The following is a 57,671-nucleotide window of genomic DNA, read 5'->3' on the forward strand; positions in this document are numbered from 1 at the left end:
TGCCGTAGACCTCAGTAGCCAGCAAGCCTGGTTTTGGGGTGTCCAAATTTTACTGCTGACATTGGGTATTTTTGTAGCTGCCGCGGCACTGCTCAAAGATAGGATCCCACGGGCCACACTGGCGGTCAGTGCTTCGGTGTTAGTGATTGGCGAACTGGCTGGACGTATTGCTTTTTATAACCTTTGGCAAGTGCCAATGTAACCTAATTTTTTGATTTTATTCGCTTATAGTTCAACCATGGATGGGCCACCAGCGGCTCATCCAAGCTTAGCTAATAGAGCCTAAAGAGAGATCATTTTGACGTTATTAGTGACGACACTGCCACGTATTTTAGGCGTACTTTTTTACTCTCCTCCACAGTCCGAAACCGCGCGGCAGCTTTGGCCGTTATTACCACAAATCACCGAGTATTTTCCTTGGCCGGATCGGGTTGAAATTGCACAATATTGCCAGCAACTACACGATATTAACCCCGAAGCACTGGAATATGATTTTTCGATTCTGTTTGAAGGGCAAGGCGAGATGCCCGCCCCGCCTTGGGGATCAGTTTATTTAGACAAAGAAAATTGCTTGATGGGAGCCAGTACCCTGCGATATCGCGAGTTTCTAGCTGGACTAGGATTGGCAAGCCAAAGCGCCATCCGTGAGCCAGAAGATCAGTTTGGCTTGATGCTCTTGGCTTGGGTATATTTGCTGGAGCAATTTTCAACAAAACAACATCCATCGAAACAAGACGCTGATAAACAGCCCCCGAGCGAAGCCGCAACTACGTTGCTTACCGAGCATTTACTGCCGTGGGCTTATCGCTACCTTGAGTTTGTCAAAAATGCCCGGACCGAACATCAGGTCTATCCGATATTGGCCGCTATTTGCGAGTGTTATCTGAAAACTCTGCAAACCGAATTGGGCTTACAGCCCCAGTCTTACCCATTCTTTCGTTGAACATCGTTTCGATGAACATGGTTTCGCTGAACATAAAATAGCGGCAATAGAGAACAATGATAAAAGACGAGCGCTACTATAAAGCTTACATGGAAAGCCGCACTATCAGCCGGCGGGGGCTGTTCCGTGGGCTGTTAAAAGGCGCTCAGCCTCTTGACGCTCACTCATCAACGCTCCCCGCTACGACAGCCATTCGGCCACCTGGTGCTGTAGCAGAGCATCTTTTCCTCCAGCGTTGTACTGGCTGTCGCGCTTGTGCCGATGCCTGTAGCGAAAGTTTAATCGTGGTGGTGAACCAGCGGCCAGAGTTAGATTTTTCCACACAATATTGTCGCCGTTGTCATGCCTGCAACAGGGTCTGCCAAACGGATGCATTATCCCCCTCCTCATACGTTATCGCCGCACGACCCGTGGTAAAAAACACCTGCCAAAACAGTTATCTCTATTGTGATAGTTGTGCTGATTATTGTGAGAAACACGCCTTGCAGTGGCAAACTCAACAACCACCAATACTGATTGATGACCTTTGTGATGGTTGTGGCGAATGCACCTTTAGATGCCCTGCCGTTGCGCTAGAGATGCAGCTAATTGAACAAAAATGAAGGATTGATTTAGGAGAAGGATTATTTTTAGCGATCGATTATTTTTAGCGATCGATCGTTTTAGGCGAAAGATAAAATAAATGCCCCCTGCTCGTTTAGGGGGCATATGAACTAAAGAGGCTTAGTGAGCTTCTTTACCGTACATTGGTGAACGCGGACCATACAAAATACCGTTAGGTGTTCCCGCAGTCAGCATGCGAGCGCTCGTGACACCGGCAATATCGTGGCTACGATCGGTCAAGGTATTGCTTATTTGGGATACTGCGGCTTGAACCAGCATACCAATGATGCCACCCGATGAATTATCACCCTCATTGCTCGATGCCGTCGCACTGCCACTCCACAGCAATTGACCATTTCTCAAATCGACCAATTTAGCATTCGCTGTTACGCGAGTATCACTGGTGATGATTTGATAAGAAGTGCCATATTGCACCACGGTAATATAGAGCACCGCATCTGCACCAAAGATTTTATGCAATTTAGCTGGGCTAGCCGCACTGATGTCACCTGCGTTTGTCATGCCATTTTGCTTAAATGTCTCTTCTACCACCGCGACTGGCAACACGTAATAACCCGCTTCAGATAATGGAAGCGTGACCTGAGATAACATGCCATGGCTAGCAGCCACTTCAGGTGATTGGTTTTGCGGCAACAGCACCAAGATACTTTTGGGTTTGCTTTGCTTAAAAGCTGAATAGTCATGCTGTACTGGCTTAGCACACCCCGTCAGTAACAATGCCATCATGACCGCGCATATTGCGAAAATCGATTTCATTTAAATGCCCCTTTATCCTTGCTCATCAAGAAATCCATAAATGGCGCAGACTCTGGGAATGCCGCCTTCTCGGTATTGAACTCAGCCATGGCTAAATCGGTATGCCCAGTATTGCCATACAGCATGCCCAAATGTGCATGCAGGCCTGGCGGCACCGGCATATTTTTCGCGCGAGACTTTTCAATATTTTCTTTTAAAGCCGTAATTTGCTCTTCAGGGCTGCTATCTGATTTATAGTAATCATAAATCGTTGCTTGGTAGTTATCCCAGTTGTAAATAGGTTTTGGTGCTGTTGCGCAGCCTGCCAATACAGCAGCGGCCAGTAGCAAAGATATTTTTTGCACTAATTTCATATTGCGGTATCCATACTCGTGATTAGGAATTTAAAGGCATTTAACCTTTACTTCGTTGGCTGCCATGCACCTGATTCAATACCGGCCACCAAATTGTTGACGGCTTCGCGGATAGCTAAATCCAACACTTTGCCATTCAAGGTAGAGTCGTAACTTGCTGTCCCACCAAAACCAATCACTTCACGGTTGGACAGTTCATACTCGCCTGCGCCCTGTGAAGAGAACACCACTTCAGAAGTCTTCACATTGACGATATTCAAGTTCACTTTGGCATAAGCTACTTGAGACTTACCCCGACCCAGAATGCCAAACAACTGACGATCGCCCGTCTCTTTGCGGCCAAATTCGGTCACATCGCCGGTCACGACATAGGTAGCGCCCTTCAATTGTTGGTTTTGCCCTGCGATAGCTGCTTCTGTTTTTAGCTCTTCCATGTTGGTGCGCTCTAATACGTTAAAGCGACCGGTCTGTTGCAAGTGCGTCACCAAAATGGTTTTTGACTGGTTCCCTAAGCGGTCTACACCATCGGAGAATATCCCGCTCATGTAGCTAGAACGATTGTCGAATTTACCGACCGAAATAGGGCTGCGTGGACCGTTATATTGCGTGCCATAGGAAGCCACTTTTGCAACTTCTAATGACCGTGAGGACTCAGTGGCACATCCACTTAATAAAAAAACGGTTATTAAGGTAGAGGCCATCATTATTTTCTTCATCATAAAAGCAATATTCTCAATAAAAGATTGAACACCATAACTGGACGAAATAAATAGTGATAATTTAACTTAAGTTAATATGATTACCATTTTAAAACATAGGGAGATAACAATAACTAACAGTTACCATTAACAAATACACGTCATTTTTATCTTTGATTTAAAAGGGTTATAGCGGAGGGGATATTAACAGATGTCAAAAAGAATTTGAAATGAGAAATCCGAACTATTTATTGAAATTTAACTTAAGATTAAAAAAGAATTATTGTGTGATAGGTTTTGAGTGATATCTGTTACAGGTTAATATGATGTTGAATATTCGTTGGTGCAATGTTCTTTTGTGAAGTTCAATATCTATATCATTAAAAGTATCCCCCAAATGTCAGGTTGTTATCCGACATTTGAGGGCAGTTCAACATAATAGAGAGGGCTATTTATGTTTTTTCAGCGCTTAATTAACGCGTTGCACCTTTTTCTACATAGCTCATGTCACCTATTTTACCCACAGTGAATTCACCGTTCTTATAAGTTATCGTCGTCACGCTGGCATTAGACAGCGGTGCCACAATAGGGGTTGCACTCATGTCCGATATCATGGCCAAAATAGCCGCACCATGTGAAACCAACAGTACGTTACCCCCACCTTGAGCGGCCGCTTCCTCAGCGATAGTTTTTAACTCTGACTGCATACGCACTTTGACAGTATCAAAGGTTTCAGCCTCACCAGTACTGTCAACTAACGCCACACCACTGAACATTTTGCTAAAAGGCAGTTTCCCATTGGCGAAATCACCGAATAGCGCTTTTTCGGATTCATAACCTAACTTGGTGGCAATGGCTCCCCACATATTGGCATCAAGATCACCTTCGTAAATACCGAAGCAGAATTCACGCAGTTTTTCACTTTCAATCACATCCATTGGCTGCCCTTTTGCCATCAATATGATACGAGCAGTCTGACGCGCTCGCCCAAGATCGCTGGCATACGCCTTTTTAAACTCAACCTCTTTTAGCCCTTTGCCGAGTTGTTCTGCTACCGTCACGCCAGCGGCCGTTAATGGGGTATCAGCCCAGCCCTGAACCCGATGAACCGTATTGAACATGGTTTTCCCATGGCGGGTGACGTAAATGGTGACCGTATTATCATCCACTGTTTTGGCCTGAATGGTGAGAGGGCTAAAAATAAGCGAAGATAACAACGCGATTAATAATGAAAACTTTTTCATGGTGATTTCCTAAATAGTTTTAGTTTGTGTCATTTTTCGCAGGGTAAAACACAGCTTAAAAATATTGCTTACTCATCAAGTGAATCTATTTTTTAAACATCAGAAAATGGAGAATTTATAATCAATAACTATCTCAGCAGCGAGTGATTTTGCCCGTTGTACCTCACCATCACCGCCACGAATTGGGCGATAACCTTGCTGTTGATAGGTCCAGCCAGGGCCAGCCATGACAAAGACAGACAGCCCTTTCAGTTGTGTCTGAGAGGGTATCCAGCGCGCATAGAGGTTAACCTCACTTTCATGGATACTTTGGTTTTCAAAGTTAAAGAATGCATAGTTAGCGTAAATACCGGTGGTTAATTCCGGCGTTAAGTTATACCCCGTTGCCAGTGAAAACGTTGTTTCACCATCGCGCATATAATCCAATCCAGCCGTGGCCATAGAATTAAAGGTGCCACGTGAATTCTTACTGATATGACGGGGGAATTGGCCGATCCCGTTGGTCTTATTGGCATCGGTGTAAGCAACGCCCACTTTGGTGAACCAGTCTTTTTCCTTCCAACGCGCATCAACAGCATAGTGCCAAGCACTATCATCAAAACTCTGCTTGCTTGCCGCCATGGACTTCCACTTTTCTTGCCCTTCAGTACCGTAAATCTGAGTACCAATTTGCAATTTTTTCAGTGCATTCCACTCGGTTTCCAAACCGTGTCGTTGCAAGTAATCTTTACTTTCACCATAGAAATACTGAGCGGTGAGATTTTCGGATTTATAGCGCACGTCCCCGGTGAAAATATAAGTGAGCGATTGACCATCGTTAGTGGCAAATGAGACTTTATCCGGTGAGTCACGGTTATAAGAGCTGGTGACATAAGCCAAACGTAGCCGATAGGCATCAAGATTAATGTCACCACTCCAACCCAGATAACTGTTGGGAGCAGCACGATTGGAGGTGGTCAGCGCCCCAAACTTATTCAGTGTTTTCCAGCCACCATATAAATTGGCACCCAATGCGTCATCACCGGCTTTCATTTTCCCATACAGTTGGCCGACTTTATTAAATCCACTGGCATTATCTTTATTGGCACCTGGATATCTGCCGTCGTTAAATAAAATGCCACGAGAAGCGAAGTTATCACTTGCACCGAGTTTAATAACGCCATAGTAAGAAGCATCCATACCAATTATGTCAGCCAGATAACCGGATTTATAATCAAGCGTAATACCTTGGCCCCAAGCTGAATGGATGTTCTTTTTACCCGTTTCTTCTTCGTTTAAATATTTCCACATATTACGTGTGGAGAAGTCCAGTGTACTGTCGGTGAACAGTTGATTGGCAAACAGTTGATTGGCAAACAGTTGATTGGCAAACAATGAGTTTTCCTGTGCTGCCAGTGGTAATGAGATTACGCCAGTGAGCAGCAGCAACGAATGTTTGGTACAGAGTTTTTTTATCATAATAATTCCCAGTGCGATATTTAATAAAAATACAAAGTCGTTATTCACTCGATTATTATTAACGTCTCTATCAAGTGATATTATCTGTCACACAACAAATGACAGATGTGTCTATTTAACCCCGACAAATCGGATTGTTTAATATATAAGTGAAGGGAGAATCTTCTATTATTTGAAAGACCCTCCTGCAATCTGTTATTGCTTTAAATGAGACAACCGCGTTATTTCACCTATGAGTTTTGACGCCACAATAATCATTGCGGCGTCATCCACGCGATTATTTCAATGTGCCTCCTTGGCTATTGATAACCGACTGATACCAGAAGAAGCTTTTTTTACGATAACGCTCAAGCGAACCTTGACCACTATCATCCCGATCAACATAAATAAAGCCGTAGCGTTTAGCCATTTCTGCCTTCGAGGCACTGACCAAATCAATCGGTCCCCAACTGGTGTACCCCATCACATCAACGCCGTCTTCCATTGCTTCATGGATTTGGACCAAATGATCATTCATATAGTTGATGCGGTAGTCGTCATTAATACTGCCATCAGCTTCCAAACGATCTTTGGCACCGAGGCCGTTTTCAACAATAAATAACGGTTTTTGATAGCGGTCGGAGAGGAAATTCAGCAGGTAACGCATGCCGAGTGGGTCAATTTGCCAACCCCATTCAGATGCCTGTAAATGAGGATTAGGCACCATATCCAAAATATTGCCTTTCAGTTTCTGCGAGTCATCATCGGTGGCGCAGCAACTCATATAGTAACTGAATGAGATAAAATCGACGGTTGATTTCAGCGCCTGACGATCCTCCTCAGTAATGTTCAGGGTAATCCCCGACTCGCGGAAATAACGATGCATGTAGGGAGGATAATACCCGCGCACTTGAACATCGCCGAAGAACAACCAATGATTATTTTCCTGATGCGCGGCAAATACATCCTCTGGACGGCTAGTCAGTGGATAAGCAATGGCACCCAGTAACATATTCCCTATTTTGGCTTCAGGATTAATGTCATGGCAGGCTTTGACTGCCAGCGCGCTGGCAACCAGTTGGTGGTGGATCGCCTGATAAATTTCTTGTTTCGAACTGCCCTCTGCCAACCCAACGCCAGTGAATGGCGCGTGCAGTGACATATTGATCTCGTTAAACGTGAGCCAGTGTTTCACTTTATGCTGGTAGCGGGTGAAGACCGTGCGCGCATAGCGCTCGAAGAAACCGATCACTTTCCGATTCCCCCAACCCCCATAGTTTTTGACCAACGCATAGGGCATTTCATAGTGCGAAAGCGTAATCAGCGGCTCAATACCGTATTTCTTCATTTCGTCGAACAAGCGATCGTAAAATGCTAACCCTGCCTCATTCGGCGTTTCTTCATCGCCGTTGGGAAAAATACGCGTCCAAGCAATAGAGGTTCGCAGGCATTTGAACCCCATTTCGGCAAACAGCGCGATATCCTGTGGATAGCGATGGTAAAAATCGATAGCAACATCTTTGATGCCTTCACGGTCGCCCGGTGTCCGTTCAACGATAGGGCCGAAAATCCCTTGCTGTTGCAAATCTGAGGTTGATAGCCCTTTGCCATCCGCTAAATAGGCACCCTCAACCTGATTAGCTGCCACTGCTCCGCCCCATAAAAAGTCTGCTGGAAATAGATGTGCCATGGTCGCTCCTGTATTTTTCTTGGTTAAATTCAATTCACTAATGTGATCAGTGACGTTCGTGCGGTGACGGTTTGTGCCTGCAATGGCACCACTGCACTGTAATCTTCGCTGTTAGTAATGATGATCGGGGTCGTCAGGTCATATCCCGCAGCGCTAATTTTCTCGCAATCAAAGGTCAGCAGTAGGTCACCTTGCTGGACTCGGCTGTCTTTTTGCACATGTGCGGTGAAGTACTGACCATCGAGTTTGACGGTATCAATACCCACGTGAATCAAAATCTCGGCCCCCTCATCACTTTTGATACCGATAGCGTGATGGGTTTTAAACAATGACTCCACAACACCATTAACCGGTGAGAATACTTGCCCTTCACTGGGAAACAGGGCGATGCCTTGCCCCATCAACTCACTCGCAAAGGTAGGGTCTTTAACGTCAGTGAGCGCAACCACTTGACCACTCATTGGGCTAGCGAGAGTGATATTGCGGTTCTCTTGATGCTGTGGCTCGGCGGTCGTGTCAGCCAGTACGGGGTCGGGTTGCTTAAGGCCGAAGAGATAGCTCATGACGGCAGCAAATGTGAAGGAGAGCAAGGTACCGATGATCACCCCCGTGACGGTCGCATCGAAGCCAGTGGGCGGGATAATCTGTGCAAAGCTGAAGATGCTGACCAAACCAAAGGAGTAAATTGTGCTTTGATAGTAGCCAATAATGGCCCCGCCAATAGCACCACCGATACAGCCGAAAATAAACGGTTTTCTATTAGGTAATGTCACGCCATAAACCGCGGGCTCGGTGATACCAAAGATCCCTGCCAGTACGGCAGACCCTGATAAGGTTTTTAAGCGGGCATCGCGAGTACGTAACATGACGCCCAGTGATGCGCCGACTTGGCCAAACACCGCAGGCAGTAGCAGGGGCATTAAGGTGTCATATTTAACGGTGCTTAAATTGTTCAACGCGATAGGGATCAGGCCCCAATGCAAGCCGAAGATGACTAATATCTGCCAGACTGCCCCCATAAACGCGCCCGCAATAATAGGGTTAGCGTGATAGAGGAACAGGTAACCATCAGCAAGCAGCATCGCCGCTTTGGTGGTCACGGGGCCAATCAATAAAAACGTCAGCGTACCGGTGATCACCAAGGCAAACAGCGGGGTGAACATATTTTTGATCGCGCTGTGAAAAAGACTATTCAGTCTATTTTCTAACTTGCCACTGACCCAAGCGGCAAAAATAATCGGCATCACAGAACTGCTGTAATTAATAAAGGTAATGGGTATCCCTAAGAAATATTCCGTCACACCGCTATTAAAGGCTTCAATAATTGAGGGATGAATTAAAGCCCCGCCAATGGCCATGGCGATAAACGGATTACTACCAAATTTTTTACTGGCGGTGTATCCCAACATTATCGGTAAAAAGAAGAATAAAGAATCTGCACAAGCAAACAGTATTAAATAGGTCCCGCTATCATCAGTGGTCCAATGTAACGCTAATGCAAGTGAGAGCAGCCCTTTTAAAATCCCTGTTGCCGCCATCACGCCAAGGATCGGCGTAAAAATACCAGAAACAATATCGATAAATTGGTTCAGCAGGTTCCCTTTGGCAGCTTTGGTTGTTGACGCATTATCTCCCGACTGTAAATTTGCAAGTTGGTTAATCGCGTTAAACACATCAGATACATGGCTACCCACCACCACTTGAAACTGCCCGCCACTCTCAACCACCATGATAATATCGGGTGAACGTTTTAACTTCTCAGCTTGCGCCAGGCTATGATCCCTGAGTTTGAAACGCAGACGGGTAGCGCAATGCACCAAGCTAACCACATTCTCTCGGCCACCCACATTTTCAATAATCTCTTTCGCCAGTTGTTCATATTTCATCACATCATTCTCTGTCACGTTACCGAGGATGCGAGCTGCTGCCAGCTTGTTGCATCGGCTGATTTGAAAGACAAAAAAAAACCTAAATCTCTGGCGACGTGATGACTTAGAGCCAACATCGCCAGAGATTTAGGTTTTGCCTGTTAGACAGTAACAATCCTAACTTACTTGTTCACAACCCTAACAGGTTAGAAAATGAATACAAGCAACCAAGGAGATTAAAATAGAAACTGTGATTTAATTAACAATTATTGTGTTATTTAGGCCCATTTATGATAAGAAAAAACTTAAATAACGCACTTTCCACAATCTTATCAGGGGTCAATATCTCTCACTTATTTTGTTTATTCAGTTACGCAGATAAATGGATATAATCAGCATAATTTCCTCAAATAAATATCACTTAAAATTCAGCAAATCATCCGTTAAGTTAATCCTATCTTTGAATGAAAATGGCCATAATATTTGGCATAATTTTATGACTAATATTGTTCACTATTGGTACCGCTCACCGGCGCTAGGATAAAAACATCAAATAAATCCCCAGACCTTGCTGATACCAGTACAATGCCACTACTTTGCGTTCCGCGTTTACCACAGGAGTGACACCATGTTCCACTACCCCGCCAGTTATACCTTTGATGAAGCCAGCGGTGAATACCACATTCTGTATCGCGACTTTCCTGAACTGGCCTCTGTGACTTACTCCTTGGAAGATATTGAGCTGGAAGCGCAGGAGGGAATTAAGAATGGTATTGCCGCAGAGATGGAGGAGCGTCGCCCTGTTCCAGCACCTTCAGCGCTGCAATCAGATGACATTGCGGTTCACGTTCCCATTTTAGTGCGTTTGAAAGCAGAATTGCACAATGCGATGCTCGCGACCCAAACCCGTAAAGCCGATCTGGCCCGGAAGCTCGGTTTGAATGCAGCGCAAATGGATCGTCTGCTGGATGTGTATTACGCCTCCAAAGTGGAAGCCTTGGAGCAGGCACTTTATCTGCTCGGTTTTGAAGCGGACGTCGCAGTGCGGAAAATCAGCGGATAGGTTTTGCCTTATTTGATGAGTTTTAAATTTGGCCTTGATGGTAACAATTTGTTATTCGGTGAGAATTAAAAAAAACGTTATTCGCTTCACACTTCAATACATTGGCTAACGAATTTTGCTATTGGCATGCAAAATTGTGATCTAATGCATAAAATTAGAGTATTGTCAGTTCCCCCTGTTGGGCTTACATTAGCGCGATCCTATTCATCTACTTTTGATACTCAGCGCAGCAATCGGGATCGTGACTGGCGAGGTAGCTCCAAGGGGAGTTGTTCAGTGAAATATTTCTTTATGGGTATCTCAATCATGCTGGTGGTTTGGATTGGCACCTTTATGATGATGGTTGAGTAAATTTCACTCAAGCCATCCATTACCTGACATCGTATAAAGGGCGTATTTGCGCCCTTTATCATTTCCGCCGCTCTAGACCATTTACCTAGCCTCATTATTTACCTGGCATCATTCTGCGCAGTGTATTATCACGGCGAATATAGTGATGATAAAGCGCCGCCAACACATGAACCCCGATGACAAAATAGCCTAAATTGGCAATTAACTCATGAGTCTGCTTGAGATAGACGCGTGCGTCATCATTAGGTGTGACCCATTGCGGCACTTGCCAGCCCAGAAAAAACCACGTTTTCCCGCCGTAGGCTTGTGCCAAGACGCCTAATATCGGCAGCGATAAGAACATCAGATACAGTCCCCAATGCAAAATATGCGCACCTAAAAGTTGCCAATCCGGTAATTTTGGGGTGATAGCGGGAGTCACATTTCGATGGCGTAGCCAAAGCCGTATCAGCATCAGTAACCACACGGAAATGCCAAAATTGAAATGTAGGTTTTTGACTAATGTTCGATCCTCATCCGGCACACTGTCGCTGAGCAACATCGCGGCATAGGTCAAAATTAACATCAATAACGTGAGCCAATGCAGGGTGATTTGGGGTAACGAATAGCGATCTCTCATAGCCACACACTCCGAAATATCACAATAAATAGCGTCATTAATAATGAGTATGGTGTATTACTGCTGAAGAGAACATTAAGGCAAGACAGATAACATGTTGAAGAGCGTGATTTTATGCTGGCCAGTCACCTCAAGTCACTAACCAGCATAGCGATGAAACCTAGAAAGAGATTTTAAGCTGTTTCGTCCGGTACCGATTTATTGGGTTTCAGCAAACCATCGGCGCGAAACATACTTTTAATTCCGCGCACAGCCTGACGAATTCGGTCTTGGTTCTCAATCAAAGCAAAGCGAACATGGGTATCACCGTAATCACCAAAACCAATCCCCGGCGAGACACACACTTTTGCTTCAGATAGCAGACGTTTGGCAAATTCAAGTGACCCTAAGTGCGCGTAAGGTTCAGGAATTTTAGCCCAAACATACATTGAGGCTTTCGGATTTTCGACCATCCAACCTGCTTCGTGCAATCCGCGCACCAAGGCGTTACGGCGCTGGCGGTATTGCTCGGCGATATCTCGCACACACTGTTGATCCCCTTCCAGCGCCGCAATGGCTGCAACTTGTAACGGGGTAAAAGTGCCATAGTCGTGATAACTCTTAATCCGCGCCAACGCACTGACCAATTCCGGATTCCCGACCATAAAACCAATACGCCAACCGGCCATATTGTAGCTTTTGGAGAGAGTGAAAAACTCAACAGCAATGTCTTTCGCACCAGGAACCTGCATGATTGACGGCGCTTTCCAGCCATCGTACACAATGTCGGCGTAAGCCAAATCATGTACCACCAGCACGTCATATTGCTTCGCGAGCGCCACGACCCGCTCAAAAAAGTCTAACTCAACACACTGCGCCGTCGGGTTAGAGGGGAAGCCAAGGATCATCATTTTTGGCTTAGGGATGGTTTCGCGGATCGCGCGCTCCAACTCGCCAAAGAAATCGACGCCCTCAGCCAGGGGTACCGAACGGACTTGTGCCCCAGCAATCACCGCCCCATAAATATGGATCGGGTAGCTCGGGTTGGGTACTAGCACGGTATCGCCATGATCCAGCGTCGCTAGCATCAGGTGCGCTAGCCCCTCTTTCGAACCAATCGTGACAATCGCTTCGCTGTCGGGATCAATATCCACTTGGTAGCGATCGGCGTACCAGCGGGAAATGGCCCTGCGCAAGCGAGGGATCCCTCGGGAAGTTGAATAGCCATGGGTGTCTTCACGCTGCGCGACACTGCACATTTTCTCAACAATATGGGGCGGTGTCGGGCCATCGGGATTACCCATACTGAAATCAATAATGTCTTCACCACGACGGCGCGCCGCCATTTTTAGCTCAGAAGTAATATTGAAAACATAAGGGGGAAGACGTTCGATTCGGGTAAAACGACGTTTGGAAGGGTATTCAGCCATAAATTCCTCGGGATACGTTAGCGCCCGGACCATCCGAGCGACGCTGACCATAAAATGGTCTGTTGATGAACATATCCCAGCGCCGTAATACTGTCGAGTAGCCGATGATAAAAATCTCACTCATCGGATAAGTTGATGTAGATGAATCGTTGATAGGGTCGGATAAATGATATCAGCAAGAAATGACAGTCATCGCAGAAGTGATGATGGTCTTCAATAAACGATGCCCCTCAAAGCGACGCTGGCTGAAACTCATCCGCCAGTAGTCCTAAGACCCAGTCATCGCACCATTGACCGCCCAGCAAATAGTTATCACGCAACGTGCCTTCCAACTGGAAACCGCAGCGCTCGAGCAACCTCCGCGAAGCATCATTACCGACCGTCACCGTCGCCTTCATTTTATGGAATAAGCATTGCTGGAAACCAAACGCCAGCACCGCCATCAGTGATTCTTTGGCAAAACCTTGGCCCTGAAAAGAGGGCAACATGGCATACCCCACCTCAGCTTGTTGAAGTGGCGACCATTCGGGAAGAAAACCCGTTAGCCCCACTGATTGACCACTTTCTCTTTCGCGGATAACCAGACATAACCAATGGCTGGCCGTCTTTTCCCATGGCATGACGCGTGATTCAAACCGAGTACGAATTTCAGCTAAATCCATCGGATCAGCAATAAAACGTTGTACTTCGGGGTCTTGATATAAACGCAAAAACAGCGGCCAATCCTGCTCACTCAGGCTATCGAGCGTCAGTCTTGGTGTTTTCAGTGATATCGCAGCACGACCAAACATGGGAATAACAGGCGCCATTTTTCTCTCAAATTGCAGGTATCAGTGATAAAAAGAGGAACAAAAATTAAAGGGGAAATTTTGTCATAACCTCATCCCTTTATTCTTCTCCATTTTACTTGAATAATGTTTACTTCAAGATAACAAAAAATACACAAATGGCCAGCCACACCGAATCGTAGTCACCTACCTAACCCTACCGCTATCGGAGAATCAACATTATGGCTTCATTACAAATAGACGACATTCCCGCAGCAATCAAAACGGTGAAACAGCAATTACGTCAGGCATTACCCAACTATCAGCAGGTATTCCGCGCGGTAGAAGAGAATATTCGCCAACAAGTGACCGAGATCCGTCGTAGTTTAGCGCAGGGAGAGAACCCTGTTCCACGTATTCATGCCGATGACATTATCAACGGTAAAGTCACTGATGAACAAAAAGCGCAAATAAAACAACGGGGATGCTGTGCCATCCTCGGTGTATTCCCCCAAGAAAAAGCCGCCGGCTGGAACCGTGAAATTGGTGACTATTTAGCGCGAAATAATTTTGTTGAGCGCCTGAAAAATGCCGCCGAAGATAATTACTTCGGTACTCTTGCGGCCAGCAAACCGCAGATTTACGGTATTTACTGGTCAACACCGCAAGTTGAAGCCCGTCAGGACAAACGCATGAATGCGGTGCAAGTGTTCTTGAATAATTTGTGGCAAACCGAGAGCCACGGCAAGCAACATTTTGATGCTAATCGTGTCGTCACTTACGCCGATCGGACACGCCGTCGTCCGCCAAAATCCTCCTCACTCGGCTTATCACCCCATGTCGATGGCGGTTCGATTGAGCGCTGGCTGGATGAGAATTTCCGCCATGTCTACCGTCATGTATTCTCAGGTGAATGGCAAAAGTATGATCCTTTCGCCGCAGAGGGCCGCCCAGAAGTACGTGAGTTCCCCTCACCGGCGGTGTGTTCGATGTTTCGTACTTTCCAAGGTTGGACCGCCTTGACGCCTCAACGGACCCATGCGGGGACGTTAAACGTTATCCCTATCGCTAACGCCATGGCCTATATTTTGCTGCGTGCCATTCAGGATGATGTGGCTGACGATGATCTCTGTGGTGCGGCACCCGGGCGCGCGTTATCGGCAAGTGAACAGTGGCATCCTCTTTTAATGGAAGCCATTTCCCCTATTCCTGATTTAGAAGCCGGTGACACCGTATTTTGGCACTGCGACGTGATTCATTCGGTAGAGAATGAACATAATGGCGAATTTGATAGCAACGTGATGTATATCGCCGCCGCGCCATGGTGCGAAAAAAACGCCGCCTATTTACCACGCCAGTTAGCCAGTTTTATCGATGGGCGTTCACCACCGGACTTTGCCGCCGATGATTTTGAAGTCGATTTCACCGGCAGAGCCACCCGCGATAATTTGACGGCAATCGGAAAGCAGCAATTGGGCATGACGGAATAATTGCCCTCGAGCTTCTCCTGCTGGCGGTCATTCCGCTGGCAGGTATCGCTTTGCAACACCAATAGCACGGATAAAGTAGCAGTCCCCCGCCCTTTTGCTTATAGTTAGCCACTTATTGATAGTTAGCCGCTTATTGATAGTTAGCCGCTTATTTTCCTCAAGAGCGGATCCTTTCTGAGCTCATACCCTAGGCTGTAGCCAAGAGAAAATAGCGTGCACCAGATATTTGAAATGCTACTGGCGGTGTTTGATCGCGCCGCACTGATGCTCATTTGCCTGTTCTTCCTGACCCGCACCCGCCTGTTTCGTCAGTTACTGCAAAAAGAAAAGCATACGCCGCTGGAATTAGCCGCCGTGACGGCGATTTTCTCGTCATTTGCAATTTTTGGCACTTACTCCGGTATTAATGTCGAAGGTTCGTTGGTTAACGTCCGCGTTATTGCCGTGATGTCTGGCGGTATTCTGTTTGGCCCTTGGGTCGGGATCATAACCGGACTGATTGCGGGTTCTCATCGTTATTTAATTGATATTGATGGTATAACCTCGGTTCCCTGTTTGATTACCAGCATTATTGCTGGCCTACTGTCTGGCTATATCAACCTGAAGGTGAAGAAAGAGCGCCAATGGAGTATCGGTATTTTAGCGGGCATGCTTTGTGAATCACTGACGATGCTGTTGGTGGTGATTTGGGCCAAACCGACCGCGCTAGGTCTTGATATTGTGTCGAAAATCGCTATCCCGATGATTTTAGGGGCCGTGTGTATCGGGTTAATTGTGCTGCTGGTACAAAGTGTTGAAGATGAAAAAGAGGTTATCGCCGCACGACAAGCCAAACTCGCCTTGGATATCGCCAATAAAACCTTGCCCTATTTTCGCAATATTAATGGCGAGTCCTTACGCAGCGTGTGTGAAATCATTCGTACCGATATTAAGGCTGATGCGGTGGCTATCACTGATACTCAGCATATTTTGGCTTACGTAGGAACAGGAGCCGAAACGTATAATATCGGCCATGAAATCATCAGTGATATCACCAAAGAAAGTATTCAACGCGGCAAGATCACCATTCGTAATAACGATGAAGTGCACCGTACACCGCAAATTCACTCGCTGATTATTATTCCATTATGGGAAAAAGGCGAAGTGACGGGCTCACTGAAAATCTATTATTGCCACGCTCATAAAATCACCTATTCCTTGAAAGTGATGGCTGTGGGCTTATCGCAAATAATCTCAACACAAATTGAAGTTTCACGTATCGAGCAACTGCGTGAAATGGCTAATAAAGCGGAAATGCGCGCACTGCAAAGCAAAATTAACCCGCACTTTTTGTTTAATGCTTTGAATGCTATTTCGTCTTCCATTCGTATCAATCCAGATACCGCGCGCCAATTGATCATCAATTTATCTCGTTATCTGCGTTATAACCTTGAACTGAATGATGAACAGATTGATATCCGTAAGGAGCTACATCAAATTCAGGATTATATCGCCATTGAACAGGCTCGTTTCGGCAGTAAGCTCACGGTTATTTATGATATTGACGATGATATTTCGCTCAAAATCCCGAGTTTGCTAATCCAGCCCTTAGTCGAAAATGCCATTGTGCATGGCATTCAACCCTACAGAGGCAAAGGCGTGGTAGTTATCGCGGTTAAAGATCATGGCGATCAAATCAAAATCTCGGTAAAAGATACCGGCAATGGTATTAATCCCGAAACCATTGAACGTGTCGCCAATAACGAAATGCCCGGCAATAAAATTGGTTTACTGAATGTACATCATCGGGTGAAATTACTTTATGGCGAAGGCTTGCGAATACGCCGGATGGAACCAGGCACCGAGATTTCATTTTATATCAGCAAAAATGGTGGCAAGGTCCATGCAGAACCCCGTATTACGGCCGGAGTTTAACCCGTGAAAGCAATCATTGTGGAAGATGAGTTTCTGGCTCAAGAAGAGTTGAGTTACCTTATCCACCAGCACAGTAATATCACCATTGAAGCGACCTTCGATGATGGGTTAGATGTCCTGAAATACCTGCAAAATCATCAGGTCGACGCCATCTTCCTTGATATTAATATTCCGTCGCTGGACGGTGTATTACTGGCCCAAAACATCAGTAAATTTAGCCATAAACCTTATATTATCTTTATCACCGCCTATAAAGAGCATGCGGTTGAGGCTTTTGAGATTGAAGCATTCGACTATATTTTGAAGCCTTATCACGAGTCACGCATTGTCACTATGCTGCAAAAGTTGGAGGCACTGTATAAGCGTGATCGTCAAAATAAAGAACACATCAGCAGCCCTAATCCCCGTGCTGCAGCGCATACTATCAATCTGATGAAAGATGAGCGCATCATCGTCACTGACATCAATGATATTTACTATGCAGCGGCGCAAGAAAAGGTCACGCTGGTCTATACCCGCCGCGAAGAGTTCATCATGCCGATGAATATCACCGAGTTTTGTAGCCGCCTGCCAGAGGAGTATTTTTTCCGCTGCCATCGCTCCTATTGCGTGAACTTAGCCAAAATCCGTGAAATTGTGCCTTGGTTTAACAACACTTACATTCTGCGGCTTAGCGATTTGGATTTCGAAGTCCCCGTCAGCCGTAGCAAGATAAAAGAATTCAGGCAACTGATGCGTCTTTAAATGCATTTCATTCCACGTGGAGTGCAGCTCATTCCCCTTTCGATCTCTTGCGATTAGCCCGCCCGTATACTGGTTTCATTCGGCGGGCTGATAGCACCTCTACCCAAGATTTTCGGTGCTCCATCAGCGCGTAATTTTTAGGCTTCCGACGCAATTGATTTCTCTCAATCGCCATATTCGGGCCTCATTGCATTGATGTTTAAGGAGTCCGGCATGCGCAGTAAACCGGTAAATCGTTGGCTAATTGTTGTAGGAACCATCATCGTCCAGATGGGGTTAGGCACTATCTATACTTGGAGCTTATTTAATCAGCCATTAGGGGAAAAATTCAGTTGGTCACTGGGTGCCGTAGCGACCACATTTTCGATTACCAGTTTCTCGCTTGCTATCGCGACGCTTTTTGCCGGCCGCCTGCAAGAACGTATTGGTATCCGTAAACTGACGCTGATTTCCGGCATTATCCTCGGATTGGGGCTGATTGCCAGTTCCTTTGCGACCTCTCTGGGCATGATTTATCTGCTGGCGGGGATTGTGGTCGGCTTTGCTGATGGCACTGCCTACATCACCACACTGTCCAATCTGATTAAGTGGTTCCCTGAACGTAAGGGGCTGATTTCAGGCATTTCCGTTGGGGCATTTGGTACCGGTAGCTTACTGTTCAAATATGTGAATGCCAGTCTAATTGCCAACCAAGGTGTCTCATTAGCGTTCTTCTATTGGGGCATTATTGTGATGGTTTTGGTCGGAGCCGGTTCTTTCCTGTTGCGGGAAAAAGTGGCTGCGCCGCAAGCCGCCAATCATCAACCTGCCGTGAATGCAGGACGTGATTTTAGCGTGGGCGAGATGTTAGCGGTCAAAGAGTCATATTTCCTGTTTATTATCTTCTTCACCGCATGTATGAGTGGCCTATACCTGATTGGCATCGTGAAAGATTTAGGTGTGCAGTTGGCAGGGATGGACTTAGCTACCGCAGCGAATACCGTGTCAGCCATCGCCATATTTAACACTGCCGGACGCATCATCTTAGGGGCGCTCTCCGATAAAGTGGGCCGTCTGCGCGTGATTAGCTTCACCTTACTGGTGACGACCCTAGCCGTTTGCGTCCTGACTTTTGCGCCACTCACTCACGCACTGTTCTTCTTGTGTGTGGGGGCGATTGCTTTTTGCTTCGGCGGCAATATCACCGTGTTCCCTGCTATCGTCGGCGATTTCTTTGGCCTGAAAAACCACAGCAAAAACTATGGGGTTATCTATCAGGGCTTTGGCTTGGGTGCACTGGCAGGTTCATTTATTGCCGCGCGTTTGGGGGGATATCACGCCACCTTTATCGTTATCGCGGTGTTATCTGTGGTTTCCTTGCTGTTGACGCTCATTATCAAGCCACCGAGAGGTGCCGTTGCTGACGTAGATGACACAGCAGCCACACCTAGCGGTGCAACTGCCAGTAGTCATGCTTGATAGTCACGAAGAGAGCAAGCAGATCGTAAAGACGCCGTAAATACATCCTTGTAGGCTCGAGCCGCGCCATCCTTGGCGCGGACGCTTTACTCTTCTGCCTGCCCTCACCGTTCAAGATCGAGCCATCCGGTCCAGTAAGTGATTCAGGTAGGCAGCAAGTAAACGCATCCCGATGAGCTTACTCCAGTAAGTGATTCGGGTAAGTGCGCGCAGCTAACAACCCTGTGGCTTCAAGGACGAAGGGTATGGCCTAAAGTTTGACGCAAAAACGCCCCCGCCCCCAACAACCCTGGCTGTTGATGGGTAATCATGTATACCGGAATATCGTGCAAAAAGTCCTTGAAACGGCCTTTGTCTTCAAATGCACCACGAAAACCGGAGGCTTTGAAGAACTCCATAAAGCGCGGCACAATGCCGCCTGCGATATAAACGCCACCAAAGGTGCTGAGATTTAACGCTAGATTGCCACCGAACCGCCCCATGATGACGCAAAACAGCGATAATGCGCGGCGACAGTCAGTGCAGCTATCAGCAAGTGCTCGTTCAGTCACATCTTTCGGGGCCAGATTTTCCGGCAGGCGCGCATCTGAAATCACGATAGCACGGTATAAATTGACTAACCCAGGCCCAGACAGTACACGTTCGGCCGAAACGTGGCCTAATTCTTGGCGCAATACCGCCAGAATACGATCTTCTTCTTCGCTATTTGGCGCAAAATCAACATGCCCACCCTCACTCGGCAAACTAATCCAGCGGCTGTCAACATTGATTAAATGCGCGACACCCAAGCCAGTCCCTGCGCCGTAGACGGCAACCGGTTTACCTTCTTGTGGTGCTGAGCCGCCAAATTGCAGCACATCTTGCTCGGACAACACGGGGATCGCCATCGACACCGCCGTAAAATCATTGATCACTTCGAGATGATTCAGACCCAAGCTTTGCTTCATCGCGGCAATCGAAAATGCCCATGTATGATTGGTCATGGCGACCCAATCACCCGTAATTGGGCAGGCGATCGCAATACAAGCATCCGTTATCGTCACAGAATGCTCTGACAAATATTGTCTAATAACATCTTCTAAACTGTCGTATTCCAGCCCTGAATATGTTTTTGCTTGTGATATTTCACCCGTCGCCACAGCGCAAAGCGCCAAACGGGCATTAGTGCCGCCAACGTCACCCACTAGGGCATAGCTCGTCATCAGAAACTTCTCCGTTACAGGGATGCTTAACTTCGTCTACGCTCACTGTAAAATCAGGTTGGAGAAACAACAATCTCAATGCTGTAAACCATTTCGCTTTGCGATGAAGATCACATAAAAACGTTTCAGCAACGGCAAAATACCGCTGCTGAAGTGAAAAAATGACGATTATTGCTCGCGTGAATCCAGCCCTTTTTCTGACGCCGGTGCCAACATTGCGGATTGGCGAGAACGGATAATTCTCATCCGTAAACTGTCATAGGCCCAGTTGTAACAAATGGTATAGGGCAGGAAGAACAGGAAGAACCCAATCTCCAACAGAAATGCTTGTAACAGTGAAACACCCAGTACATAAGCGGCTATCGGTAAACCAATCAGAATAAAACCGCCTTCAAAACCCAACGCGTGGAATATCCGCACACGCAGGGTCTTCGCCACCCGACTGACCGGCCACAAAGCGTCAAACAGGCTGTTGTAGATAATGTTCCACAGCATTGCCACGGAAGACAGAATGATCGTTAACGTCCCCATTTGCAGTATTGAACGATCGAGTAACCATGCTCCCACTGGCGCACAAATCGCGACAGCAATGACTTCAAAACCGACTGCGTGAATGACACGCTCTAAAAGAGATTTGCGATGAACTTGCATAAAACACCTATTTAATTAACCCATACTTGATTGTTGGACGTGATTATCATCGTTTATTGGGATAGATTAAAAATAGGAACCATCGATAAAGTAGATAGTTTATGCATTATTCTCCCGAAGCATTGGTGGCATTTGTCGAAGCGGCTGCGCTGGGTTCGTTCTCGGCTGCGGCACGAAAGCTCCGTAAAAGCCAATCAACCATCAGCACGGCTATCGCCAATCTGGAAGCGGATTTGGGATTAATATTATTTGACCGACAGGCACGGCAACCCGTATTGACTGACCATGGCCGCCGTGTGTTGTCTCACGTGCAAGAAATTCTGGCCGCGAGCGAACGCTTGGATTCGCTGTCAATACGCTTAGCGGGTCAGGTTGAAACACGGCTGACCTTTGTGCTTTCTGACACTTATCAACCGACATATCATGAAGATTTGCTGCGCCGCTTTGAACAGCGCTACCCTGATCTCGAATTTGAGTGCCTGATTGCCGAAGAGGCTGATGTCATTGACCTCATTCAACTTAGGCGCGCGCATATTGGTGTTGTGGAAGTGCAAAGCAGCTATCCACCGGATATTGCCGCTCGCCGCTTATTCGCACAAACAGAAATGGCCATATTTGTTCAGGCTGATCATCCGCTGGCAAAACTGCCCCATGTTTACCCTGAGCAGTTAGCGACGACTCGCCAGCTCTGCCTCAACACCTACAACCGTACTGAACGTAACCAGCCGCAAGGATTGATGTGGTCTGCGCCGAGCTATTTGATGTTGCTAGAGATGGCTGAACAAGGTTTCGGATGGGCGATTTTGCCGCGCTGGCTAGTGGATCAATACAGCCATCGCAAATTGGTCGCATTACCGACGATGGGATGGCCCAAAATGGTATCTATTGATGCCGTTTGGTCGAAAAAAAGCCCGCCGGGGCCGGCAGGCTATTGGCTACTGGATCAGTTGGCTGATGAAGTCAGGCCACATTCCGCCTCTGAATAGATTTAGTCACATGCATTAATAATTCAGGTATATCCATAGGCGGCAGTACCACCTCAATAAACGTCAGTTTTTGCGGTTTCTCAACCTGAGCGAGCAATTGCTGCAATTGATGGACCTCAGTCACTCTGTGTGTAACGGATTCTTTACCCAAGCCCAATGCGAGCGGTAATTGTGTCCAATTCCAAGCCGCAATATCGTTATAACGTTGTTGTGGCCCATGAATGGCCCTCTCTACCGTATAGCCTTGGTTATTCAATAAAAATATAATGGGATTCAATCCATCACGTAACATTGATCCCAGCTCTTGAATAGTGAGCTGTGCGGCACCATCCCCCACCAGCAAGATTAGCCGCCGTTCAGGTTGTGCCAACTGTGCGCCATAGGCTGCCGATAAACTAAATCCGATCGATTCCCATAATGCCTGAGCGATAAATGTACAACCTGAAGGCAAGGTCAGTGTGCCTGCGCCAAAGCAGGAGGTGCCTAAATCGGTCAAGACAAGGTCATGGGGTCGTAAGAACTGCTGGATGTAATACCAAAATGCTTGTTGGTCCAAAACATCAGATTTGGGTTCCACCCGCTCCGGTCGCGTAATGACGGGTTGTTGCCACTCGTCTTGTAACGTTTTACACAGTTCGTGCAAGGCTTCAATGGCAGCTCGTATCGGGATCTGGCTAAAAACCGTTCGTCCAATACAGGCCCGTTCAGGTTGGATATTAATACAATTATCCTGAGTGATGTTTTGGCTGAATCCAGCAGTGATAATGTCTGCAAAACACACCCCGACAGTGATGAGCACGTCGGCATTTTCAATGCATTCTTTAACATGGGGCTCACTGGCCGCACCGGCATAAGTCCCGATAAAGAGGGGATGCGTTTCATCCAGTACCCCTTTCCCCAGCAGCAACGTCGAATGCGGCAGATTGACCTCTGCTAGCCATCGATTTAGGGATGATTGCATATCAAATCTGTCAGCAAGAAAATCTGCCAGCAATGCCACCCTATGCGCTGATTGCAACTTCTCACGTGCCGCATTAATAAATGCCTGTAACGATGTCGGTGATAAGACGGGTTGAGGCAAGGCCAATGCACCTTGATAGATTGCGATGTCTGTCTGCGCAACATCACTGGGAATCGAGAGATAAACGGGCCGCCGTTGAGATAAGGCTGCCCCTAGCACACGATCTATTTCATAGGCCGCATTCTCAACAGTCAAGTTAGCTTGCGCACAAGTCACCTCTTTCGCCATATGGGAAAAATGGCTGAAGTCGCCATCCCCTAAGGAGTGATGCAGCAATTCACGGTTTTTTTGCGACTGTAGCGTGGGGGTGCCAACAATATGAATCACCGGAAGGTATTCAGTGAAACTGCCTGCAATACCATTGATAGCGCTCAGTTCACCGACCCCCGAGGTGGTCAACAACGCTGCCGCAGGCATGACTCGGGCATAGCCATCGGCAGCATAAGCCGCATTCAATTCATTAGCACACCCAACCCACTTAATCACAGGGTGGTTCATCACATGATCTAAAAAATGAAGGTTAAAATCGCCAGGAACACCAAAGAGATGCCGAATGCCAATCTCTGCTAAACGATCCAGTAAATAATCCGCCACTGTGTAGTGACTCGTCATAATGACTCCTATTGAACACTGATTCACCTGTGTTAATTATTAAGCTAATCATAAATAGATCTAATATTTCCTAATATTTAATTAACTAATACTGTCATTATTAATTGACATAGCATGGCTTGATTCAGGCTATCACTGCCTAACTCTGTGATCCTGCCAACGTCCTCCTTGAGTGAAACCGCATACACTAACTTGTCATTTACTCTCTTCAATAAGGGGCATCATGGTCTATCAAGCAGCGTCCTCCCGCTATCAGGAGATGAAATATCATCGTTGTGGTCGTAGTGGGCTCATGCTCCCCGCTATTTCACTGGGTCTGTGGCACAACTTTGGTGACAGCACGCTGTACGAAAATAGCCGTAATCTGATTCATCGCGCGTTTGATAGCGGCATCACCCATTTCGATTTAGCCAATAATTACGGCCCGCCCCCGGGTTCAGCCGAGCTGAACTTTGGCCGAATCCTCCAGCAAGACCTACGTCCATATCGAGATGAGTTAATTATTTCGTCCAAAGCCGGCTATACCATGTGGCCCGGCCCTTATGGTGACTGGGGTTCGAAGAAATATCTGGTCGCCAGTATCAACCAGAGCTTGCAGCGTATGGGACTGGATTATGTTGATATCTTCTACCACCACCGTCCGGACCCAAACACACCTTTGGAAGAAACCATGGCAGCTTTGGATCTGTTGGTACGCCAAGGTAAAGCGTTGTATATCGGGCTGTCGAACTACCCTGCCGAGCAGGCTCGGCAAGCCTTCGCCATTCTGGCCCAGTTGGGAACGCCTTGCCTGATTCATCAACCTAAATACTCTATGTTTGAACGCTGGATTGAGGCCGATCTGCAAGACACTTTGGATGAGTTTGGCGTGGGGTCTATCGCTTTCTCCCCACTGGCGGGTGGACTACTGACTGATCGCTATTTGGCGGGTATTCCGCAAGATTCGCGAGCAGCAAGTAACAGTAAATTCCTTAATCCTGAGCAGATTACCTCAGAGAGACTGGCTAAAATACGTCGCCTCAATGAGTTAGCATTGGCTCGCGGACAGAAACTGTCGCAAATGTCCTTAGCTTGGGTATTACGTGGTGGCCATGTGACATCGGCATTGATTGGTGCCAGTAAAACAAGCCAGATCGACGATGCTGTCGGTATGCTGGCCAATACTGAATTTAGTGATGAAGAGATAAAATTAATCGACAATATCTTGGTGTAAACGTTCTCTTTGAGCGTATCAAACAGGGGCACTTAGCTGCCCCTAAATCATTTGTTAGCCGCTCCCTGCGCAGATAAATCCTAAATCCCTATTTTACAGTTTTATCTGAATCTCAGTCCTTGATGAACGCTTTAAGATAGCGCCATGAGCAATAAGGCATGTTAAGGATTGATAATGTTAAAAGTGACCTCTTCAAAATCGGCACTATTTTTTAAATCAATGCCGTTAAAACTCAGCGTGGTTAGGCCAAGAAGAATAAAACCGCTATTGTTGGTCACGATCCTCGCTTGGTTACCGTTGATTCCTATGGCAAATGCCGAGAGTATTGAGTTACTCCCCAGCGTTTCTTTGAATATCGGCGAACAAGATCGCAGTGGTAATTATTGGGATGGTTATGATTGGCGTGACCGCCAGTGGTGGCAGGATCATCAAGGGCGCGATTTAGGTGAACGTAACCGCCATGGCCATTACTGGGATGGTCACCGTTGGCAAGATAGAGATTGGTGGAAGAAAAACTACTATTACCGTGAAGGCCGCTACTGGAAATACGATAAGCACAATAATAAGCATGGGAAAAAACATCATCATGGTAAAGGCCATGGCCACGATCATCACCATGATGATTGAGCAAAGAAATGATGAGCCGTTGATGAACAGCGATTAATGGATGACAAACACGCTAGCGGGTTATTTGCTCTAACCCGCCAAGATAAATACGCTAAAGTAAGCTAATCAGTAAGTAGGCATTTAGCCCAATGACGATGGCAACGACAATTTTACCCAAAATCTGGGTCAACTTCGTATCAACCAGTTCCCCCATTAGCGCTTTGTTACGCGTGAAAATCAGTAATGGCACCAGCGCCAGTGCAATACCGAAGCTGAGTAAAACTTGGCTCATGACCAATATTTTCGTCGCGTCTATTCCCATTAAGATAACAATGAAGGACGGCAACATGGTCACTGAGCGGCGCAGCCACATTGGAATATAAAACCGCACAAATCCTTGCATCACCACTTGCCCCGCCATCGTCCCGACGACCGTCGATGAAAGCCCCGCAGCGACTAAACTTAAGCCAAAAACGGTGGCGGCGGCGTTACCCAGCAAAGGTTGTAAGGTTAAATAGGCTTCTTCGATTTCGGCAACATGTTCATAGCCGTTGAAATGAAAGGCGGCAGCGGCGGTTGCCATCATGGCCAAATTGACGAAACCCGCAATTGTCATCGCAATCGCCACATCAAATCGGGTTGAAGCATAACGCTGTACCTTGGACTCTTTACCTTCCGTTTGTGTCAGTGCGGAATGCAGATAAATCACATGCGGCATAATGGTCGCACCCAGTACACCAGCGGCGAGGAAGACAGCGTTACTATTGGGTAAATTGGGAATGATCATTCCTCGACCTAGAGCCGCCATACTAGGTTGCGAGAAAATAAGTTCGACGATATAAGCCGCCGCGACGAACAATAGCAGACCGCCGACGACTAATTCGATAGGCTTTTGCCCTCGATTTTGCAGCATAAGAATGAGGAATGTTGCAATGCCGGTAAGTACCGCCCCTTCCAAAAGTGTCACGCCCAGCAGCAATTTGAAACCAATGGCAGCCCCGATAAACTCGGCCAAATCAGTTGCCATAACAATGATTTCAGCCTGAACCCAATAAGCCCATACCACAGGGCGTGGGAAGCGATCACGAATATGTTCTGCCAAGTTCTTACCGGTCGCAATACCCAGTTTGGCAGAGAGCAGTTGGACTAACATGGCCATCACGTTGGCCCATACAACCACCCACAGCAAGGTATAACCGAAGGAGGCACCAGCCTGAATGTTAGTCGCGAAGTTACCTGGATCGATATAAGCAATGGCGGCGATAAAAGCAGGCCCCATCAAGGAAAGTTTTATTCTCCTTGATGTACGGGGGGATGTATCGACAGCACGGCTATTCAGCATTCAGTATTACCCTTCGAAGATTGCGTCTTTATATTTATTACTACCAATAATAGTTAAATGATAATAATTATCAAGCGCATTTAGATCAGCAAAACTAATCTCTCTGATAGCCAAAACCTGCTGATCTGACCGACCGTTATCCTGTACCGCTAGTTTCTGAATAGTTGAGCCAAATGTGACATCGCTATTTTCGATGCATATCACTACAATTATTGACGCCACCAGAGCTAACCTACTGCTGTGGCGAAATTTTAGCATCCCTTTTTATGTGATCAACCCCGCTAATTTGTTTGCATTTATGAAATCGAATTTCTATATTTGCAATACACATCTCGTTTTTAATGTAGCCGTTACATAAAATGTTCACCAAAATCTAGCCTGCCTCATATTTGGAGCACACATGTCCCACATTCTGCAGTTTGCGTTGGCCTTAGTCGTGGTGGCCATATTAGCGCTGGCGATCTGTAAAGATCGTAAGAGCATCCGCATTCGGTTTGTCATTCAATTGCTGGTTATTGAAGTGCTATTGGCGTATTTCTTCCTTCATTCGGAAGTTGGATTAGGTTTTGTGAAAGGATTCGCCGGCTTATTCGACAAATTGCTCGGGTTTGCTGCGACCGGTACTGATTTCGTCTTTGGCAATATGGGCGATAAAGGCCTCGCCTTCTTCTTCTTAAGAGTGCTGTGCCCTATCGTCTTCATCTCTGCGCTGATTGGTATTTTGCAATACATCAAAGTATTGCCGATCGTGATTCGGATAATTGGTACGTTATTATCCAAAATTAACGGCATGGGCAAGTTGGAATCATTCAACGCCGTTAGCTCACTGATTTTGGGCCAATCTGAAAATTTCATCGCGTATAAAGATATTTTGGGCAAAATGTCTGAGAAACGCATGTACACCATGGCAGCTACAGCTATGTCGACCGTTTCGATGTCGATTGTTGGCGCTTACATGTCAATGCTAGACGCAAAATTTGTGGTCGCAGCATTGGTACTTAACATGTTCAGTACCTTTATCGTGTTGTCGTTGATTAACCCGTATAAAGCAGAAGATGAAGAAGAATTGCAGCTCAGTAATTTGCATGAAGGGCAAAGCTTCTTTGAAATGTTAGGTGAATACATTCTGGCAGGGTTCAAAGTCGCCATTATCGTTGCAGCAATGCTGATTGGTTTTATCGCCTTGATTGCCGCAATGAATGCGTTATTCAGCCTGCTGTTTGGCATTAGCTTCCAAGGTATTTTGGGTTATGTGTTCTTCCCGTTCGCTTGGGTGATGGGTGTACCGACTCATGAAGCATTGCAAGTTGGCGGTATCATGGCGACCAAGCTGGTTTCTAATGAATTCGTGGCAATGATGGACTTGCAGAAAGTCGCCTCTGAGTTGTCACCGCGCAGCGTGGGTATTTTGTCTGTATTCTTGGTTTCATTCGCTAACTTCTCTTCTATTGGTATCGTCGCCGGTGCCATTAAAGGGCTGAATGAGCATCAAGGTAACGTGGTTTCTCGCTTTGGCCTGAAACTGCTGTACGGCTCTACGTTGGTCAGTGTGCTGTCTGCCTCTATCGCGGGTCTGGTACTCTAAGTTTTAGTTATCAAAGTTCTAAAGAGGCGCTACGGCGCCTTTTTTTATGCCTGAGATTCAGTACAGGGACTCACGCGAATGATGGTTAGCATGAAAGCTGAATAGTTGAGGTATGTTTGCTAGAGTGGGTAATTTGGTTGGGATTAGGATCTTAGGTGATGCGATGTTTTGATATGTGGGGAATGGTTGGGGTGTTGGGGTGTTGGGGTGTTGGGGTGTTGGGGTGTTGGGGTGTTGGGGTGTTTTATATAATGGTGGGTCGTGCGGGATTCGAACCTGCGACCAATTGATTAAAAGTCAACTGCTCTACCAACTGAGCTAACGACCCATTATATAAATTTACTTGACGTTTACATGGATATTGCGAGTAAAAGAAGTGGTGGGCGATACCAGATTCGAACTGATGACCCCCTCCGTGTAAAGGAGATGCTCTACCAACTGAGCTAATCGCCCACTTCTACTACTTGAAATCTATCTATGTGCTTTAACGCTATGAGCGATGAGTGGTGGGCGATACCAGATTCGAACTGATGACCCCCTCCGTGTAAAGGAGATGCTCTACCAACTGAGCTAATCGCCCTCATCTATCTCATTTATTGCTGACTATATAACACGTCGAGTTTGGTGGGCGATACCAGATTCGAACTGATGACCCCCTCCGTGTAAAGGAGATGCTCTACCAACTGAGCTAATCGCCCCGCCGTGTTGTTGGAGTCGCATTATAGGGATAGTTCCAAGTGAGTCAACGGTTTTTAAAACGAAAACAATCGTTCGCCGCAAATTTAAACAGGATGCGATATTTATCGCCGGTATAGACCTTTGTTTGGCGATATCTGTCAGTAATCATTCATTGCAGACCGGTAACATCGTTGAGGAATTACCACAGGGTGATAGAATAGCGCCTACTTTTTCGAATTTCGAGCAACAGCCAGCGTCTGCTGGCCGGCGTAGCGTAATAAGGCATCGACCCAATGAAAATCAAAACCCGTTTTGCACCCAGTCCTACCGGCTATCTTCACGTCGGCGGCGCACGTACCGCCCTGTATTCCTGGCTTTTCACCCGTCACTTAGGCGGTGAATTTGTTTTGCGTATCGAAGATACCGATCTTGAACGCTCAACTCAGGAAGCCATCGACGCGATTATGGACGGGATGAATTGGCTGAATCTGGATTGGGATGAAGGCCCGTATTTCCAGACCAAACGTTTTGATCGCTACAATGCCGTGATTGATCAAATGTTGGAAAAGGGCACCGCTTATCGTTGCTATTGTTCTAAAGAGCGTCTGGATGAGCTTCGCGAAACCCAAATGGCCAACGGCGAGAAACCTCGTTATGACGGTCGTTGCCGTGATAGCCAGTGTACCCATGGCGCTGATGAACCTTCGGTTGTGCGTTTTCGTAACCCACAGGAAGGGTCCGTTATTTTCGACGATAAAATCCGCGGGCCGATCGAATTTAGCAACCAAGAACTAGATGACTTAATTATTCGCCGTACTGATGGCTCACCGACCTATAACTTCTGTGTCGTGGTGGATGACTGGGATATGGAGATCACCCATGTTATTCGTGGTGAAGACCATATCAACAATACCCCGCGTCAAATTAATATTTTGAAAGCCTTGGGTGCTCCGGTACCTGAATACGCGCACGTATCTATGATTTTAGGTGATGACGGCAAAAAACTGTCTAAACGCCACGGTGCTGTCGGCGTAATGCAATATCGTGATGATGGTTACTTGCCGGAAGCCTTGCTGAACTATTTAGTGCGGTTAGGTTGGTCCCATGGCGATCAGGAAATTTTCTCTGTTGCCGAAATGACTGAACTGTTCACGCTTGATGCGGTGAGCAAATCAGCCAGTGCCTTCAACACTGAAAAACTTCAGTGGCTGAACCACCACTATATCAATAGCCTTCCACCAGAGCGTGTTGCCGTGCAGTTGTCATGGCATGTCGAACAACTGGGTATTGATACCCGTACCGGCCCTGAATTGGTTGAGATTGTTAAACTGCTGGGTGAGCGCTGTAAGACGTTGAAAGAGATGGCTGAGTCATGCCGTTATTTCTACGAAGAATTTGATGAGTTCGACGCTGATGCCGCTAAAAAGCATTTGCGCCCTGTCGCTCGCCAGCCGCTTGAGGTTGTCAAAGCTAAACTTGCCGCTATCACTGACTGGACCACGGAAAACGTTCACAACGCCATTCAGGGCAGTGCAGATGAGTTAGGCGTCGGTATGGGCAAGGTCGGCATGCCACTGCGTGTTGCGGTCACTGGCGCAGGCCAATCACCGGGAATGGATGTCACCGTTCATGCTATTGGTCAGGCCCGCTCACTGGCCCGCATTGATAAAGCATTAGCGTTTATCAATGAGCGCGAAGCGCAACAGTAAAAACTGAGTATTTTCGGTATGATCAGGCGGCTCTTTAGTCGCCTGTTTTATTTCTAATGGCATCATTAATTGTGAGCAAGATTCCATTTATTATGCTGTTGGCACGCTGATTTGGCGGCTTTTTCAGCGCTTAACGCGAGAAATGGAATTAGCCGTTGACACTGTTTCAGTGGTTTCATATTATGCGGCCCGTTCACACGATTTATTATGTGCGCATTGGGGCTATAGCTCAGCTGGGAGAGCGCTTGCATGGCATGCAAGAGGTCGACGGTTCGATCCCGTCTAGCTCCACCAAACTTTTCCTGCTTCATGAGTGATGTTTCATCATTTACAAGGCAAGCTAAGTAGGTGGCACAGAGATAAATCAGCACGAACAACCACATTTGTGGGGCTATAGCTCAGCTGGGAGAGCGCTTGCATGGCATGCAAGAGGTCGACGGTTCGATCCCGTCTAGCTCCACCACCATTTAAAAAACCGGCTCAGGCCGGTTTTTTGCTTTCTACTATTACCCTTCGTTTTTCTACTTTCTGGCATTTACCTTCACGCTTACACCGTTCTTAAATGCGCCATAAATCAATGAGTTTGTCATTGAATAGCGATATTATGCATACTCCCTAAATGCTCTAGCGACGTTGGAGATAGCGAATGAGTCAACATCAGCATCAACAAATCATTCAGTGGCTCAATGCTGACCCTTATCGTATGCAGGCTTTGTCCCTTGCACGTCAACTCGGATTGGATCAATGGTGCCTTGCAGCAGGATTTGTGCGTAATTTAGTGTGGGATAAGTTGCACGGTTACCAGAATCCAACACCACTTAATGACATTGATTTGGTCTATTTCGATGGACAAAACATCGAGGAGGACCATGACTTTCAACTAGAAAGGCAACTGCTACAAGATACCTCTTTTCTGCATTTATCGTTTCCATGGTCAGTCAAAAACCAAGCCAGAATGCATCTGCGTAGTCACCGCCTACCTTATAGCAGCACTGAAGATGCCATCAGTTATTGGGTTGAAGTAGAAACTGCCATTGGGGCGAGGCTAAAAGAGAATGGCGAGATCGAATTAGTGGCCCCCTTCGGGCTAGAGGCTTTGTTTGCAAGAACCATTACCCTTAATCCCAAAAACGGCGAAATCGACACCTTCTACCAGCGGGTAGAAAGCAAAGGTTGGCAACAACATTGGCCAAATTTGCGGGTGGTGGTTTAGCCTTTTTAAGTGGATAAAATCACCAAGTGATAAGATTGTGTAAAACAGCCCTAGAACGTTAAAGGTTAATAGTCTGTCGTCGATAAGCATTACTCCACCCACGCATTACTAAGGAGTAATGATGTCGAACACGATCTCCGCATCATCAACGTCAGTCAGCAGCAGTAGCTCTTCTGACAGTAGTTCTGCCGCACAGATTAAATCGCTTAATCAGCAAATCCAAAAACTGACAGAAAAATTAAGCACGTTAAAGGATTCTGGTCTGACAGCGGATGAGCTACAAAAACAGCAACAGCAAATCCAGAGCCAAATTGCTGCGTTGCAAGCTCAAGTTGCCCGTATCGAAGCGCAAGCCGCTGAGAAAGCTAAAGAAGGTGAAAGCGATTCTGTTAGCGCGAGTACACCAACGGGTGATGGGGTAAACCGCCCTTCTGCTCAAAACCAGATTGACGTTTATATCTAACGCGGTTTTATGTTCTACAAAACCGCGTTAGGGCGATGGACGGATAACGCCCATCGCCCTGTTTTAGCCTCGTTTAAGAGGTTTGACTAAGCCGTCTAAACCTTCGACTTTAATGGTCAATGTCAGCTCCATAAGCATACCCAACTTACCTTGTGGAAATTCACCTTTGCGGGCAAACCACAGCAGATATTCTTCGGGTAAATCGATCAACACCCGCCCTTGATATTTGCCGAAAGGCATCCGGGTATTGGCGATCTCAATCAGATTCTCTTTTTCCATGCAGCCTCACGGGTTAGGACGACTCACCCAGCAAACGGATCATTTCTGCTTCATCGATGACAGTAATGCCAAGTTCCTGCGCTTTAACCAGTTTCGAACCAGCAGCTTCACCCGCTATGACCAAATCGGTTTTCTTGGAAACACTGCCGCTCACTTTAGCCCCTAAAGCCGTCAGGCGGTCCTTCGCTTCATCACGCGAGAGGAGCGTCAACGAACCGGTCAAGACCACTGTTTTACCGGCAAATGGGCTATCTATCTCTTCGGCGACAATTTGTTGCGGCTCTGGCCAACTAATCACCTTTTCCAACGCTTCAATCACTTTTTGATTGTGCTCTTCGCTGAGGAAATTCAGCACATGTTTCGCGACCACTTCACCCACGTCCGGTACGCTTTTCAATGCGTCAATATCAGCGGCACGTAGATTCTCTAGATTACGGAAATGTGCAGCCAAATTTGCGGCTGTCGCCTCACCCACCTCACGAATACCGAGGGCATACAGGAAACGTGCAAACGTCGTCTGTTTTGCCTTCTCTAGCGATACAATCAGATTTTGCGCCGATTTTGGTCCCATCCGATCCAGACCGGTGAGTTTACCTGCTGTCAGTTCAAATAAATCAGCGGGATTCTCAACGTACTGTTTCTCAACCAATTGCTCGATAATCTTATCGCCCATGCCATCGACATCCAGCGCCCTGCGGGAAACAAAATGCTTTAACGCTTCTTTGCGCTGTGCGGCGCAGAACAAACCGCCGGTACAGCGAGCGACCGCCTCGCCTTCAACGCGTTCAATCTCTGAACCACACACAGGGCACTGCTCAGGGAAAGTGATCTCTTTTGCATCCTGTGGACGTTGTTCCAATACGACGCCTACTACTTGCGGGATCACATCGCCCGCGCGACGCACGATGACTGTATCGCCAATACGCAAGCCAAGGCGCTCAATCTCATCGGCGTTATGCAGCGTCGCATTACTCACCATCACTCCGGCCACTTGTACGGGCTCAAGGCGTGCTACGGGGGTAATCGCGCCCGTACGCCCGACCTGAAACTCCACTTCGCGCACTTGGGTTATCTGCTCTTGGGCAGGGAACTTAAAGGCGGTCGCCCAACGTGGGGCGCGGGCCACAAAACCGAGCTGCTCCTGCAGATCAAGATCGTCAACTTTGATGACGACGCCATCAATATCAAAGCCTAAGCTCGCACGGTCTTGTTCTACCTGACGATAGAAAGCAATCACCTGCTCGCTGCCAGTACACAGTTTTACGCGGTCACTGACGGGCAAGCCCCAAGCTTTAAACTGCATTAAGCGCTGAATATGGCTGCGAGGAAGTTCGCCACCTTCCAACAAGCCCACGCCATAACAGAAGAACGTTAATCGGCGCTTGGCCGTAATACGGGGATCAAGCTGGCGCAAGGAACCCGCAGCGGCGTTACGTGGATTGGCGAACACTTTGCCGCCTTTACGACGCGCATCTTCATTGAGTTGTTCAAAGCCTGCTTGCGGCATAAAAACTTCACCGCGCACTTCAACTCGCTGCGGGATATTGTCGCCTTGCAAGCGCAGCGGAATGGCTCGAATGGTGCGTACGTTGGCGGTAATGTTTTCACCCGTCGTTCCATCGCCACGGGTTGCAGCTCTGACCAGCTCACCATTTTCATACAGTAAACTGACCGCCAGACCATCTAACTTCAATTCACAGCAGAACGTGAGTGGTTCTGCGCGTTTCAGGCGATCATGGACTCGCTTATCAAAGGCGAGATAGCTCTCTTCATCAAACACATTATCGAGAGAAAGCATCGGAACTTCGTGCTTAACCTGCTCAAATGCATCAAGAGGTGCCGCCCCGACCCGCTGCGTCGGTGAATCAAGGGTAATCAACTCAGGGTGTTGAGTTTCCAAATCACGCAATTGCTGCATGAGACGGTCATATTCAGCATCAGGGATCTCGGGGGCATCCAACACATGGTATTGGTGTTCGTGATGGCGCAATGAAGTTCTTAGTTGATTAATTTGCTGAATGATTGATTCCATAGCTCACCATCAATGATAAAAAACCCCCGGCATGCGGGGGTTCGGGTTAATTCGATTCATTGCTAGGCAACGTAATTAGGCTTTTGCGTTGGCATCCAATACTTCGCGGATACGGGCCTTATACGTTTCCAATTTTTGCGGGGTCATCATGCGTCGCTCATCATCTAACACCACACCACCGACATCATCGGCAATACGTTGAGCTGATTGCAGCATAAGCTTAAAGTTCTGATGCGCATCGCCATAAGACGGCACCATCATAAACATTGAGACGCCCGGCGTTGAGAAGTCAGCCATGGTATCAGGGTCAAAGGAACCTGGTTTAACCATATTTGCCAGACTGAATAATACTGGGCCGCTACCAGCAGGGCTAAGATGGCGATGGAAAATGCCCATTTCACCAAACTGGAAACCGGACTGAAGAACACTTTGTAGCAGCAACTCGCCACCAAGAGCACCACCATGGTGCGCGGCAACATGCAGCACTAATACCGTTTCTTTCAGTTTCTGTTGCTTCACCTCAGGGGCCGTCGCGACAGGTTCTGGTTCAGGCTGTGCAGCAGGACGAGGCGCTGGCTCAGCCGCATGTTGTGGCTCTACATGTCGCGGTTGGGAATAGGATTCTTCAACCGATCCAAGTAAAGGATCACGCTGTGACACATGCGGTGGTTGCTCAGCAGATAGCCCACCCAGAAGAGGGTCATCGTATTCTGTTTGCACTGAAGCAAATGGTTGTTGACGAGGTTCCGCCTTAACCTGAGCCGGTTTCGCATCAGCATGCTGAATAACCGGCATTTCTTCGTCATCGTCATCAATATGACTAAACGAAGGCTTCTCCTGTGGATGAGCAGTGCGCACGCGCACCTCTCCTACCCCTTCATCGAGACTCTCGATCGGGGTTTCAACACGTTCTTGTTTCAGACGTTTAACTGGGCGATCGCGAAAAAGTGACGAGCGTTCTTTACGGCTGGTCCATAAACCATGCAATAACAACGCTATTATGGCGATCGCGCCAACAACGATTAATATCAGACGCAAATCCTGCATCATTACTATCTCTGTTGTTCCAATACATTGCCACCGCGGCAAACATTCACCCTTTAACTCTATTTCCCAACGAACACAAGTGCAAGTCCGTGCTCAATTTTCTTCGAAGAAAGATGATTATGCTAGATGTTTCGCTTATTTTTTGAACGATATGTGACTATGCAGTGGGAAATCATACCGATATGATACGTGGGTTGATGAGCTTATAGAGAATTGAATGGCATGGCGTATACGCAAAAAGCGGTAAAAAAGGTGAGTGGTGTTCATTATTTTGCTCAAGGATGGCAGTTGATCTCTCGTCCGGGCATCCGAAGATTTGTTATTTTGCCGTTGTTGGTGAATATTCTGCTGATGGGTGGGGCTTTTTGGTGGTTATTCAACCGGATAGGTGATTGGGTTCCACAATTGATGAGCCATGTTCCTGACTGGTTGCAATGGCTGAGTTATTTGTTGTGGCCCGTCATGGTTATTTCGGTGCTACTGGTGTTCAGTTACCTATTCAGTACCCTTGCTAATTTTATTGCAGCCCCGTTTAACGGTTTGTTGGCTGAGCAATTAGAAGCGAGCCTGACCGGAAAGCCATTACCCGATACAGGTATTATGGGCATCATGAAAGATTTACCGCGCATAATGGCTCGTGAATGGCGCAAATTAGCATATTACCTGCCACGGGCCGTGGTGCTACTGCTGCTGTATTTGATTCCGGGTATTGGCCAAACGCTCGCGCCGGTTCTCTGGTTCTTGTTCAGTGCCTGGATGTTATCAATCCAATATTGCGACTATCCTTTTGATAACCATAAAGTGAGTTTCCAGCATATGCGCGGTGCATTACGTCAGGATAAAGTGGATAACTTACAATTTGGCGCACTGGTGAGCTTATTCACTATGATTCCATTCCTCAATTTAGTGATTATGCCAGTGGCGGTGTGCGGTGCCACCGCGATGTGGGTTGATCGCTATCGCGACCAGTTTATTCAACTACCACGATAATACTCAACGGGCGTGCTCGCCACGCCCTTCTTATTGGGATTAAAACTTATTTCCTAATAACATATCGATATACCAATTACTTACTTCCATAGCCATACTGTTAGCGTATGCTTTGAACGTTTCCTACATTTTCATAGAGTTAAAGGACGGGCTATGAGCAAGATATATGAAGACAACTCTTTAACAATCGGCCATACGCCGCTGGTTCGTTTGAACCGTATCGGTAACGGACGGATTTTGGCAAAGGTTGAGTCACGTAATCCAAGTTTCAGCGTTAAATGCCGTATCGGCGCGAATATGATTTGGGATGCTGAAAAACGCGGCATCCTGACTGCAGATAAAGAACTGGTTGAACCAACCAGTGGGAATACCGGTGTTGCACTGGCATTTGTCGCTGCCGCACGCGGTTATAAATTAACCCTAACCATGCCTGAAACCATGAGTATTGAGCGCCGTAAACTGCTCAAAGCGCTAGGGGCTAATTTAGTACTGACTGAAGGCGCTAAAGGGATGAAAGGGGCCATTGCCAAAGCAGAAGAAATTCAAGCGGCCGATCCAGACCGCTACCTGATTTTGCAGCAATTTAGCAATCCTGCGAACCCTGAGATTCATGAGAAAACCACCGGCCCTGAAATTTGGGAAGATACCGATGGTGACGTCGATGTGTTTATCGCCGGTGTAGGGACAGGCGGCACACTAACGGGTGTAAGCCGCTACATCAAAAAGACTAAAGGTAAGGCGATCACGACTGTTGCCGTAGAACCCACCGATTCACCGGTGATTACTCAGGCATTGGCCGGTCAAGAAATCAAACCTGGCCCTCATAAAATTCAGGGTATCGGTGCTGGTTTCATTCCAGGTAACCTCGATCTAACACTGGTTGATCGTGTTGCCCTCGTCACCAATGATGAAGCCATTTCAATGGCTCGCCGTTTGATGGATGAGGAAGGCATTTTGGCCGGTATTTCTTCCGGTGCTGCAGTTGCGGCAGCGGTCAAGCTTTCTGAAGAAGATGGCTTTACTGACAAAACAATTGTGGTTATTCTTCCGTCCTCGGGTGAGCGCTATTTAAGCACGGCGTTGTTCGCAGATCTGTTCACTGAACAAGAATTGCAACAGTAGTTTTGCCGTCGCACAAAATGCTAAAAAAGCACCCACAAGGGTGCTTTTTTTGTGGCGTACTTCAAAGTTTTCACTACATAAAGATTGATTTTACCCTCTGGGTTTAGTATTTAACCGGTCAATTATTTTGATACGCGAAATTAATCGTATCTTTGATGCTTCTCTAGCTGAATCGATTTACCCATTATGCAATGCGACAAAAAATGTCATCAACTGATGCTGATTGAAGACATAACGCAAAGAGAGCATTATTCTTAGATATGACAGTGCTGGTTTTGGGCCTGAATTCAGGTTGTGCCACAAACTGTCTTTGTGACTTGCCAGCGGTTGAGGCATAGTCATGCGCGAGTCAAATAGTCTCGTTTTACGCGAACCAATACAGGCTAAAGTTTAGAATTTACACTAAACTTTAGCTCCACAACATAAATCCAATAAGTTGGGGAAATACAATGTTCCAGCAAGAAGTTACTATTACTGCACCAAACGGTCTGCATACCCGCCCTGCTGCCCAGTTCGTAAAAGAAGCAAAAGGCTTTGCGTCTGAAATTACTGTTATCTCTAACGGTAAAAGCGCTAGCGCTAAAAGCCTGTTCAAACTACAAACTCTGGGCCTGACCCAAGGTACTGTTGTTACGATCTCTGCTGAAGGCGAAGATGAGAAGAAAGCTGTTGAGCATCTGGTAAAACTGATGGCTGAGCTTGAGTAATCACGCACGCTTTTTTAGTTAACACCAGTCAAGAGTAAGGTAGGGTTATGATTTCAGGCATTTTAGTATCACCGGGTATCGCTTTTGGTAAAGCACTTTTGCTGAAAGAAGATGAGATTGTCATCAACCGGAAAAAGATCTCTGCTGACCAAGTGGAGCAGGAAGTCGAGCGTTTCAAAACTGGCCGGGCGAAAGCTGCAGAACAGTTGGAAGCGATTAAGACCAAAGCTGAAGCCAGCCTCGGAGAAGAGAAAGCTGCTATCTTCGAAGGGCATATCATGCTGTTGGAAGACGAAGAGCTTGAGCAGGAAATCATAGCCCTCATTAAAGATGAGCTTGCCTCTGCTGATGCAGCCGCTTATTCAGTGATTGAAGGCCAGGCTAAAGCCCTGGAAGAGCTGGATGACGAATACCTGAAAGAACGTGCCGCTGACGTACGTGATATCGGTAAACGCCTGCTGAAGAACATTCTCGGTCTGAATATTGTCGATTTAAGTGCGATTCAGGATGAAGTCATTCTGGTAGCAACTGATCTGACACCATCAGAGACCGCACAGCTAAATCTGGATAAAGTGTTAGGGTTCATCACCGATCTTGGTGGTCGCACCTCTCACACGTCTATTATGGCTCGTTCACTGGAGTTACCGGCTATCGTCGGGACAACCGATGTGACCAAGCAAGTCCAGAATGGCGACTATTTGATCCTTGATGCGGTCAACAACAAAGTCTATTTGAATCCAACTGCAGACATTATCGAGCAGTTGAAAGAAGTGAATAATCAGTACATCACTGAAAAAAATGATCTGGCCAAACTGAAAGATTTGCCAGCTATCACACTCGATGGTCATCAAGTCGAAGTGGTAGCCAACATTGGTACTGTGCGTGATATCGCCGGTGCCGAGCGTAATGGCGCTGAAGGTGTGGGTCTGTATCGTACCGAATTCCTGTTCATGGATCGCGACTCTCTGCCAACTGAAGAAGAGCAGTTCCAGGCCTATAAAGCGGTCGCGGAAGCCATGGGCTCTCAGGCAGTGATTGTTCGTACCATGGACATCGGCGGTGACAAAGACCTGCCGTACATGAACTTGCCGAAAGAAGAAAACCCATTCTTGGGTTGGCGCGCCATCCGTATTGCTATGGATCGCAAAGAAATCCTGCATGCACAGTTGCGGGCAATCTTGCGAGCTTCAGCATTCGGTAAATTGCGTATCATGTTCCCGATGATTATTTCGGTGGAAGAAGTTCGCGAACTGAAAGCAGAACTTGAGCTGCTGAAGAGCCAATTGCGCGAAGAAAACAAGGCTTTCGATGAATCTATCGAAGTCGGTGTGATGGTTGAAACACCGGCTGCGGCAGTCATCGCTCGCCATTTAGCTAAAGAAGTTGACTTCTTTAGTATTGGGACAAACGATCTAACTCAGTATACTCTGGCAGTAGATCGTGGCAATGAGCTGATTTCTCATCTCTATAATCCAATGTCGCCATCGGTATTGGGCCTGATCAAACAGGTTATTGATGCATCTCATGCGGAAGGTAAGTGGACCGGAATGTGCGGTGAACTTGCTGGCGATGAACGTGCTACACTGTTGCTATTGGGCATGGGGCTGGATGAGTTCAGCATGAGTGCGATTTCAATCCCACGCATCAAGAAAATTATCCGTAATACGAATTTCGAAGATGTGAAGGTGTTGGCGGAGCAGGCATTAGCTCAACCAACAGCGAAGGAATTGATGGATTTGGTGACCACATTCATCGAAGAAAAAACGCTCTGCTAATTCCACGATACTGGAACGCTGCCCAATATTAATACTTAGGAGAAGATCATGGGTTTGTTCGATAAACTGAAATCACTGGTTTCAGATGATAAAAAAGACAGTGGTACCATTGAAATCGTTGCACCATTGTCTGGTGAAATCGTCAACATCGAAGATGTTCCTGATGTTGTATTTGCAGAGAAGATCGTGGGTGATGGTATTGCTATTAAGCCATCAGGCAACAAAATGGTTGCTCCTGTTGATGGCACCATTGGCAAAATTTTCGAAACTAACCATGCTTTTTCTATCGAATCAGACAGCGGCATTGAGCTGTTCGTCCACTTCGGTATTGATACTGTTGAACTGAAAGGCGAAGGCTTCAAACGCATCGCTGAAGAAGGTCAACGCGTCAAGAAAGGTGATGTGGTGATTGAGTTCAATCTGGCCCTGCTGGAAGAGAAAGCCAAGTCTACATTGACGCCGGTTGTTATCTCCAACATGGATGAGATCAAAGAGCTGATCAAATTGTCCGGTAGCGTCACCGTGGGTGAGACACCTATTATTCGTATTAAGAAGTAATCTCTTACGAATGAATAAAAAACGGCACCTACTATGGTGCCGTTTTTGTTATCAGTAATCATCTTGCCAGTGGCATTTTGTGACCGGATAAATCAATCCGCCGCACGCCAACGAGGCACTCGCAGCGTAATCACCAATCCCCCCTGCTCACCGTTTCTGGCTTCTACCTGCCCCCCATGGGCCAGAATGACCTTACGTGTGATGGCTAACCCCAACCCATAACCTTTGCCGGACATTGCAGACTTTACTCGCACGAAGGGATCAAAAATGCAAGATAGCTTACTTTCCTCAACCCCTGGCCCTTGATCCGCCACTTGAATCTGGTAAAGCCTCTCAATCGGAGAAAGCGTGACGGTGACCTGCTGACCATGAGCGGAGAAGCGCAACGCATTCCTGACGATGTTATCAATGGCACGGCGCATCAGCTCCGCGTTGCCTTTCACCGTGTATTCGACTTGTTGTGGCGCAACCTGTAGCAAAATGTCCACCCCTGGCACCTGCGCTTCGTAGCGGGCATCGTTCACCACCACTTTCACTAATTCGTGCAGATCGAAATATTCGTCGTCATCAGACAAATCGTGGTTTTCGGCACGTGATAATGCCAACAATTCACCGATCATTTTATCCAATCGCCCAGACTCATGCTCAATACGTTGTAAGGCATTTTCTACATTATTGGGATTCTGACGTGCCAGCCCGATAGCCAATTGCAAACGGGCCAGCGGTGAACGTAACTCATGGGAAACATCATGCAGCAACTGTTCGCGCGCACTGACCAGTGCTTCGAGGCGCTCAGCCATGGTATCGAAGTCTCGTGCGACTTCGGTCAGTTCATCATGACGGCGGCGCATGACGGGCAACAAACGCACCGATAAATCCCCTTGTGCGACGCGATCAAAACCAGCGCTGAGTTGGCGCATTGGCCGTGTCAGATTCCAAGCTAATAGCGCGCTAAAAAACAGCCCACCCAATAGGCCCATCCAGATCATTGGGATCGGAATGTTGAGTATTTCATGGCGCTTCTCGCCCAAGGGTTCGCCACGTTCATTTCTGGCACCGATGTTGTAGCTAATACGATAACTTTGCCCATCAGGGCTTTGGGCCCAACTCGTCACTTGCGCACGATAAGTCGCAGGGTCATTGCCTTTGGTTGGCTCTTCAGTTGGTACAGCATCTGCCATTCGCGAGACCATCGCTGTCGGCATGACAGCTAATTGTTTTTTCTCTGCCTCCGGCCATTGAGCAATCATGGCATTTAGCGCGGGCAGCCCACCGGAATGCAATACCGAGGCAGCAGATGCAACCTGTAGTTGGGCCATCTGTCGTACCATTTCGCGCTCGGGGGGTTCATGACGGTTGCCGTAGAAAGAAAATACGACCCACAGCATCTGCGTCATTAAAATAAAAGTCAGCCAAAATCCAAGCAGGATTTTCCAGAATAATCGTCCACGCATACTGTTGTTATCTCACTTCATTCAAAACGCTCATCTAATGCGATAGCCGATACTGCGTACCGTTTCAATATTCAGGGTATTGCCTGGCAACGCAGCCAGCTTTTGACGGATATTACTGATATGCACATCGACACTGCGATCATAGGCTTCTCGTGGCCGCCCTAACCCCTTATCCGATAACTCATCTTTGGTGACCACGCGATCTGGCGAGCGCAATAGCAATTCCAGCAGATTAAATTCCGAAGCCGTCAGGTCGAATGCTTTGCCTTGCCACTCACTGCTGCGGGTTGATGGATTTAGCGTTAAGCCTCCTTGGGAAATCTCACTGTTATCCGAAAGGGTTAAATCCGGATGTTCGTCAAAACGACGCAAGACGGCACGTAGCCGAGCCACTAATTCTCGGGGATAACATGGCTTAGGCATATAATCATCCGCACCCATCTCAAGGCCAATCACCCGATCAATGTTGTCGCCTTTGGCTGTCAACATAATCACCGGTATACGGCTCTTTTTACGCACTTGTCGCAATACATCGATTCCACTCATATCAGGCAACATGATGTCGAGAATCAAGGCGGTATAGTCGCCGGACAAAGCCCCCTCTATACCCTCTTTGCCCGTTAATACCAGCTCAGCATTAAAGCCTTCGCCGCTCAGGTATTCCCTTAACATAGTGCCCAATTCAACATCATCATCGACTAACAAAATCTTCATTTTTACTCTCCTGCCTGATTTCCGCTATTTTCATGCCTATTTGATACGCGTGCAGCCAGTTTTACTCAATCCTTACATATTCTTGAATCCCACTTAACTCACACTCAGCGGCCATGGCGGTAAATTACCTTCCTAATTTTGGTTTCACCTTTTTCTTCATCGTGGTTCAAGGATTTTTGATTAATTATGCTACAGGTCACTCAGTCAAAACGACGCTATATTGGCTTAGCACTTCTCCTACTGATTGCTGGTGGTGTGCTGTTCTTCAAACTCATGTCACCTGCGGAAAAGCCCGGATATATCACTGCAGCGGCAGAAACTCGCACGCTGGAACAAACCGTATTAGCCGATGGCAGTATCAAGGCAAAAAAACAGGTCACGGTCGGCGCGCAAGTTTCAGGGCAAATCAAAGCCCTCCATGTCACCCTAGGACAGCAAGTTGAAAAAGGCCAATTAGTGGCTGAGATTGATGACCTTACGCAACAAAATGCGTTGAAAGATGCACAAGAAGCGCTGAAAAATGTGGTCGCCCAGCGCGCAGCTAAAGTGGCGACCCAGCAGAACAATCAACTCACTTACCAACGGCAACAACAGATCCTCGCCAAGGGGCTGGGGGTTCGCGCCGATTTTGATAGCGCCAAAGCCACGCTAGAGAGTACTCAAGCAGAGATCAATGCGTTAGATGCCCAGATTGCGCAGGCTGAAATTGCCGTCAATACCGCCAAACTCAATCTTGGGTACACCAAAATTAGCTCCCCGATTGCCGGTACTGTCGTGGCTATTCCTGTGGAAGAAGGACAAACCGTCAACGCCGTGCAAAGCGCACCGACAATCATTAAAGTCGCGCAGCTTGACACCATGACGGTTGAAGCGCAGATCTCTGAAGCTGATGTCGTCAAAGTCAAAGCAGGAATGCCGGTTTACTTCACGATTTTAGGCGAACAGGATGAGCGCTTTAATGCCACATTACGTGCCATAGAACCCGCCCCAGACTCGATAAACGATGAAACCACCACCACATCGTCATCAAGCTCTAGCAGCAGTAGTAGTTCCACCACCACCGCCATTTACTATAACGGTCTGTTCGATGTCGCCAACCCGAATGGTGCCCTACGGATCTCAATGACTGCTCAGGTCTATATCGTGCTCAATAAAGTTGAGAACGCTGTCGTGATCCCAGCGACTGCACTGGAAAATGTGCAAGGTAAGTATCGGGTTCAGGTGGTGAGCAGTAACGGTAACGTCAGCACTCGCGAGGTTACTGTCGGGCTAAATAACAATGTCGAAGCTCAGATTCTCTCCGGATTACAAACGGGAGAACAAGTGATTGTCAGCCAGGCAGATACCACGTCCGCCAATACTAAGGCCCAACGTATGGGCCCACCGATGGGGATGTAATCGATGACTGACTTAAACCAAAGAAAGATATTGCTACAGCTTGATAACGTTAGCCGCTGGTTTGTGACCGGTGAAACAAATGTGCAGGTGTTAAAAAACATCAATTTAACGATTCATCGCGGTGAAATGGTCGCGATTGTCGGCGCATCAGGTTCAGGTAAATCAACGTTAATGAATATCCTCGGTTGCCTAGATAAACCTAGCTCAGGTGAGTATCTGGTGGCGGGGCGTATTCCACAACATCTCGACGGCGACACTCTTGCCGAGCTACGTCGAGAGCATTTTGGCTTTATTTTCCAGCGCTATCATTTATTGAATGATTTAAGCGCTCGAGAGAATGTAGAAATCCCGGCTATTTATGCAGGTGTTGATCGTGAAGTTCGTCGTCAACGCGCCAGCGCCCTACTATCACGCCTCGGATTAGTTGACCGGCTGGAATATCGCCCAAGTCAGCTTTCCGGCGGGCAACAACAGCGAGTCAGTATTGCCAGAGCACTGATGAATGGTGGCGAGGTGATTCTTGCTGACGAACCCACGGGAGCACTCGATACACATAGCGGCAATGAGGTTTTAAGTATCCTTAAAGACCTGCATCGTCAAGGCCATACCGTGGTTATTGTCACCCACGACATGACCATTGCAGAACATGCTCAGCGGATTATCGAACTGAGAGATGGTGAAGTGATTGCTGACCGAACGGTGCCACAAGCTGTAGAACAGACGCAATCAGTGCCAAGGGTTCCAGATGAGATAGCACCAGAGATTGAAACGAAGCCACCACTTTCCCCTTGGAAAGCTCAACGTGACCGTCTGCGTGAAGCCTTCAAAATGGCAACCTTGGCGATGGCTGCGCAACGCTTACGCACGTTGTTAACGATGTTGGGGATCATAATTGGTATTGCCTCGGTGGTGTCTGTCGTGGCGTTAGGGAAAGGCTCACAGCAGCAGGTATTAGCCAATATCAATGCCATGGGCACCAGCACATTGGAGATCTTCCCCGGTAAAGATTTCGGTGATATGCGCTCTGCCGCGATTCAAACCCTACGCGCCACTGATGCTGATGCACTCGCAAAGCAAGGCTACATTCACAGCGTGACGCCGACTGTCTCGACCAGCACCACGCTACGTTATGGCAATAAATCCGTCAGTGGCACAGTGAACGGCGTGGGTGAGCAATACTTTTTGGTACGTGGCTACACGCTCGACCAAGGGATGGCATTTACCCGTGCCAGTGTTGATGGATTGATGCAAGAAGCTGTTATTGATGAAAATACACGCGATAAATTATTTCCCAATGGGGAAAATCCCCTCGGGAAAGTGATCTTACTGGGTTCCCTGCCCTGCCGAGTGATTGGGGTTGCGGCCAAAAAGCAGAGCGGGTTTGGCAGTGACGAAAACCTAAACGTTTGGATACCTTACACCACCGCGATGAAACGTATGCTTGGGCAATCTTATTTGCGCAGCATCACTGTACGGGTTAACGATGATATTGATTTGACCAATGCCGAGCAGGGTGTCACAAGGCTGCTATCCCAACGCCATGGTACGCAGGATTTTTTCGTGATGAACACCGATAGCATCCGTCAAACTATTGAGAAAACCACGTCTACCATGACATTGCTAGTCTCAATGATTGCCGTTATTTCATTGGTGGTCGGGGGGATTGGGGTGATGAATATCATGTTAGTGTCGGTCACTGAACGTACCAAAGAAATTGGTGTGCGAATGGCCGTCGGCGCAAGAGCCAGCGATATCATGCAACAATTCTTAATTGAGGCCGTGCTAGTGTGCCTGCTGGGAGGGGGCATCGGCGTTATGTTGTCATTAGGTATCGGCCTGCTGTTCAGCCAGTTCAGTAGCAACTTTTCGATGGTTTATTCTGCAACCTCAATTATCACCGCATTCGTTTGCTCCAGCCTGATCGGGGTTATTTTTGGCTTTTTCCCTGCCAAAAGAGCGGCGAAGATGGATCCCATAAGGGCCTTAGAACGGGAATAACTCATCTTATTCTTAGTTTTTTTATCATCTATATCCTTTAATGCGGAACAGTGACAAATAAGTCAGCAATACGGACAAATGCGATATAACTTATCGTGTTTGTCCAAATATAAACGATAAAATAAAAAATAAGTTCAGATAATTATAATGTTCTTATAAGAAAAATATTATTGAATAAAAATCGAAACCATAACATGTAAATATAAAACCAAGTAAATCAGGCAAGTAACAATATATTAATAACCATTAACATCAATATAAAAATTAAGAATTTTCGTAAATTCCTAAAATAAAAGCGTGAGCGTTAACTGCGAGATATCCAATAAACTTTACATGATTAATTCACTGCGATAATGTTCGTATGTAGGTAATTAAAAAATCATCTATACATTAAAACTAACCTTTCATTTTATAGCATAAAGCTCAATACCCATCCTTTAGCATAGGTTGTATTTTGCACATCGCTATCTTATCGATAGTTTGATTTTTCTGCTACTGGTCATCATAAATCAGGGGCGGTAGCGTGGGAAAAAAACAGACTAATATTTTGGATAATTTACAGATGGCCCGCAGTGGTTTTGAAGTACAAAAATCAGCCGTTAACGCGTTGTTTCTTAGGGAAATAAAGACTCGATTTGGCAAATTTCGCCTTGGTTATCTCTGGGCGGCATTAGAACCGATGGCACATATGCTCATTTTACTGGGTATTTTCGGTTATATTATGCAGCGCTCCATGCCCGATATATCCTTCCCCGTATTCTTGATTAACGGTATCGTCCCCTATTTCGTTTTCATTAATATTAGTAACCGCTCGATTGGTGCCATAGAAGCTAATCAAGGATTATTTAACTATCGCCCCGTTAGGCCCATCGACACAATAATTTCCCGCGCCATGTTAGAAACGCTTATCTATGCAATCGTTTATGTCTTACTAATGACGATTGTCGGCCTGCTTGGCGAAGAGTTTGAAATCGTTAATTTGATTTCATTAATCCTCGTTTGGGTCTTGTTAGTTATCTTCTCCTGCGGCGTCGGTTTGACTTTTATGGTAATAGGTAAGACGTTCCCCGAAACAGAAAAATTCCTGCCCATCCTGTTAAAGCCGCTGTATTTTATATCCTGCATCATGTTCCCACTGCATGCTATTCCAAAAGAGTACTGGCCCTACTTGCTATGGAATCCATTAGTTCATGTGGTCGAATTGTGCCGTGAAGCTGTGGTTCCGGGTTATATCAGCGAAGGGGCTAACATCCACTACCTCGCATTATGTGCTTTGGTCAGTCTATTTATCGGGTTAGTCCTATACCGAAACGGTGAAGAGGCGATGCTAACCTCGTGATCAAAATTGAAAATCTCACTAAATCTTATCGTACCCCTACCGGCCGACATTACGTTTTCAAGAATCTACAGGTTGAATTTCCTGCCGATAAAAGCGTGGCACTGATAGGTCGCAATGGATCAGGTAAATCAACGTTATTACGTGTTATTGGCGGTATTGATCGGCCCGATAGCGGTAAAGTCATAACCGATAAAACCATCTCATGGCCCGTTGGATTAGCCGGTGGATTCCAAGGCAGCCTAACAGGACGCGAAAACGTTAAGTTTGTCGCTCGCCTTTATGCAACCAACAGCGAATTACGTGAAAAAGTGGCTTTTGTCGAAGACTTTGCGGAGCTCGGAAAATACTTTGATATGCCAATTAAAACCTATTCTTCAGGCATGAGATCCCGCCTTGGCTTTGGCCTGAGTATGGCATTTAAATTTGATTATTATCTGGTGGACGAAGTCACCGCCGTCGGTGATGCACGCTTTAAACAAAAATGTGCGGATCTGTTCAAATCCCGCCATCAAGAATCGAGTTTTCTGATGGTTTCTCACAGCCTAGGTTCACTAAAAGAATTCTGTGATGCGGCGCTATTTATTGGTCGGAATAATCAGGTGAAATATTTCGAATCTGTAGAAGAGGCGATTGCAGTTTATAAAGTGGATGAAGGAATATAGACTTTTGTAGAAAGAAAAGGTCGGTCTAGCTATCAAACAATAGCAAAGAGGTCTTAATTAATTCATGTTAACATCTATAGTTCCAATAGATTTAAAGATCAGACCCAAAGATATAATTGAAAAATCAATTAATCTAGCCAGAGAGGCTGATAAGCATAAAGTTAAAATTGTGTTTGGCCACAATGATAGAGGGACAACACACGATAAGGTATTTAAAGAAAAGCTAAGTAAATTCGATCATGTAATAATAAAATCAGAATTTATAGCAAGTGAAAGTATTAACTCATCTCTATTAAGAAACATTGCTTTTAAAGAAGTCAAGTCAGAGTTCATTATTTTATTAGATGTTGACATTCATCCAGACTTCACATTCTTTCTTAAATACAAAAATGAGTTAATTAATTCACAAGAAGAATTCTTTATATTCCCCTGTCTTTATTTAACAAAATATGGAACAAGGCTATTATCGAATAATTTAGTCTCAATAAGTGAATTAAAAGATAGATTCTACAATTTTTCTAGGAAAGAGTTTCTTCATATGGCGAGTCCGTCTTCAATAACAATAATGAAAAGTCAGGATTTTAGAAGACTAAAGGGTTTTGATACAAATTATCATGGTCACGGTTACGAAGACTTTGATTTCTTAATTCGCCTTATAAAACTATATAAAAAACATGATACACCAAGTGACTTCCTTAATAACAAAATAGCTCGCTCACCACTTTTCTCTGTTGGATTCAGGAAGTATTTAGGTGAATACTGTCTGCATTTCTTGCTAAAAAAAGAAATGGTTTTTCATCTTTACCATAAAAAAACAAGTCACGATGAATACTATGTATCGCGAAAGAAAAATTATGAACGATTTTCTACTATTCATGGAAATAAAAATGAAACCGCAGCGAAATATAGTTCAACATTAATAAATACTTTCATAGAATTATGTAAGGATCGAGACATTAGCATTCACGACCACTCGATTCTTTTTGATAATAAACCAGGGCATGTAGATCGAATTGATACAATCAGAAGAAAATTAAAATTTCTCTTTAACCGTTAAATTTAACACTCAAGACCATAATGGCATAATCATAATTTCCAAATCACTCAGAAAGGAACAATCAATACCAATTATTAATTTCGCACCAGGTAAGTTCGCATCGACTTTGAATTAAGCTATCTCCAAACCTTAGCAATATTTAAAACACTCCGCTAAGGAAATTAAAATTATAAAGATAGTGAATTAATATATATAACTCAAGAGAACACAATGAACATTAATAAAATACGCAAGCTATTTAGGCATCCTAAGCAATTTTTACATGATTCAACTTATTTTAATAAATTATTAATTATGAAAAACAAAGTTACACTTGGATTTATTATAATAGGTGATAACGAAGAGTTAGTACAGTTAACATTAAATAGTTTAAAAGCAGCAGCAAATGTGGCGAAATCAAAATCACTTAACTATAAAATAATCAATTTAGCCACATCAGAAACGAGGGATTATGATAATCCCCATAAAACTATCAATCAATGTATTAAAGAACTAAATTCAGATTTTGTTAAAATTATTTTCGAAGGAGAAAAAGTAAACAATAATTTCATAAAATTATTTAATTACAATGAAAAAATAGTAAAGAATACCAATGTAGTTATTACGTCGAGATCAACAGAAAGTAACAGCACCAAAACTGATTCTCTGATAACTAGCTTAAAAATCAAGTCCCCTTATGGCAGTTTGAGTCACAGTAATAACACTATATATATACCTTTACTCTCAAATTTAATTTTCAACTGCACGTTATTTAAGAATATACAGTTAGATTACATAGAAAATAATCTTCTATGGAATATCATGTGCTGCGTTCGGGCTATTGATTCAATACCTAATAACTTAAGTTATGTTCATATTAAAGATGCTTATACTTTCCCTCAGCAGGATTCAAGTTTAGATGTCATCATTAGTGAACTGACCAAGAATGAACAACACATTCTACCCTTATTAACAGCACTTAATACATATCTCTATGAAAATAACATTGGTATTGTTACCAGAAGGTCAATATTCTACTTCGTTCACTGTATCGTTCTGTCTTTCTTAAAAAACAAAAAAGCAGAAGAGATATTATCAATTGAAGCCAAAGAGAAAGTTCTTACCGTTATCATAAGTATAGTCAACAAAATCGGTGTAGAGATCGTAAAAAACATTCCATCCTCAAATTATAATCACATCCATAAAATAGGTTACCATTTGCTACTTAATGAAATGCCGCCGCTTAATATGTGTTATATAGAAGACACTGATACTAGTGGTAAAAAAATTAAAATAAAAATAGCTGCATCCAAAGACTTTACACCATTAATATCAGTAGGTGAAAAAAATGTATTGCCAGTATCATTAAAAACGCGAGTATACACACTGCTTGGACATGTATTTTCCAACGAAATCTATTTATGGATCCCATTTGAAAATGCAAACCAAAGCTTAATTATCCATGGCGAGACTAAAAATGAATTTTTGTATGCTGGGAAGAAAACCGACAGTATTACAATAAATCAAGCGATAAACAGCATCAATAATAGGAATAAAGTTTCCCAACCACTTCCACTTAAAGTTAGGATTTTAAGAAAACTGGCTAGAAACAAATATGTAGCAAAAAAATTCTCTAACGCTTGGCTATTAACAGATAATGAAGTGAGAGCTGATGATAATGCAGAGCATTTCTATCGCTATATTGCTAATAATCATAAGGACGTTAATGCATTCTTTTTGTTAAATAAAGACTCTTGCGATTGGCAGCGCTTAAAACAACAAGGGTTTAGATTAATAAAATTTGGTGGACTTACCCATCGTCTCGCACTGCTTAATTCAAAGATGCTTTTATCATCTCATGCAAACCCAGCTATTATAAACTTCTTACCAAGAAAGCACTTTTCAGACATGTTGAATTATAAGTTTGCCTTTTTGCAACACGGCATAACAAAGGACGACCAATCTGAATGGCTAAACAGCCGAAAAATTGATTATCTAGTTACCGCAGCACAACATGAATATGCTGATATCGCGGAAAACGGAAGATATCGCTATACATCAACTGAAACAGTGCTTACCGGCTTTCCAAGATATGACAATCTCGTACAACCTGAGCTTAATCACAAAACAATATTAATATTACCGACTTGGCGAAAAAGCCTGGCTGGTGAACTAGTCAGTAAAACAAGCATAAGAGCAAAAAATGAGTTTTTCAATCAATCTGAGTTTTGTAAACAGTGGAGCCAATTTCTCAACTCTAAAGAGCTAGAGAATTTATCAATAAAACATGGCTATTCTGTGCTGTTTTATCCGCATCCTAATCTCGTTGACTACCTTGATGATATCAATATCCCAGAACATGTCGAAGTAGGAATATTTGGTGTGGAAAGTTTCCAAGAGGTTTTCAAGAAAGCGAGTATTCTTATCACCGATTTCTCCTCTGTGGCCTTTGATGTTGCCTACATGTCGAAGCCGATTATCTACTTCCAGTTTGATATTGATACATTCTTTTCAGAACATTCATACTCAAAAGGTTACTATGAATATCCTGAACTAGGCTTTGGCCCCGTTGTTCATGATATAGATAGCCTAAATAAAGAGCTGGAGAACAGTCTTGAGAACAATTGTATAGTTCAAGATAAGTATAAAGAAAGAATTAATACCTTCTTCCCATTTAGCGATCATTCTAACTCTGAGCGTCTGTTTAAAGTATTAACCAAAACTCGGTCTGTAAAACCCTGTCTGCATACGATACTGACTTATATCCAGTATTATAATAATAAAAGCCAGTTGGCCATCGTGGGTAAGATGTTACGGGAGAATAAGAATGTAATCCTCCAGTCAACTAACTTTTATCATGACAGAATTAAGCGTCTTTTAAGTGAAGTTAGCCTCATATCCTTCATTCATGAAAATAAAGAATTAACATCACTTGTTAACTCCATACGGACCTCTCTTTTCCCACAAGAGTTTAACCAAAAGTTGATGGGTACCGAGTTATCTATTGGCCATGGGTACTCAACTGGAGAAGACGATGTTGTTGATAAATTTATGTCTTTAATCCTAAATGCGGAAGAAGGTAAGTCTATCTCATATTCATTCAATGATAATCATGAAAGAACGCCTGCCATGAATATCGTTCATCATTACCTTTTACTGCTCGCATGCTATCAATTGAAAGATTTCGCTCAGTGCATTAATATCTATAAAAAATACTTTAGTGAGTCACCAAAAATTAGGCCTAAAAGAGTATTCTTATTTTACATTCGTGCGCTGATAAAAACGTCAAAAATAGTAGATGCCTGTAACAAGATCAAAAACTTACCGCTTATTTCGGATGAAAAAGAAGAAATTTTATCTCTATTAGATGAAAATTATAAAAGTGAAAACATTAACACATTATTAATTCCATTCTTAAAACCAGATATTGAATTTAATGTTGATGCCATTAACGCTTATTTTTATTTATCAAAAATGATAAAACCTGAAGAGTATGTTATGTATTTCAAAGCTGGTATTCATACTAAATTCATGGTGGAAAGCTATGTATTACAGTTATATGAAAAAAATCAACATTCGCGTATTGCTTCATTGCTTTCTGATAGAAGTGTATGTGATACATTTGTAACGTCTGAAAGGCATAAAACGATTTATCTATTTTCATTATTCAAAAAAAATGGAATAGAAGATTTTATTAATGAAGCACTACGATTAACTAATACAGCAAATGTTATTGATGCTATTAATACAATTGATTTTAGTAGTTTGAAAACAATCGAACAGGATATACTCTACTGCATCCTTGAGCAAATATTAAAAAATAACTGCTATACAATTCCTTGCGTCGAAGTTTATAAATTATCACTGATATTTTATAAATATAATCGTCCTGGATTAGCTAAAAAAATAATTACACTATCCTTAGTCAGACAACATGAAGATCACTATATCGATGCGAAGAATTGGCGTGGGAACAATGACTACAAAACGCTAATGCTAGCTATCGAAGAAATAGATCACATTTTGGCTTAATGTATCAATTCGAAATGACTCATGGTAGGTACAGCCAATGTTAAGAGCTTTAATTTTAATCATATTCTTAACGCTCCCCTATGCCTTTGCTAAGGATAACTACGTCAGGGATATTGTCACGGATGACAATATTCAAGGCTTTGTACTAGGGAAGAAAGATGTCATCTATACGATGGAACTAAACGGAAAATTGAAATCATCTTCATTATATTCATACTCAAATAGCGGAAGGAATTTATTTTTAAGTGATCCTGATATCGGCCACCAAGGGTTTTCTATTTATGAAAAAGATGAAAATAACATTTATGCATTAACGAGTGCATTAAATGATGCTTACCATGCTTTAATTTTTTATGTTCAAGATGGGAAGTTAGAATCAAAACGGCTGATAAAATTCTTTGATTCAGATTTTTACTCTATCAATGAAACAATGCCCACTATATCAAGTGACCAGAGATACTTGATTGTTAGAGGGCGGCTTGCTTCACGGAAGATGATTTTCCGTGTCTATGACTTAGATGTCGTAAAAAAAGCCGTCCATATCAATGATCAAACGGTAGATTTAAGCTCATCGTATAAATATCAATGGCTAATGCCTGCCGATAACCTTGTAGATAGCGACGGAAACTTACGACCATTACAGTCAATTGCAAGTGATGGTAAGAAAATTTATTTACTCTTAGGTAATTCAAAAATCAATGATAAAGCAATATTCTCTTATAGCCTTTCCGGAAACATCATTAATTATGCCACGACACTGAGAATTGGTATTAAGAGAGCATTGTCTGATGGAAATGGATATTTTTATGAACCAGAAGGTTTGGCGGTCGATCCTGGGGGCAATTCATTGCTGGTATTAATTGTAACTGGGAATGGTGGTAAACATTTCAATCGGATATTCTCAATAGATAAATTAGCACTCAACTGAGTGCTTTTTCGTTATACCGATTTATCCATTAATTGGTATAACGAAAAAACACCATTCACCTTCAGACATCACTCTGCCAAATAATAAATATCTTCCTATTTCAATACTAACGATACATCATGTCCTCCCTCCTAATTCCCTTACCATGCCCAATATCAATTAAGCAGGATCCTTAGCATACTCAGTCATATAGACTTTCTTGGCTGTCGGTATCGGCTCAACTTGATTATCGCCATAATAAACCGCATTAATCTGCGTGTGCCTCAATATATATAACCGGAATTTTTTAAATAGTTTCATGTCCGGCTTGAAATCAGACTGCCAGAATTGATTAAGATGCCCTTGGAACGTCAACCCTTTCATGTCGTACATGGCTTTGCCCATCACAATTAGCGGCTTGTTGTGAATAAGCGCGGATAGACCGGCCGTACTGTTAATGGTGATCACGGCTTTGGCATGAGTGAGTAATTCGGGCATCGGCAGGTCATGCACATATTTTACGCGATCGCTGATGTTGTACTGCTTACCCAATTGGCGAATTAGCGGCCCGTAAAGACGGTGACCTCGATCCATGGGGTGATGTTTGATGACGAGCCATTGGTCGTCGCTTGCCTTTTTCGAGAATGAATACATGACATCATTAATGTAATCACGCACATCGTTATAAGGGCTGTGATTGCGAATCTGACTATCGTTGTAGACCTGTAAAATCGCCAAATTATAGCGTTGATCCAGCTCACCTTGGAGTTGACTCAATACCTTTCGTTCTAAGAATCGATACCCTTGTTTACGAACGGCAGCACGCACCCAGCAGCGCGCTTCGTACAGTGGCGAGAAGGATTTATGGTGCCGATATCGCGGGAATTCGTTGCGATAATACCAACCAGCAAGGTAATAACTGATTGCATGACGTACACGTGTACTAAAGCATGATGCCAGTTTTTTGGCGACCGGCGGTTTCACGTCCGGTAATTTGCGGTAGAAATCAGGATTACGTGGCAATGAGGAGAATGCATTCACCCCCCCCTCTTCGAGAGTGATGAAGTGAGGCCGCAAATACCCTTCTTCGAACGCCAAAATGCGCACCCCTTTGGCTTGCGCCCACATCTTCGCCGCTTGATGCAATGGGCGACAATCGCCGAAACACAAAATAGTGTCGAATTGATACGTTTGCCAGGTCTTTTTCAGCCAGACAGGGAATTCTTTCGGTGTTTGCTTGTAAAGCAAATAGTCACGCTTACGGCAGTAAAATTTGTCACCGCCGTTGAATACCACATTCACCGCTTCACAACCCATTGACTCGAGCCATTCCGCGGTATCACTGAAAAAAGGACCCATCGGGCCTTGTAACAGCAGGTATTTCTTCCCTGAGAGAAGTTTTGCTAGTGCGTGGCTACTTGTAAGCATAAACGGATCACCATCATGGTTTAATAGACTGATTTACAAACTCATTGTGACTTTCGCGAGCATAATCAACTTTCTATAATGGCGGATAATCCTACCCGCTCTTTTTTTGCTAAATTGCATATTGGCCCGTGGCTGATTGGCTAAAATGTCTAACGCACTTTCAGCAGTAATTGCCTCGTGTCGCGACGGGTCGATATAAGTCGGGTAGGCGATTAACGCCTGATACACCAAGTCATCCAGCATCAACGTGCGGTGGCGACGAGGCGAACGATGCTCATCCTTTGTCAGCCCCCAGCCGGCATAAAATGGAATGCCGTAACAAAACACTTGTTTACCGTGCAACAGCGCCTCAAATCCTGATAGCGACGTCAATGTATGCAATTCATCTGCCGCCTGAATGCACTGAATGATATCGGCGTCTAGTGCCTGAAAATCGGCCCACTGTGCAACATCCGCAGCAGGAACATACCCTTGTCGATTCCCCACCAGCACATCTGGGTGTGGCTTATAAATGATGAAAGCATTGGGATGACGTTGCCGTACTGTTCTGAGCAATTCACTGTTGGTACGAATACTGACAGTGCCGCTCAGTATCGAAGCGTCGTCTTCTACTTGCCCCGGTACCAGCAGGATGCGTTTTCCCTGCGCTTCTGGCGGTAGGCTAAAGGCGGCACCAATGTTGTATTTACTGACTTTCGTGCTCACCAACCGGTGACGTAATGCAGCTGCCCGTTCAATTTGACAGGCCGTTAAATGGCTGTGATTAAGTAACGTCTCAAGGTCACTGGGACGAGTGGCGTCGTAATAAATACCTGTTTTATCGAGTACTAATGACAAGGGGGGATGCAAATCAGACCCCAGTCCCGATGAACGCAAAAAACCATCCTCCATGCGCCACACCGGCAGTTTTTGTGCCAATGCTTTTTGTTGCCAACGCTGCTCACCTTTATTCCCCCACACCACACAAGCCGTATTCGCCGTCTTACGTTCACTAAACGAGACGCTGTTAAATGTGGTTTTCAAAAATGAGAGAAAAATACTGCGTTTCCAAAGCGTTAACCCTGGAGCCCATAACTGGCCTTGGCGCTGCTCTTGATGATTCTTTTGCATTAGTAGGTGGTTAATCACCTCAAACAAGGTGCAGGGTTGCCCGCTGCTAGAGTCGATATAACGGCTGTAGCGGAAATAGGCTGCGCTGAAAAGATCCAGCAAACTTGCCCGGCCTCTTCGCGCCGACAATTCGCTAGCCTTAGCATGGCGATCATCCGTCAGCCCCCAACCGGCATACCAGGGTTGACCAAATACCTTGACTGGTTTACCCGCTAGTAGAGCTTCAAAACCATATTGTGACGTGACAACGTAGACACCATTCACATGGCGCAATAGGGATTGTGGGCTGACATTTTCTGCGAGCAATTTGATGCGAGGATTTTTGGGGATAGTCGCGAAGTAACCTGATTTCTTGCCCTGTAAAACGTCGGGAT

47 protein-coding genes, 6 tRNA genes and 3 pseudogenes (2 of these 56 cut by a window edge) are annotated in these 57,671 nt (G+C 45.4%); 30 read left to right on the top strand and 26 right to left on the bottom strand.

The window, feature by feature from the left end; genetic code table 11:
• The 3 genes from BN68_RS15040 to BN68_RS15050 all read left to right on the top strand — a co-directional run.
• Nucleotides 1–202, top strand: the final stretch of a protein-coding gene (locus BN68_RS15040) for a dimethyl sulfoxide reductase anchor subunit family protein (RefSeq protein WP_019211994.1). The gene continues 575 nt to the left of window position 1, outside the view; only the last 202 of its 777 coding nucleotides appear in the window; its start codon lies beyond the left edge, outside the window; the stop codon is at nucleotides 200–202.
• A gap of 96 nt (nucleotides 203–298) precedes the next feature.
• Nucleotides 299–943, top strand: a complete 645-nt coding sequence (locus BN68_RS15045) for a TorD/DmsD family molecular chaperone (RefSeq protein ID WP_019211995.1) — start codon at nucleotides 299–301, stop codon at nucleotides 941–943.
• A 56-nt stretch (nucleotides 944–999) separates the two neighbouring features.
• Nucleotides 1,000–1,545: a 4Fe-4S dicluster domain-containing protein gene (locus BN68_RS15050; RefSeq protein WP_019211996.1), complete on the top strand. Its 546-nt coding sequence runs from the start codon at nucleotides 1,000–1,002 to the stop codon at nucleotides 1,543–1,545.
• Between the two features lie 121 nt (nucleotides 1,546–1,666).
• Here the strand turns inward: BN68_RS15050 and BN68_RS15055 are convergent, their stop codons facing one another.
• The 7 genes from BN68_RS15055 to bglF all read right to left on the bottom strand — a co-directional run bounded on the left by BN68_RS15055 (nucleotide 1,667) and on the right by bglF (nucleotide 9,631).
• Nucleotides 1,667–2,323: a DUF799 domain-containing protein gene (locus tag BN68_RS15055; RefSeq protein ID WP_019211997.1), complete on the bottom strand. Its 657-nt coding sequence runs from the start codon at nucleotides 2,321–2,323 to the stop codon at nucleotides 1,667–1,669.
• Nucleotides 2,320–2,676: a DUF4810 domain-containing protein gene (locus tag BN68_RS15060; RefSeq protein ID WP_019211998.1), complete on the bottom strand. Its 357-nt coding sequence runs from the start codon at nucleotides 2,674–2,676 to the stop codon at nucleotides 2,320–2,322. Before BN68_RS15060 ends, BN68_RS15055 begins: the two co-directional genes overlap by 4 nt.
• A gap of 47 nt (nucleotides 2,677–2,723) precedes the next feature.
• A complete protein-coding gene (locus tag BN68_RS15065) occupies nucleotides 2,724–3,395 on the bottom strand; it encodes a CsgG/HfaB family protein (protein ID WP_042806846.1) in 672 nt (223 codons plus the stop codon).
• Between the two features lie 452 nt (nucleotides 3,396–3,847).
• Entirely contained in the window at nucleotides 3,848–4,618 is a 771-nt protein-coding gene (locus tag BN68_RS15070; RefSeq protein ID WP_019212000.1) for a histidine phosphatase family protein, read from the bottom strand.
• 99 nt (nucleotides 4,619–4,717) lie between these two features.
• Entirely contained in the window at nucleotides 4,718–6,076 is a 1,359-nt protein-coding gene (locus tag BN68_RS15075; RefSeq protein ID WP_019212001.1) for an OprD family outer membrane porin, read from the bottom strand.
• Nucleotides 6,077–6,353: 277 nt separating this feature from the next.
• Entirely contained in the window at nucleotides 6,354–7,745 is a 1,392-nt protein-coding gene (locus tag BN68_RS15080; RefSeq protein WP_019212002.1) for a glycoside hydrolase family 1 protein, read from the bottom strand.
• A 29-nt stretch (nucleotides 7,746–7,774) separates the two neighbouring features.
• Nucleotides 7,775–9,631: a PTS beta-glucoside transporter subunit IIABC gene (gene bglF / locus BN68_RS15085; protein ID WP_019212003.1), complete on the bottom strand. Its 1,857-nt coding sequence runs from the start codon at nucleotides 9,629–9,631 to the stop codon at nucleotides 7,775–7,777.
• Between the two features lie 610 nt (nucleotides 9,632–10,241).
• On the opposite strand from bglF, the gene BN68_RS15090 reads away from it, so the two are divergent.
• Together BN68_RS15090 and ypdK are read left to right on the top strand one after the other, a co-directional pair.
• On the top strand, nucleotides 10,242–10,676 hold the full coding sequence (locus BN68_RS15090) for a type II toxin-antitoxin system HicB family antitoxin (protein WP_019212004.1): 435 nt from the start codon (nucleotides 10,242–10,244) through the stop codon (nucleotides 10,674–10,676).
• 276 nt (nucleotides 10,677–10,952) lie between these two features.
• A complete protein-coding gene (gene ypdK / locus BN68_RS23990; protein WP_099460453.1) occupies nucleotides 10,953–11,027 on the top strand; it encodes a membrane protein YpdK in 75 nt (24 codons plus the stop codon).
• Nucleotides 11,028–11,121: 94 nt separating this feature from the next.
• Here ypdK and BN68_RS15100 read toward each other — a convergent pair whose 3' ends face one another.
• From BN68_RS15100 to BN68_RS15110, 3 genes are all read right to left on the bottom strand, one after another.
• On the bottom strand, nucleotides 11,122–11,646 hold the full coding sequence (locus BN68_RS15100; protein WP_019212006.1) for a cytochrome b: 525 nt from the start codon (nucleotides 11,644–11,646) through the stop codon (nucleotides 11,122–11,124).
• A gap of 173 nt (nucleotides 11,647–11,819) precedes the next feature.
• Nucleotides 11,820–13,055 (bottom strand): alanine transaminase, encoded by a 1,236-nt coding sequence (gene alaC, locus BN68_RS15105; RefSeq protein ID WP_019212007.1) that lies wholly within the window; start codon nucleotides 13,053–13,055, stop codon nucleotides 11,820–11,822.
• A gap of 230 nt (nucleotides 13,056–13,285) precedes the next feature.
• Nucleotides 13,286–13,846: a GNAT family N-acetyltransferase gene (locus tag BN68_RS15110; RefSeq protein WP_051144572.1), complete on the bottom strand. Its 561-nt coding sequence runs from the start codon at nucleotides 13,844–13,846 to the stop codon at nucleotides 13,286–13,288.
• Nucleotides 13,847–14,064: 218 nt separating this feature from the next.
• On the opposite strand from BN68_RS15110, the gene BN68_RS15115 reads away from it, so the two are divergent.
• The 4 genes from BN68_RS15115 (at nucleotide 14,065) to BN68_RS15130 (ending at nucleotide 19,428) form a co-directional block, all read left to right on the top strand.
• Entirely contained in the window at nucleotides 14,065–15,312 is a 1,248-nt protein-coding gene (locus BN68_RS15115; protein ID WP_019212009.1) for a DUF1479 domain-containing protein, read from the top strand.
• 213 nt (nucleotides 15,313–15,525) lie between these two features.
• On the top strand, nucleotides 15,526–17,226 hold the full coding sequence (locus BN68_RS15120; RefSeq protein WP_019212010.1) for a sensor histidine kinase: 1,701 nt from the start codon (nucleotides 15,526–15,528) through the stop codon (nucleotides 17,224–17,226).
• Nucleotides 17,227–17,229: 3 nt separating this feature from the next.
• Entirely contained in the window at nucleotides 17,230–17,970 is a 741-nt protein-coding gene (locus tag BN68_RS15125) for a LytR/AlgR family response regulator transcription factor (protein WP_019212011.1), read from the top strand.
• A gap of 213 nt (nucleotides 17,971–18,183) precedes the next feature.
• The gene (locus BN68_RS15130) at nucleotides 18,184–19,428 is read left to right on the top strand and encodes an L-lactate MFS transporter (RefSeq protein ID WP_019212012.1); all 1,245 of its coding nucleotides are present in this window, start codon (nucleotides 18,184–18,186) and stop codon (nucleotides 19,426–19,428) included.
• 230 nt (nucleotides 19,429–19,658) lie between these two features.
• Here the strand turns inward: BN68_RS15130 and glk are convergent, their stop codons facing one another.
• A complete protein-coding gene (gene glk / locus BN68_RS15135; RefSeq protein ID WP_019212013.1) occupies nucleotides 19,659–20,630 on the bottom strand; it encodes a glucokinase in 972 nt (323 codons plus the stop codon).
• A gap of 168 nt (nucleotides 20,631–20,798) precedes the next feature.
• Nucleotides 20,799–21,281 carry a multidrug/biocide efflux PACE transporter gene (locus BN68_RS15140; RefSeq protein ID WP_019212014.1) on the bottom strand — a complete coding sequence of 161 codons (483 nt, stop codon included), beginning with the start codon at nucleotides 21,279–21,281 and terminating at the stop codon, nucleotides 20,799–20,801.
• Between the two features lie 101 nt (nucleotides 21,282–21,382).
• Between BN68_RS15140 and BN68_RS15145 the strand changes: the two genes are divergently transcribed.
• Complete coding sequence (locus tag BN68_RS15145; RefSeq protein ID WP_019212015.1) at nucleotides 21,383–22,267, top strand: LysR family transcriptional regulator; 885 nt, start codon at nucleotides 21,383–21,385, stop codon at nucleotides 22,265–22,267.
• On the opposite strand, the gene BN68_RS15150 is transcribed toward BN68_RS15145, so the two are convergent.
• Nucleotides 22,242–23,900, bottom strand: a complete 1,659-nt coding sequence (locus tag BN68_RS15150) for an alpha-keto acid decarboxylase family protein (protein WP_019212016.1) — start codon at nucleotides 23,898–23,900, stop codon at nucleotides 22,242–22,244. The genes BN68_RS15145 and BN68_RS15150 overlap by 26 nt on opposite strands.
• A 223-nt stretch (nucleotides 23,901–24,123) precedes the next feature.
• Between BN68_RS15150 and BN68_RS15155 the strand changes: the two genes are divergently transcribed.
• Both BN68_RS15155 and BN68_RS15160 read left to right on the top strand, forming a co-directional pair.
• Nucleotides 24,124–25,113, top strand: a complete 990-nt coding sequence (locus BN68_RS15155; protein WP_019212017.1) for an aldo/keto reductase — start codon at nucleotides 24,124–24,126, stop codon at nucleotides 25,111–25,113.
• A 219-nt stretch (nucleotides 25,114–25,332) separates the two neighbouring features.
• The gene (locus BN68_RS15160) at nucleotides 25,333–25,740 is read left to right on the top strand and encodes a DUF2502 domain-containing protein (RefSeq protein ID WP_186375641.1); all 408 of its coding nucleotides are present in this window, start codon (nucleotides 25,333–25,335) and stop codon (nucleotides 25,738–25,740) included.
• A 91-nt stretch (nucleotides 25,741–25,831) separates the two neighbouring features.
• Here the strand turns inward: BN68_RS15160 and BN68_RS15165 are convergent, their stop codons facing one another.
• Nucleotides 25,832–27,061, bottom strand: coding sequence for an Nramp family divalent metal transporter (locus tag BN68_RS15165; RefSeq protein WP_042806847.1), 1,230 nt, complete (start codon nucleotides 27,059–27,061; stop codon nucleotides 25,832–25,834).
• Between the two features lie 400 nt (nucleotides 27,062–27,461).
• On the opposite strand from BN68_RS15165, the gene BN68_RS15175 reads away from it, so the two are divergent.
• Nucleotides 27,462–28,646 carry a NupC/NupG family nucleoside CNT transporter gene (locus BN68_RS15175; RefSeq protein ID WP_019212021.1) on the top strand — a complete coding sequence of 395 codons (1,185 nt, stop codon included), beginning with the start codon at nucleotides 27,462–27,464 and terminating at the stop codon, nucleotides 28,644–28,646.
• A gap of 252 nt (nucleotides 28,647–28,898) precedes the next feature.
• Here the strand turns inward: BN68_RS15175 and BN68_RS15180 are convergent.
• From BN68_RS15180 to BN68_RS15195, 4 genes are all read right to left on the bottom strand, one after another.
• A tRNA-Lys gene (locus BN68_RS15180) sits at nucleotides 28,899–28,974 on the bottom strand.
• 49 nt (nucleotides 28,975–29,023) lie between these two features.
• A tRNA-Val gene (locus BN68_RS15185) sits at nucleotides 29,024–29,099 on the bottom strand.
• A 51-nt stretch (nucleotides 29,100–29,150) separates the two neighbouring features.
• A tRNA-Val gene (locus BN68_RS15190) sits at nucleotides 29,151–29,226 on the bottom strand.
• A gap of 42 nt (nucleotides 29,227–29,268) precedes the next feature.
• Nucleotides 29,269–29,344: transfer RNA gene (locus BN68_RS15195), tRNA-Val, on the bottom strand.
• Nucleotides 29,345–29,617: 273 nt separating this feature from the next.
• On the opposite strand from BN68_RS15195, the gene gltX reads away from it, so the two are divergent.
• The 5 genes from gltX (at nucleotide 29,618) to BN68_RS15220 (ending at nucleotide 32,709) form a co-directional block, all read left to right on the top strand.
• Nucleotides 29,618–31,033, top strand: a complete 1,416-nt coding sequence (gene gltX, locus BN68_RS15200) for a glutamate--tRNA ligase (RefSeq protein WP_019212022.1) — start codon at nucleotides 29,618–29,620, stop codon at nucleotides 31,031–31,033.
• 218 nt (nucleotides 31,034–31,251) lie between these two features.
• Nucleotides 31,252–31,327, top strand: a tRNA-Ala gene (locus tag BN68_RS15205).
• Nucleotides 31,328–31,420: 93 nt separating this feature from the next.
• A tRNA-Ala gene (locus tag BN68_RS15210) sits at nucleotides 31,421–31,496 on the top strand.
• 183 nt (nucleotides 31,497–31,679) lie between these two features.
• On the top strand, nucleotides 31,680–32,246 hold the full coding sequence (locus tag BN68_RS15215; RefSeq protein WP_019212023.1) for a nucleotidyltransferase family protein: 567 nt from the start codon (nucleotides 31,680–31,682) through the stop codon (nucleotides 32,244–32,246).
• A gap of 121 nt (nucleotides 32,247–32,367) precedes the next feature.
• Complete coding sequence (locus tag BN68_RS15220; RefSeq protein WP_019212024.1) at nucleotides 32,368–32,709, top strand: FlxA-like family protein; 342 nt, start codon at nucleotides 32,368–32,370, stop codon at nucleotides 32,707–32,709.
• A gap of 63 nt (nucleotides 32,710–32,772) precedes the next feature.
• Here the strand turns inward: BN68_RS15220 and BN68_RS15225 are convergent, their stop codons facing one another.
• From BN68_RS15225 to zipA, 3 genes are all read right to left on the bottom strand, one after another.
• On the bottom strand, nucleotides 32,773–32,988 hold the full coding sequence (locus BN68_RS15225) for a DUF3820 family protein (protein WP_019212025.1): 216 nt from the start codon (nucleotides 32,986–32,988) through the stop codon (nucleotides 32,773–32,775).
• 13 nt (nucleotides 32,989–33,001) lie between these two features.
• The gene (gene ligA, locus BN68_RS15230) at nucleotides 33,002–35,020 is read right to left on the bottom strand and encodes an NAD-dependent DNA ligase LigA (protein ID WP_019212026.1); all 2,019 of its coding nucleotides are present in this window, start codon (nucleotides 35,018–35,020) and stop codon (nucleotides 33,002–33,004) included.
• Between the two features lie 75 nt (nucleotides 35,021–35,095).
• Entirely contained in the window at nucleotides 35,096–36,070 is a 975-nt protein-coding gene (gene zipA, locus BN68_RS15235; protein WP_019212027.1) for a cell division protein ZipA, read from the bottom strand.
• 219 nt (nucleotides 36,071–36,289) lie between these two features.
• Here zipA and cysZ point away from each other — a divergent pair, with 219 nt between their 5' ends.
• The 5 genes and pseudogenes from cysZ to crr all read left to right on the top strand — a co-directional run bounded on the left by cysZ (nucleotide 36,290) and on the right by crr (nucleotide 41,219).
• Entirely contained in the window at nucleotides 36,290–37,057 is a 768-nt protein-coding gene (gene cysZ / locus BN68_RS15240; RefSeq protein WP_019212028.1) for a sulfate transporter CysZ, read from the top strand.
• A gap of 153 nt (nucleotides 37,058–37,210) precedes the next feature.
• The gene (gene cysK, locus BN68_RS15245) at nucleotides 37,211–38,179 is read left to right on the top strand and encodes a cysteine synthase A (protein WP_019212029.1); all 969 of its coding nucleotides are present in this window, start codon (nucleotides 37,211–37,213) and stop codon (nucleotides 38,177–38,179) included.
• A 449-nt stretch (nucleotides 38,180–38,628) separates the two neighbouring features.
• Nucleotides 38,629–38,886 (top strand): phosphocarrier protein Hpr, encoded by a 258-nt coding sequence (ptsH, locus tag BN68_RS15250; protein ID WP_004393588.1) that lies wholly within the window; start codon nucleotides 38,629–38,631, stop codon nucleotides 38,884–38,886.
• Between the two features lie 47 nt (nucleotides 38,887–38,933).
• Nucleotides 38,934–40,731, top strand: a pseudogene (gene ptsI, locus BN68_RS15255) (phosphoenolpyruvate-protein phosphotransferase PtsI).
• The gene (gene crr / locus BN68_RS15260; protein WP_004392561.1) at nucleotides 40,710–41,219 is read left to right on the top strand and encodes a PTS glucose transporter subunit IIA; all 510 of its coding nucleotides are present in this window, start codon (nucleotides 40,710–40,712) and stop codon (nucleotides 41,217–41,219) included. The pseudogene ptsI and the gene crr overlap by 22 nt, the downstream one beginning before the upstream one ends.
• A gap of 92 nt (nucleotides 41,220–41,311) precedes the next feature.
• Here crr and BN68_RS15265 read toward each other — a convergent pair.
• The 3 genes and pseudogenes from BN68_RS15265 to BN68_RS15270 form a co-directional block, all read right to left on the bottom strand.
• A pseudogene (locus tag BN68_RS15265) lies at nucleotides 41,312–42,313 on the bottom strand (ATP-binding protein); the annotation flags it as partial.
• A gap of 110 nt (nucleotides 42,314–42,423) precedes the next feature.
• Nucleotides 42,424–42,673, bottom strand: a pseudogene (locus BN68_RS24620) (sensor histidine kinase); the annotation flags it as partial.
• A 30-nt stretch (nucleotides 42,674–42,703) separates the two neighbouring features.
• A complete protein-coding gene (locus BN68_RS15270; protein WP_019212032.1) occupies nucleotides 42,704–43,387 on the bottom strand; it encodes a response regulator transcription factor in 684 nt (227 codons plus the stop codon).
• Between the two features lie 186 nt (nucleotides 43,388–43,573).
• Between BN68_RS15270 and BN68_RS15275 the strand changes: the two genes are divergently transcribed.
• The 7 genes from BN68_RS15275 (at nucleotide 43,574) to BN68_RS15305 (ending at nucleotide 54,780) form a co-directional block, all read left to right on the top strand.
• Nucleotides 43,574–44,785 carry an efflux RND transporter periplasmic adaptor subunit gene (locus BN68_RS15275; RefSeq protein ID WP_019212033.1) on the top strand — a complete coding sequence of 404 codons (1,212 nt, stop codon included), beginning with the start codon at nucleotides 43,574–43,576 and terminating at the stop codon, nucleotides 44,783–44,785.
• A 3-nt stretch (nucleotides 44,786–44,788) separates the two neighbouring features.
• Nucleotides 44,789–46,783, top strand: a complete 1,995-nt coding sequence (locus BN68_RS15280) for a MacB family efflux pump subunit (protein ID WP_019212034.1) — start codon at nucleotides 44,789–44,791, stop codon at nucleotides 46,781–46,783.
• A 562-nt stretch (nucleotides 46,784–47,345) separates the two neighbouring features.
• Nucleotides 47,346–48,122 (top strand): ABC transporter permease, encoded by a 777-nt coding sequence (locus tag BN68_RS15285; RefSeq protein ID WP_042806884.1) that lies wholly within the window; start codon nucleotides 47,346–47,348, stop codon nucleotides 48,120–48,122.
• A complete protein-coding gene (locus tag BN68_RS15290) occupies nucleotides 48,119–48,784 on the top strand; it encodes an ABC transporter ATP-binding protein (protein ID WP_019212036.1) in 666 nt (221 codons plus the stop codon). The genes BN68_RS15285 and BN68_RS15290 overlap by 4 nt, the downstream gene beginning before the upstream one ends.
• Before the next feature lie 64 nt (nucleotides 48,785–48,848).
• Nucleotides 48,849–49,841, top strand: coding sequence for a galactosyltransferase-related protein (locus BN68_RS15295; protein WP_019212037.1), 993 nt, complete (start codon nucleotides 48,849–48,851; stop codon nucleotides 49,839–49,841).
• 210 nt (nucleotides 49,842–50,051) lie between these two features.
• Nucleotides 50,052–53,852 carry a CDP-glycerol glycerophosphotransferase family protein gene (locus tag BN68_RS23000; protein ID WP_019212038.1) on the top strand — a complete coding sequence of 1,267 codons (3,801 nt, stop codon included), beginning with the start codon at nucleotides 50,052–50,054 and terminating at the stop codon, nucleotides 53,850–53,852.
• Between the two features lie 37 nt (nucleotides 53,853–53,889).
• On the top strand, nucleotides 53,890–54,780 hold the full coding sequence (locus BN68_RS15305; RefSeq protein WP_019212039.1) for a phage baseplate protein: 891 nt from the start codon (nucleotides 53,890–53,892) through the stop codon (nucleotides 54,778–54,780).
• A 159-nt stretch (nucleotides 54,781–54,939) separates the two neighbouring features.
• Here BN68_RS15305 and BN68_RS15310 read toward each other — a convergent pair whose 3' ends face one another.
• Together BN68_RS15310 and BN68_RS15315 are read right to left on the bottom strand one after the other, a co-directional pair.
• Complete coding sequence (locus BN68_RS15310) at nucleotides 54,940–56,187, bottom strand: capsule biosynthesis protein (protein ID WP_042806849.1); 1,248 nt, start codon at nucleotides 56,185–56,187, stop codon at nucleotides 54,940–54,942.
• Between the two features lie 33 nt (nucleotides 56,188–56,220).
• Nucleotides 56,221–57,671, bottom strand: the 3' portion of a protein-coding gene (locus tag BN68_RS15315) for a capsular polysaccharide biosynthesis protein (RefSeq protein ID WP_019212041.1). Its footprint extends 577 nt past the window's final position; 1,451 of the gene's 2,028 nt are visible here — the last part of the coding sequence; the start codon falls outside the window, past its right edge — the gene reads right to left on this strand; the stop codon is at nucleotides 56,221–56,223.

The sequence above is a fragment of the Yersinia massiliensis CCUG 53443 genome, from assembly GCF_000312485.1.
GTDB lineage: Bacteria > Pseudomonadota > Gammaproteobacteria > Enterobacterales > Enterobacteriaceae > Yersinia > Yersinia massiliensis.

Bases quoted from the DNA above. Each gene is read 5' to 3' on its own strand.
- BN68_RS15050 (WP_019211996.1), top strand. From the start codon at position 1,000: ATGATAAAAGACGAGCGCTACTATAAAGCTTACATGGAAAGCCGCACT.
- BN68_RS15055 (WP_019211997.1), bottom strand. From the start codon at position 2,323: ATGAAATCGATTTTCGCAATATGCGCGGTCATGATGGCATTGTTACTG.
- BN68_RS15060 (WP_019211998.1), bottom strand. From the start codon at position 2,676: ATGAAATTAGTGCAAAAAATATCTTTGCTACTGGCCGCTGCTGTATTG.
- BN68_RS15065 (WP_042806846.1), bottom strand. From the start codon at position 3,395: ATGATGAAGAAAATAATGATGGCCTCTACCTTAATAACCGTTTTTTTA.
- BN68_RS15070 (WP_019212000.1), bottom strand. From the start codon at position 4,618: ATGAAAAAGTTTTCATTATTAATCGCGTTGTTATCTTCGCTTATTTTT.
- BN68_RS15075 (WP_019212001.1), bottom strand. From the start codon at position 6,076: ATGATAAAAAAACTCTGTACCAAACATTCGTTGCTGCTGCTCACTGGC.
- BN68_RS15080 (WP_019212002.1), bottom strand. From the start codon at position 7,745: ATGGCACATCTATTTCCAGCAGACTTTTTATGGGGCGGAGCAGTGGCA.
- bglF (WP_019212003.1), bottom strand. From the start codon at position 9,631: ATGAAATATGAACAACTGGCGAAAGAGATTATTGAAAATGTGGGTGGC.
- BN68_RS15090 (WP_019212004.1), top strand. From the start codon at position 10,242: ATGTTCCACTACCCCGCCAGTTATACCTTTGATGAAGCCAGCGGTGAA.
- BN68_RS15100 (WP_019212006.1), bottom strand. From the start codon at position 11,646: ATGAGAGATCGCTATTCGTTACCCCAAATCACCCTGCATTGGCTCACG.
- alaC (WP_019212007.1), bottom strand. From the start codon at position 13,055: ATGGCTGAATACCCTTCCAAACGTCGTTTTACCCGAATCGAACGTCTT.
- BN68_RS15110 (WP_051144572.1), bottom strand. From the start codon at position 13,846: ATGTTTGGTCGTGCTGCGATATCACTGAAAACACCAAGACTGACGCTC.
- BN68_RS15115 (WP_019212009.1), top strand. From the start codon at position 14,065: ATGGCTTCATTACAAATAGACGACATTCCCGCAGCAATCAAAACGGTG.
- BN68_RS15130 (WP_019212012.1), top strand. From the start codon at position 18,184: ATGCGCAGTAAACCGGTAAATCGTTGGCTAATTGTTGTAGGAACCATC.
- glk (WP_019212013.1), bottom strand. From the start codon at position 20,630: ATGACGAGCTATGCCCTAGTGGGTGACGTTGGCGGCACTAATGCCCGT.
- BN68_RS15140 (WP_019212014.1), bottom strand. From the start codon at position 21,281: ATGCAAGTTCATCGCAAATCTCTTTTAGAGCGTGTCATTCACGCAGTC.
- BN68_RS15145 (WP_019212015.1), top strand. From the start codon at position 21,383: ATGCATTATTCTCCCGAAGCATTGGTGGCATTTGTCGAAGCGGCTGCG.
- BN68_RS15150 (WP_019212016.1), bottom strand. From the start codon at position 23,900: ATGACGAGTCACTACACAGTGGCGGATTATTTACTGGATCGTTTAGCA.
- BN68_RS15155 (WP_019212017.1), top strand. From the start codon at position 24,124: ATGGTCTATCAAGCAGCGTCCTCCCGCTATCAGGAGATGAAATATCAT.
- BN68_RS15160 (WP_186375641.1), top strand. From the start codon at position 25,333: ATGCCGTTAAAACTCAGCGTGGTTAGGCCAAGAAGAATAAAACCGCTA.
- BN68_RS15165 (WP_042806847.1), bottom strand. From the start codon at position 27,061: ATGCTGAATAGCCGTGCTGTCGATACATCCCCCCGTACATCAAGGAGA.
- BN68_RS15175 (WP_019212021.1), top strand. From the start codon at position 27,462: ATGTCCCACATTCTGCAGTTTGCGTTGGCCTTAGTCGTGGTGGCCATA.
- gltX (WP_019212022.1), top strand. From the start codon at position 29,618: ATGAAAATCAAAACCCGTTTTGCACCCAGTCCTACCGGCTATCTTCAC.
- BN68_RS15215 (WP_019212023.1), top strand. From the start codon at position 31,680: ATGAGTCAACATCAGCATCAACAAATCATTCAGTGGCTCAATGCTGAC.
- BN68_RS15220 (WP_019212024.1), top strand. From the start codon at position 32,368: ATGTCGAACACGATCTCCGCATCATCAACGTCAGTCAGCAGCAGTAGC.
- BN68_RS15225 (WP_019212025.1), bottom strand. From the start codon at position 32,988: ATGGAAAAAGAGAATCTGATTGAGATCGCCAATACCCGGATGCCTTTC.
- ligA (WP_019212026.1), bottom strand. From the start codon at position 35,020: ATGGAATCAATCATTCAGCAAATTAATCAACTAAGAACTTCATTGCGC.
- zipA (WP_019212027.1), bottom strand. From the start codon at position 36,070: ATGATGCAGGATTTGCGTCTGATATTAATCGTTGTTGGCGCGATCGCC.
- cysZ (WP_019212028.1), top strand. From the start codon at position 36,290: ATGGCGTATACGCAAAAAGCGGTAAAAAAGGTGAGTGGTGTTCATTAT.
- cysK (WP_019212029.1), top strand. From the start codon at position 37,211: ATGAGCAAGATATATGAAGACAACTCTTTAACAATCGGCCATACGCCG.
- ptsH (WP_004393588.1), top strand. From the start codon at position 38,629: ATGTTCCAGCAAGAAGTTACTATTACTGCACCAAACGGTCTGCATACC.
- crr (WP_004392561.1), top strand. From the start codon at position 40,710: ATGGGTTTGTTCGATAAACTGAAATCACTGGTTTCAGATGATAAAAAA.
- BN68_RS15270 (WP_019212032.1), bottom strand. From the start codon at position 43,387: ATGAAGATTTTGTTAGTCGATGATGATGTTGAATTGGGCACTATGTTA.
- BN68_RS15275 (WP_019212033.1), top strand. From the start codon at position 43,574: ATGCTACAGGTCACTCAGTCAAAACGACGCTATATTGGCTTAGCACTT.
- BN68_RS15280 (WP_019212034.1), top strand. From the start codon at position 44,789: ATGACTGACTTAAACCAAAGAAAGATATTGCTACAGCTTGATAACGTT.
- BN68_RS15285 (WP_042806884.1), top strand. From the start codon at position 47,346: ATGGCCCGCAGTGGTTTTGAAGTACAAAAATCAGCCGTTAACGCGTTG.
- BN68_RS15295 (WP_019212037.1), top strand. From the start codon at position 48,849: ATGTTAACATCTATAGTTCCAATAGATTTAAAGATCAGACCCAAAGAT.
- BN68_RS23000 (WP_019212038.1), top strand. From the start codon at position 50,052: ATGAACATTAATAAAATACGCAAGCTATTTAGGCATCCTAAGCAATTT.
- BN68_RS15305 (WP_019212039.1), top strand. From the start codon at position 53,890: ATGTTAAGAGCTTTAATTTTAATCATATTCTTAACGCTCCCCTATGCC.
- BN68_RS15310 (WP_042806849.1), bottom strand. From the start codon at position 56,187: ATGCTTACAAGTAGCCACGCACTAGCAAAACTTCTCTCAGGGAAGAAA.